General features: G+C 72.4%; 48 protein-coding genes and 2 pseudogenes (1 of these 50 running past the window's edge). 31 read left to right on the forward strand and 19 right to left on the reverse strand.

From position 1 onward, the window contains the following. The 3 genes from pafA to PWG71_RS19640 form a co-directional block, all read left to right on the forward strand. Positions 1-470: the end of a Pup--protein ligase gene (gene pafA / locus PWG71_RS19630; protein ID WP_274811354.1), read on the forward strand. Its footprint begins 889 nt before the window's first position; 470 of the gene's 1,359 nt are visible here — the last part of the coding sequence; the start codon falls outside the window, past its left edge; the stop codon is at positions 468-470. Positions 471-651: 181 nt separating this feature from the next. Then, positions 652-1,767: an FKBP-type peptidyl-prolyl cis-trans isomerase gene (locus PWG71_RS19635; RefSeq protein ID WP_274811356.1), complete on the forward strand. Its 1,116-nt coding sequence runs from the start codon at positions 652-654 to the stop codon at positions 1,765-1,767. A 171-nt stretch (positions 1,768-1,938) separates the two neighbouring features. After that, the gene (locus tag PWG71_RS19640; protein WP_274811410.1) at positions 1,939-2,952 is read left to right on the forward strand and encodes a methionyl-tRNA formyltransferase; all 1,014 of its coding nucleotides are present in this window, start codon (positions 1,939-1,941) and stop codon (positions 2,950-2,952) included. Positions 2,953-3,145: 193 nt separating this feature from the next. On the opposite strand, the gene PWG71_RS19645 is transcribed toward PWG71_RS19640, so the two are convergent. Further along, complete coding sequence (locus PWG71_RS19645) at positions 3,146-4,225, reverse strand: DUF3866 family protein (RefSeq protein WP_274811358.1); 1,080 nt, start codon at positions 4,223-4,225, stop codon at positions 3,146-3,148. 106 nt (positions 4,226-4,331) lie between these two features. Between PWG71_RS19645 and PWG71_RS19650 the strand changes: the two genes are divergently transcribed. The 7 genes from PWG71_RS19650 to PWG71_RS19680 all read left to right on the forward strand — a co-directional run bounded on the left by PWG71_RS19650 (position 4,332) and on the right by PWG71_RS19680 (position 12,411). Continuing rightward, positions 4,332-6,347 (forward strand): helix-turn-helix transcriptional regulator, encoded by a 2,016-nt coding sequence (locus tag PWG71_RS19650; protein WP_274811360.1) that lies wholly within the window; start codon positions 4,332-4,334, stop codon positions 6,345-6,347. A gap of 102 nt (positions 6,348-6,449) precedes the next feature. Continuing rightward, entirely contained in the window at positions 6,450-6,641 is a 192-nt protein-coding gene (locus PWG71_RS19655; RefSeq protein ID WP_274811362.1) for a hypothetical protein, read from the forward strand. Positions 6,642-6,706: 65 nt separating this feature from the next. Continuing rightward, positions 6,707-7,036: a Sec-independent protein translocase subunit TatA gene (gene tatA / locus PWG71_RS19660; RefSeq protein ID WP_274811363.1), complete on the forward strand. Its 330-nt coding sequence runs from the start codon at positions 6,707-6,709 to the stop codon at positions 7,034-7,036. A gap of 173 nt (positions 7,037-7,209) precedes the next feature. Then, positions 7,210-8,040: a twin-arginine translocase subunit TatC gene (tatC, locus tag PWG71_RS19665; protein ID WP_274811411.1), complete on the forward strand. Its 831-nt coding sequence runs from the start codon at positions 7,210-7,212 to the stop codon at positions 8,038-8,040. An 83-nt stretch (positions 8,041-8,123) separates the two neighbouring features. Then, a complete protein-coding gene (locus tag PWG71_RS19670) occupies positions 8,124-8,552 on the forward strand; it encodes a DUF397 domain-containing protein (protein ID WP_274811364.1) in 429 nt (142 codons plus the stop codon). Between the two features lie 89 nt (positions 8,553-8,641). Next, complete coding sequence (locus PWG71_RS19675) at positions 8,642-9,538, forward strand: diacylglycerol/lipid kinase family protein (protein ID WP_274811366.1); 897 nt, start codon at positions 8,642-8,644, stop codon at positions 9,536-9,538. Positions 9,539-9,549: 11 nt separating this feature from the next. Further along, a complete protein-coding gene (locus tag PWG71_RS19680; protein ID WP_274811367.1) occupies positions 9,550-12,411 on the forward strand; it encodes a DEAD/DEAH box helicase in 2,862 nt (953 codons plus the stop codon). 42 nt (positions 12,412-12,453) lie between these two features. Here PWG71_RS19680 and PWG71_RS19685 read toward each other — a convergent pair whose 3' ends face one another. After that, the gene (locus PWG71_RS19685; RefSeq protein ID WP_274811368.1) at positions 12,454-13,515 is read right to left on the reverse strand and encodes a LacI family DNA-binding transcriptional regulator; all 1,062 of its coding nucleotides are present in this window, start codon (positions 13,513-13,515) and stop codon (positions 12,454-12,456) included. A gap of 463 nt (positions 13,516-13,978) precedes the next feature. Between PWG71_RS19685 and PWG71_RS19690 the strand changes: the two genes are divergently transcribed. From PWG71_RS19690 to PWG71_RS19725, 8 genes are all read left to right on the forward strand, one after another. Beyond that, positions 13,979-15,028: a sugar ABC transporter substrate-binding protein gene (locus PWG71_RS19690; RefSeq protein ID WP_274811369.1), complete on the forward strand. Its 1,050-nt coding sequence runs from the start codon at positions 13,979-13,981 to the stop codon at positions 15,026-15,028. 39 nt (positions 15,029-15,067) lie between these two features. After that, a complete protein-coding gene (locus PWG71_RS19695) occupies positions 15,068-16,102 on the forward strand; it encodes an ABC transporter permease (protein WP_274811370.1) in 1,035 nt (344 codons plus the stop codon). Beyond that, complete coding sequence (locus PWG71_RS19700; protein ID WP_274811371.1) at positions 16,099-16,959, forward strand: ATP-binding cassette domain-containing protein; 861 nt, start codon at positions 16,099-16,101, stop codon at positions 16,957-16,959. Before PWG71_RS19695 ends, PWG71_RS19700 begins: the two co-directional genes overlap by 4 nt. Continuing rightward, a complete protein-coding gene (locus tag PWG71_RS19705) occupies positions 16,953-17,927 on the forward strand; it encodes a carbohydrate kinase family protein (RefSeq protein ID WP_274811372.1) in 975 nt (324 codons plus the stop codon). The genes PWG71_RS19700 and PWG71_RS19705 overlap by 7 nt, the downstream gene beginning before the upstream one ends. Positions 17,928-18,096: 169 nt before the next feature. Next, a complete protein-coding gene (gene panD, locus PWG71_RS19710) occupies positions 18,097-18,504 on the forward strand; it encodes an aspartate 1-decarboxylase (protein ID WP_274811374.1) in 408 nt (135 codons plus the stop codon). A 134-nt stretch (positions 18,505-18,638) separates the two neighbouring features. After that, the gene (locus tag PWG71_RS19715; protein ID WP_274811375.1) at positions 18,639-18,884 is read left to right on the forward strand and encodes a hypothetical protein; all 246 of its coding nucleotides are present in this window, start codon (positions 18,639-18,641) and stop codon (positions 18,882-18,884) included. A 91-nt stretch (positions 18,885-18,975) separates the two neighbouring features. Continuing rightward, on the forward strand, positions 18,976-20,247 hold the full coding sequence (locus PWG71_RS19720; RefSeq protein WP_274811376.1) for an MFS transporter: 1,272 nt from the start codon (positions 18,976-18,978) through the stop codon (positions 20,245-20,247). Between the two features lie 132 nt (positions 20,248-20,379). Beyond that, positions 20,380-21,459, forward strand: coding sequence for a DUF4352 domain-containing protein (locus tag PWG71_RS19725; RefSeq protein WP_342455993.1), 1,080 nt, complete (start codon positions 20,380-20,382; stop codon positions 21,457-21,459). A gap of 69 nt (positions 21,460-21,528) precedes the next feature. Here the strand turns inward: PWG71_RS19725 and PWG71_RS19730 are convergent, their stop codons facing one another. Further along, positions 21,529-22,389, reverse strand: coding sequence for a (2Fe-2S)-binding protein (locus PWG71_RS19730; protein WP_274811377.1), 861 nt, complete (start codon positions 22,387-22,389; stop codon positions 21,529-21,531). A gap of 249 nt (positions 22,390-22,638) precedes the next feature. Further along, positions 22,639-23,379, reverse strand: coding sequence for a DUF2306 domain-containing protein (locus tag PWG71_RS19735; RefSeq protein WP_274811379.1), 741 nt, complete (start codon positions 23,377-23,379; stop codon positions 22,639-22,641). A 742-nt stretch (positions 23,380-24,121) separates the two neighbouring features. On the opposite strand from PWG71_RS19735, the gene PWG71_RS19740 reads away from it, so the two are divergent. After that, entirely contained in the window at positions 24,122-24,934 is an 813-nt protein-coding gene (locus tag PWG71_RS19740; protein ID WP_274811381.1) for a TetR/AcrR family transcriptional regulator, read from the forward strand. Positions 24,935-25,061: 127 nt separating this feature from the next. On the opposite strand, the gene PWG71_RS19745 is transcribed toward PWG71_RS19740, so the two are convergent. From PWG71_RS19745 to PWG71_RS19755, 3 genes are all read right to left on the reverse strand, one after another. Next, complete coding sequence (locus PWG71_RS19745) at positions 25,062-26,264, reverse strand: cupin domain-containing protein (RefSeq protein ID WP_274811382.1); 1,203 nt, start codon at positions 26,262-26,264, stop codon at positions 25,062-25,064. A gap of 210 nt (positions 26,265-26,474) precedes the next feature. Then, on the reverse strand, positions 26,475-28,604 hold the full coding sequence (locus PWG71_RS19750) for a prolyl oligopeptidase family serine peptidase (protein ID WP_274811383.1): 2,130 nt from the start codon (positions 28,602-28,604) through the stop codon (positions 26,475-26,477). A gap of 460 nt (positions 28,605-29,064) precedes the next feature. Continuing rightward, positions 29,065-30,282, reverse strand: coding sequence for an ABC transporter ATP-binding protein (locus tag PWG71_RS19755; protein WP_274811413.1), 1,218 nt, complete (start codon positions 30,280-30,282; stop codon positions 29,065-29,067). A gap of 562 nt (positions 30,283-30,844) precedes the next feature. Here PWG71_RS19755 and lnt point away from each other — a divergent pair. From lnt to PWG71_RS19775, 4 genes are all read left to right on the forward strand, one after another. After that, entirely contained in the window at positions 30,845-32,527 is a 1,683-nt protein-coding gene (gene lnt / locus PWG71_RS19760) for an apolipoprotein N-acyltransferase (protein WP_446725058.1), read from the forward strand. Positions 32,528-32,620: 93 nt separating this feature from the next. Beyond that, positions 32,621-33,151 carry an FxsA family protein gene (locus tag PWG71_RS19765; RefSeq protein WP_274811385.1) on the forward strand — a complete coding sequence of 177 codons (531 nt, stop codon included), beginning with the start codon at positions 32,621-32,623 and terminating at the stop codon, positions 33,149-33,151. Between the two features lie 207 nt (positions 33,152-33,358). Continuing rightward, on the forward strand, positions 33,359-33,682 hold the full coding sequence (locus PWG71_RS19770) for a nuclear transport factor 2 family protein (protein WP_274811386.1): 324 nt from the start codon (positions 33,359-33,361) through the stop codon (positions 33,680-33,682). A gap of 78 nt (positions 33,683-33,760) precedes the next feature. Then, on the forward strand, positions 33,761-34,309 hold the full coding sequence (locus PWG71_RS19775; protein WP_274811387.1) for a suppressor of fused domain protein: 549 nt from the start codon (positions 33,761-33,763) through the stop codon (positions 34,307-34,309). A gap of 466 nt (positions 34,310-34,775) precedes the next feature. On the opposite strand, the gene PWG71_RS19780 is transcribed toward PWG71_RS19775, so the two are convergent. Both PWG71_RS19780 and PWG71_RS19785 read right to left on the reverse strand, forming a co-directional pair. Then, the gene (locus tag PWG71_RS19780; RefSeq protein WP_274811388.1) at positions 34,776-35,252 is read right to left on the reverse strand and encodes a nucleoside deaminase; all 477 of its coding nucleotides are present in this window, start codon (positions 35,250-35,252) and stop codon (positions 34,776-34,778) included. A gap of 76 nt (positions 35,253-35,328) precedes the next feature. Then, on the reverse strand, positions 35,329-37,839 hold the full coding sequence (locus PWG71_RS19785) for an HAD-IC family P-type ATPase (RefSeq protein ID WP_446725059.1): 2,511 nt from the start codon (positions 37,837-37,839) through the stop codon (positions 35,329-35,331). 317 nt (positions 37,840-38,156) lie between these two features. Between PWG71_RS19785 and PWG71_RS19790 the strand changes: the two genes are divergently transcribed. Then, positions 38,157-38,948: an NRDE family protein gene (locus PWG71_RS19790; RefSeq protein ID WP_274811389.1), complete on the forward strand. Its 792-nt coding sequence runs from the start codon at positions 38,157-38,159 to the stop codon at positions 38,946-38,948. Between the two features lie 380 nt (positions 38,949-39,328). Next, entirely contained in the window at positions 39,329-39,667 is a 339-nt protein-coding gene (locus PWG71_RS19795; RefSeq protein ID WP_274811390.1) for a hypothetical protein, read from the forward strand. 112 nt (positions 39,668-39,779) lie between these two features. Here PWG71_RS19795 and PWG71_RS19800 read toward each other — a convergent pair whose 3' ends face one another. The 3 genes from PWG71_RS19800 to PWG71_RS19810 form a co-directional block, all read right to left on the reverse strand. After that, positions 39,780-40,268: a hypothetical protein gene (locus PWG71_RS19800; RefSeq protein ID WP_274811391.1), complete on the reverse strand. Its 489-nt coding sequence runs from the start codon at positions 40,266-40,268 to the stop codon at positions 39,780-39,782. 849 nt (positions 40,269-41,117) lie between these two features. Further along, positions 41,118-41,543 carry a hypothetical protein gene (locus PWG71_RS19805; protein ID WP_274811392.1) on the reverse strand — a complete coding sequence of 142 codons (426 nt, stop codon included), beginning with the start codon at positions 41,541-41,543 and terminating at the stop codon, positions 41,118-41,120. 134 nt (positions 41,544-41,677) lie between these two features. Beyond that, positions 41,678-41,977 (reverse strand): hypothetical protein, encoded by a 300-nt coding sequence (locus PWG71_RS19810; protein ID WP_274811393.1) that lies wholly within the window; start codon positions 41,975-41,977, stop codon positions 41,678-41,680. A gap of 569 nt (positions 41,978-42,546) precedes the next feature. Between PWG71_RS19810 and PWG71_RS19815 the strand changes: the two genes are divergently transcribed. Next, a complete protein-coding gene (locus PWG71_RS19815; protein WP_274811394.1) occupies positions 42,547-43,092 on the forward strand; it encodes a lytic polysaccharide monooxygenase auxiliary activity family 9 protein in 546 nt (181 codons plus the stop codon). Between the two features lie 514 nt (positions 43,093-43,606). Here the strand turns inward: PWG71_RS19815 and PWG71_RS19820 are convergent. Then, a complete protein-coding gene (locus PWG71_RS19820; RefSeq protein WP_274811395.1) occupies positions 43,607-44,539 on the reverse strand; it encodes a DMT family transporter in 933 nt (310 codons plus the stop codon). Between the two features lie 76 nt (positions 44,540-44,615). Between PWG71_RS19820 and pdxR the strand changes: the two genes are divergently transcribed. Next, the gene (gene pdxR / locus PWG71_RS19825; RefSeq protein WP_274811396.1) at positions 44,616-46,013 is read left to right on the forward strand and encodes a MocR-like pyridoxine biosynthesis transcription factor PdxR; all 1,398 of its coding nucleotides are present in this window, start codon (positions 44,616-44,618) and stop codon (positions 46,011-46,013) included. A gap of 6 nt (positions 46,014-46,019) precedes the next feature. On the opposite strand, the gene PWG71_RS19830 is transcribed toward pdxR, so the two are convergent. The 5 genes and pseudogenes from PWG71_RS19830 to PWG71_RS28845 form a co-directional block, all read right to left on the reverse strand. Next, entirely contained in the window at positions 46,020-47,204 is a 1,185-nt protein-coding gene (locus PWG71_RS19830; protein WP_274811397.1) for an MFS transporter, read from the reverse strand. Between the two features lie 550 nt (positions 47,205-47,754). Continuing rightward, complete coding sequence (locus PWG71_RS28840; RefSeq protein ID WP_446725060.1) at positions 47,755-48,183, reverse strand: ricin-type beta-trefoil lectin domain protein; 429 nt, start codon at positions 48,181-48,183, stop codon at positions 47,755-47,757. Beyond that, positions 48,157-48,996 (reverse strand): annotated as a pseudogene (locus PWG71_RS19835) (glycoside hydrolase family 16 protein); the annotation flags it as partial. The pseudogene PWG71_RS19835 and the gene PWG71_RS28840, both read right to left, overlap by 27 nt. A gap of 314 nt (positions 48,997-49,310) precedes the next feature. Then, positions 49,311-49,445: an SIP domain-containing protein gene (locus PWG71_RS19840; protein ID WP_274811415.1), complete on the reverse strand. Its 135-nt coding sequence runs from the start codon at positions 49,443-49,445 to the stop codon at positions 49,311-49,313. Between the two features lie 56 nt (positions 49,446-49,501). Next, positions 49,502-49,825: pseudogene (locus PWG71_RS28845) on the reverse strand (siderophore-interacting protein); the annotation flags it as partial. Between the two features lie 334 nt (positions 49,826-50,159). On the opposite strand from PWG71_RS28845, the gene PWG71_RS19850 reads away from it, so the two are divergent. From PWG71_RS19850 to PWG71_RS19865, 4 genes are all read left to right on the forward strand, one after another. Beyond that, the gene (locus PWG71_RS19850) at positions 50,160-50,519 is read left to right on the forward strand and encodes a hypothetical protein (RefSeq protein WP_274811399.1); all 360 of its coding nucleotides are present in this window, start codon (positions 50,160-50,162) and stop codon (positions 50,517-50,519) included. Between the two features lie 456 nt (positions 50,520-50,975). Beyond that, a complete protein-coding gene (locus PWG71_RS19855; protein ID WP_274811400.1) occupies positions 50,976-51,167 on the forward strand; it encodes a hypothetical protein in 192 nt (63 codons plus the stop codon). Between the two features lie 99 nt (positions 51,168-51,266). Further along, on the forward strand, positions 51,267-52,490 hold the full coding sequence (mshC, locus tag PWG71_RS19860) for a cysteine--1-D-myo-inosityl 2-amino-2-deoxy-alpha-D-glucopyranoside ligase (RefSeq protein WP_274811401.1): 1,224 nt from the start codon (positions 51,267-51,269) through the stop codon (positions 52,488-52,490). Between the two features lie 414 nt (positions 52,491-52,904). After that, positions 52,905-54,101: a hypothetical protein gene (locus PWG71_RS19865; RefSeq protein ID WP_274811402.1), complete on the forward strand. Its 1,197-nt coding sequence runs from the start codon at positions 52,905-52,907 to the stop codon at positions 54,099-54,101. Here the strand turns inward: PWG71_RS19865 and PWG71_RS19870 are convergent. Continuing rightward, a complete protein-coding gene (locus tag PWG71_RS19870; protein ID WP_274811403.1) occupies positions 54,016-55,443 on the reverse strand; it encodes an HNH endonuclease signature motif containing protein in 1,428 nt (475 codons plus the stop codon). The genes PWG71_RS19865 and PWG71_RS19870 overlap by 86 nt on opposite strands. Between the last annotated feature and the right edge of the window lie 804 nt (positions 55,444-56,247).

A 56,247-nucleotide genomic window follows, 5' to 3' on the forward strand; every position in this document is an offset into this window, starting at 1 on the left:
CCACCGGCAAACGCGTCCTGGAACTGTGGCAGCGCACCCTGGAGGCCGTCGAGAGCCAGGACCTGGAATCGGTCTCCCGCGAGATCGACTGGGTGGCCAAGTACATGCTGCTGGAGCGCTACCGCGCCAAGCACGACCTGTCCCTGTCCTCTCCGAGGATCGCCCAGCTCGACCTGACCTACCACGACATCCATCGCGACCGGGGCCTGTTCTACCTGTTGCAGAACCGCGGCCGGATGGAGCGCGTGGTCGGCGATCTGCAGATCTTCGAGGCCAAGTCGGTGCCCCCGCAGACCACGCGGGCCCGACTGCGCGGTGAGTTCATCCGCCGCGCACAGGAGCAGCGACGCGACTTCACCGTCGACTGGGTGCACCTCAAGCTCAACGACCAGGCCCAGCGCACCGTGCTGTGCAAGGACCCCTTCAAGTCGGTGGACGAACGCGTGGAGAAGCTCATCGCCGGCATGTGACGGCCGGCATCGCGCGAACGCCCCGGCGACGGAACCTCCGTCGCCGGGGCGCCGTCGTCGCGGGGAAAGCCGCGCGAGGGGACGTTTCGTTACCGATGTTCCTCGTTACGGGGAGGTGGTCACGGTCGCGCTTTTCGGTAGTGTGACCCTGTCCCGAGCCGGAAAACAGAGGTAGTGACTCATGCACCGACGTGCCGCCGCCCTCGCGGTGCCCCTGACCGCCATCGCCCTGGCGGTCTCAAGCTGCGGAAACATCCCCGAAGAGTGGCGCACCCCCGCTTTCATGCAGATGGACGGGGAACAGCTCGATTCGCGGCTGCCCGGTGTCACCGGTGAGGTCGGCGAGGAACCCGAGATCACCTTCCCCGACATCGAGCCCCCCGAGGAGGAGCTGTCGGGCGTGGTGCAGGAGGGCCCGGGCGAGGGGGAACTGGTCCGCGCCGAGGACCTGGTCATCGCCAACGTCGTCCAGTACCAGTGGACCGGCCCCGGCGAGGGCGAGAAGGTCGAGGGCCAGTCCAGCTACGAGACCGGCGCGCCCGACCTCATCCGCATGGACCAGATGCCCGAGCAGATCAGCGCGCTGCTGGTCAACCAGTCGGTCGGCAGCCGGGCGATGTACGTCTTCCCGCCGTTGACCGAGGAGGAGCAGGCCCAGGCCGTGTCCATGGGCCAGGAGCCCCAGACGGGCGCCAGCGTCCTGGTCGTCGACGTCATGGCCCGCCACGGCAAGGGCTCGGTCGTGCCGGGCGAGCAGACCACCGACGGCGGTGACGGCCTGCCCACCGTGACCCAGGACGGCCACAGCGAACCCACCATCGAGGTCCCCGAGGGCGACGCGCCCGAGGAACTGGAGATCGTCCCCCTCATCGAGGGCTCGGGCGAGGAGGTGGAGGAGGGCCAGCAGGTCATCGTCCAGTACAGCGGAACGCGCTGGGAGGCCGACGAGAACGGCGAACACCCGGTGTTCGACTCCACCTGGAGCCGCGGCGGCGTCCCCTTCGACACCACCATCGGCGCCGGCTCCGTCATCAAGGGCTGGGACGAGGGCATCGTCGGCCAGAAGGTCGGCAGCCGCCTGCTCCTGGTCGTGCCCGGTGACCTGGCCTACGGCGAGACCGACGAGGAGGCCATGGGCGCCCCGTCCGGAACCCTGGTCTTCGTCGTGGACGTCCTGGGCTCCTACGACAACCCGCCGCCGGTCGAGCCCGAGGAGGGCGCGGAGGACGGCGCCGAGGAGGAGCCGTCCGAGGACGAGGAGTCGGCGGACGAGGAGTCCGCGGAGGACGACGAGTAACCGCCCGCGCGCGTTCCACCGAGGGCTCCCCCGGGCCGTGCCCGGGGGAGCCCTCCGCGTTCCCGGGCCCCGCGCCCGGCGGACACGCAGAAGAGGGCCACCTCCACCGGCGTCACCGGACCGCTGCGTAGAGTCGTGGACACCAACGGTGGACCGAGCGAGGGGGAGGCCGTGGTGGACCGGCGGCGCTACTGCTACGTATCGGGGCTGAGCCTGGGGATCCCCGCCCTGGAGGAACTCTGCGCCCAGGGGCGACCGCCCGGACTGGTGGTCTCCTACCCGGCCGAACTCGCCCACCGCTCCGGTTACACCGACTACGAGGCCGTCACCCGCCGCCACGACCTGCCGCACCTGCGCGCCGCCGACCTGGACTCGGACGAGGTGCGCGACGCCCTCACCGCGCACGACGTCTCCCTGCTGATCGTCGCCGGCTGGTCCCGGCCCGCCCCCGAACGCCTCCTGACCGCGCTTCCGCTCGGCGGGGTCGGCCTGCACCCCGCACCGCTGCCGGTCGGACGCGGCCGAGCCCCCATCCCGTGGACGATCCTGCGCGACATGCGCGCCAGCGCCGTCACCCTCTTCCACCTGGACCGACCCGCCGACACCGGCGACATCATCGACCAGGTCCGGTTCGACGTCGAACCCGACGTCACCGCCACCGGACTGTACGACCGGGTGGCCCGGTGCCAGACCGAACTCCTGGTGCGCCGCATCGACGACCTGCTGGCCGGGACCGCGCCGCGCCGGCCCCAGCGCGGGCACGTGTCGGTGTGGCCGCGCCGTCGGCCCAGCGACGGGCGCGTCGACTTCACGGCCTCGGGCCGCGACGTGGACCGCCTCGTGCGGGCCCTGGCCGCGCCCTACCCGGGCGCCTTCGCGATGTTCGGCGGGGCCCGCATCACCCTGTGCGGGGGAGCGCTCGCCGAAGGGCCGGTCGGCGAGGCCCCGGGCGGGGTGGTCGCCGTCGGTCCCGGTCGGGTCTGGGGTGTGACCTGCGGGGACGGCACGGTGTTCGTGCCCGACGCCATCCGCGTGGACGAGGGGGTGCGCGCCGACCCGACCTCCCTGGCCATGTTCCGGCCCGGGGCGTTCTTCGACGAACCCTCCCCGCACACCCCCGCCGCCGCGCGTCCCCTGCCGGTACCCGGCCAGGCCCCCGACCCCGAGTCACTCCTGCGCACCTGACATCGCCCCGTCACCCCGCGCCGCCCCCGGCCGGCGACTCCTCCGACGTTCGGAACCCCGGGGGCGTCCCCCGCTCCGTTCCGGTCCGGGCTGAGACACCCGGAGAACGGGAACGGGCGAAAGGGGGTGGCACCGGCGACACGGACCCCCGGACCTCTCCTCGCCGGCCTCCGCGACCCGTGGACGCCCCCGCTCAGAGGAGGGAGGCGGCGTGGCGGCCGGCGGCGGCCGCGCCGAGGAACGACGCCCGGTCCTCCTCCAGACCGCGCCCCATCGTGGACGGCTTCATCGGCAGCGCCCGCAGCGCGTCCTCCAGCCCCTCCACGTCCACCTCCACCAGCGTGTGCCGGTCGCCGAGCGGCGCGGCCTGGGCGCGCACCCGCTCCCCGAACACCCCCGGCAACAGCGGCACCACCACGTCGGCGCGGGCCGACGCCACCCGGCCGTAGGCGGTCAGACTGTGGTGGGACACCCCCAGGTGCCGAGGGCGCGGGTCGGCCTCACTGAGCCGCAACGACGCCACCGGACGCCCGTCCAGCACCGCCGCCGCGTTCACCGCCTCACCGCAGGACACCCCGGAGAACCCCCACGGCGTCCCCGTGCCCAGGTTGCCCGGCCCCTGACAGACGACCACCACGTCGGCGTCCAGCACGTGACGGGCCGCGAGCAGCCCCGAGTGCACGGTCACCGCCTCCAGATCGCCGCCGAAGGCCTGACCCGTGGTCACACAGCCCGCCAACAACCCCTCCTCCCGCAGCACCCCCAGGGTGCGGGAGAAGGCGGCGGGCAGCGCGCCGCCGTCGGTCATCACGTTCACCACCCGCGCCCCGGGCCGGTCCCGCAGCACCCCGGCCAGCACGGCGGGCAGCGCCGAGTGCAGGTCGGCGACCACCACCGGCATCCCCGCCACCCCATCCGCGTCGCGCAGCGTCGCGTGGTGCGGGGAGTCCTGCTCGTCGGCGCCCTCCACGGTCGCCTGCAACGGCGTGTACCGCGCCTTGACCAGGTGCCCCGGACCCTCCCGGTCCGCGGGGAGCCGATCGGGGAGGGCCACCACCAGCGCGTACCCGCCGGTGCCCAACCCCAGGTCCAACGCCCCGGTGTTGAGCAGGACCGCGTCCCCCGGACGCGGCTCGCCCACCAGGTCGGTGTAGGCCAACGCCCTGCACGACCTTTTCCCGCCGTCGCCTTCGGTCACGGTGACCAGGCACACGCTCACCCCCGGCCAGGAGGGGAGGAGTTCACGGACTTCGCCACGGCGCCACCGGATCATGCGGAGCACGGTACCTTCATTGCTGAGTCGGAACGGGGACGACGCGCCACGGCGCGCACCCGCCGCCGACCGCTTTCCACACGCGGGCGAGAAGAGGGTGCGGGCGATGTCGCGCAGGAAGACGGAACGACAGCTGAACCTGGTCATCTGTCTGTTGTCCACGCGCCGCCATCTGACGGCCCAGGAGATCCGGCAGACCGTGCACGGCTACGCCGAGGCCGAGAGCGAGCAGGCGTTCAAGCGCATGTTCGAGCGGGACAAGCGCGAACTGCGCGACAGCGGCATCCCCATCCAGGTCGGCACCGGCGACGCCATCAGCGGCGAGGAGGGCTACCGCATCTCCCGGGCCGACTACGAGCTGCCCGAGATCGAGCTGCTGCCCGACGAGGCCCTGGTGCTCGGCCTGGCCGCCCGCGCCTGGCGGCACGCCTCCCTGGGGGAGGCCGCCGCCAACGCCCTGTTCAAACTCCGTTCGGCCGGGGTGCCCGTGGACACCGAGGCCGCCCCCGGCCTCACCCCCGCCATGCGCACCGACGAGCACGCCTTCGGCCCGGTGTGGCAGGCGGTGCGCGACCGGCGCCCCATCACCTTCGACTACCGCAAACCCGGCCAGGCCGCACCCGAGCACCGCGAGATCGAACCCTGGGGCATCGTCAACCTGCGCGGCCACTGGTACGTGGTCGGCCACGACCGGCGGCGCGACGCCCAGCGCGTGTTCCGGCTCGGCCGGATCCGGGGCGAGGTGGAGATCCTGCGCGGCGGCCCCGACGTGGTCGTCCCCGACGGCGTCGACCTGCGGTCCGTGGTGGCCGGCCACCGGTCCGAACCGGAGGCCACCGCCACGGTGCGGGTGCGCACCGACACCGCCCACGCCCTGCGCCGCGCAGCACTGCGCGTGGTGCCGGGCGAACGCGACGGCTCGGGGGGCGGCCGGGACGTGCTCACCGTCCCCTACACCGACGTCCCGGCCCTGGTCGAGCACGTCGCCTCCTACGGCGCCAACGCCGTCATCGTCGAACCCGCCGAGGCCCGCGCCGCGATGGTCGAGCACCTCACGGCGACCGTCGACGCCGCGCCGCCCGTCGAGTCACCGACCCCTGTCCTCCCGGCCGAGGAGCACACCGGACCCGCGCGCGGCCCCCGTTCCGCCGACCAGCTGCGCCGTCTGCTCATGCTCGTCCCCTACGCCCTGGGCCGGGACGTGCGGGTGCCGGAGGTGGCCGCGCACTTCGGGCTGACCGAGAAGCAGGTGGTCGCCGACCTGAGCCTGCTGTGGATGTGCGGTCTTCCCGGCTACACCCCCGGCGACCTCATCGAGGTCGACCTGGACGCCGCCAGGGAGACCGGCGAGATCATCATCGGCAACGCCGACACCCTGGCCCAGCCGCTGCGGCTGACCGCCGACGAGGCCGCCAGCCTCGTGGTGGGCCTGTCCCTGCTGGAGTCCCTGCCCGAGGCCGAGGGGCTGGAGTCGGGCGCGCTCAAGCGGGTCTCCGAGAAGTTGCGCACCGCCGCCGGCACCGCGCTGGGCTCCCTGGCCGACTCCGTCCAGGTCCGGCTGGAGGACTCCGACGACGAGCAGATCGCACAGACCCAGCGGCGCTGCGCCGACGCGCTGGAGTCGGGGCAGCGCCTGCACCTGCGCTATCTGTCCGGTTACCTGGACCAGGTCACCGAACGCGACGTGGACCCCCTGGGCCTGGTCGTCCAGGACGGTCACACCTTCCTGGAGGGGTACTGCCGGCTGCGCGAGGACGTGCGCATGTTCCGGTTGGACCGGGTGCTGGAACTCACCGTGCTGCCCTACCCGGCCGAGGTGCCCGCGGGGGTGGGCCGCCGCGACCTGTCCGCGGGACTGCTCCAGCTCTCCGACCGCGACGCCCTGGTCACCCTCGACCTGGAGCCCTCCGCCCGCTGGATCACCGAGGACTACGTGTGCGAGTCGATCGCCGAACTGCCCGGGGGAGGGGTCCGCGCCGCACTGCGCACCCCCGCGCCCGCGTGGGTGGTGCGCCTGGCCCTGCGCCTGGGGCCCCGGGGGCGGATCGTCGCCCCCACCGCGCTGGCGGAGGAGGCCCGGGCCGAGGCGCGCAGGACCCTGGAGCGGTACCGCACCGCGTGAACCCGGGGGAAACCGGTCGAGACCGAGGCGTCGCACGAGTGAGGCGCGGCTGTTCACCGGGGGGTCGGGTGTAGGTCGGAGCGAAACGGATAAGGTACAAGCGTGATCGTCCTGACCGTCCTGTTCGGTGCGCTCGTGCTCGGAATCGTCGTCATCGGCGTCCTGCTGACGCGCGTGCGCCGGGCGGCGGGCGCGCTTGCCCGACAGGTGGCGCGGGCGTCGGACGAGCACCGGGCGGGCGACGAGGCACGTCCGCTCCTCGGCCACGGCGGAACCGGTACGTCCGGTACGTGACGGTTCCGCGCCCGGTGCGCGTACCATCGAAGGCGCCTGGTCGCGCCCCATAGAGAGGTAGAACCATGGGACCGTTCAACGGACCTACCATCGCCATCCTGGTGATCCTGGCCCTGCTGCTGTTCGGCGCGAAGAAGCTGCCGGACCTGGCCCGTTCGCTGGGACGCAGCGCACGCATCCTCAAGGCCGAGAGCAAGGGTCTGATCGACGAGGAGAACGAGTCCGCCGAGACCTCCGCCCCGCCGCAGCAGCCGCAGGCGCAGGCGCAGCAGGCCCAGGCGCAGACTCCGCAGCACCAGCAGCCGCAGGCCCAGTCCTACCCCCAGCTGCCCCCGGGCCAGCGCATCGTCAACGAGTCCGGTGAGACCACCGACCGGACCTACGACAACCGCTAGGGCCCACACCGGCCGGCGGCGCTCGGCGCCGCCCCCGGGGCGCGGCGCCGCGAGGGCGCCGCGCCGAACGGTCGTCAGCGGCCCCACCCCGCCCACCAGGGGTGCGGCCCCGAGGAGAGAAGAGTGACCGGACGATGAGGGTCCGACGCACGGCGGCCAACCCGGAGGCCCGGATGCCGCTCATGGACCACCTGCGCGAGCTGCGCGGCCGCGTGGTCAAGGTGGTGATCGCGCTCGCCCTGGGGTGCGTGGTCGGCTACCTGGTCTACGACTACGTGTGGGAGTTCCTCAAGGCCCCCTACTGCTCCCTGCCCGAGTCGCAGGCCGTCGACCCCGACGGGTGCGCCCTCATCGTCACCGGCCCCTTCGACGCGTTCTTCGTCGCCTTCAAGGTGTGGCTGTTCGTCGGGGCCATCGTCTCGTCCCCCTTCTGGCTGTACCAGGTGTGGGCGTTCGTCGCGCCCGCGCTGCACAACCGGGAGAAGCGCTACGCCTACGTCTTCGCCCCCCTGGCGGCGCTGCTGTTCACCGTCGGCGCCGCGCTGGCGTACTACATCACCTCGTTCGCGCTGACCATGCTGTTCGGGTTCCTGCCGCCGGACGCGCTGACGTTCCTCACCATCGACGAGTACCTGAGCTACATGCTCATCATGATGACCATGTTCGGCCTGGGCTTCGTCCTGCCGCTGCTGGTCGCCCTGCTCAACGTCGTCGGGATCCTCCCGCACGCCGCCATCGCCAAGTGGCGTCGGGTCATCATCTTCTCCTCCTTCCTGATCGCCGCGGTGATCACCCCCGCCGAGCCGATCTCCATGCTCGCCCTGGCGGTGCCCCTGGTGGTCCTGTTCGAGTGCGCCGAACTGTTCGCGTTCCTCAACGACCGCCGCAAGAGGCGACACGACCCCTACGAGGGTCTGTCCGACGACGACATCTCCGAGATCGACGACACGCCCTCCTCCCTGGACGATCCCGACTTCGAGGAGGAAGCGGGCAAGCGCTCCTGAGCGCGCCGCGCAGACGCTAGGGTCGGCGACGGGAATCCTTCGGGCCCCATCGCCGACTCCGGTCGTAGGAAGAGGAAGTTTCGATGAGCGAGCAGACCGAGGCCGCGCGGGAACTCCCGCCCGAGGCCATGGGCAACGAGAAGTGGCACGACACCACCGACGCGGTGTGGATGCGCTCCTCCCTGTCCAACCCCGACTCCGAGGCGATCGTCGAGGTGGCCACCTTCGACGACGGTTTCCGCGCGGTCCGCGACGGCAAGTCCCCCGAGAAGGGCACCCTGTTCTTCACCCCCGCCGAGTGGGAGGCCTTCGTCCTGGGCGCCCGGGACGGCGAGTTCGACATCCCCGAGGAGTACCTCACCGAGGAGGAGGCCAGGATCCAGCGCGGCGAGGTCGACGTCGAGGTGGGCTGGGTGCCCTCCCCGCTGAACAGCCCCAGGGCGATGGAGGAGTACCATCGCCGTCAACGCGAGGAGGCCGCCGCGGCCGCCCGGGAGACCGACGCCTCCTGAGCGGTCCGGACACACCCGGGCGTGAGGGTGTACGGGCCTCCCCGAGCCGTCCCGTACACCCTTCCCGCACCGGGTAGCGAAGGACCCCCATGCCCCCTCACATCGCCCTTCTGGTCAACCCCAGGTCCGGACGACGCCGCGCCGCCGTCACCGCCGTCCGCCTCAAGGAGGCGCTGCGCGACGCCGGGGCCCGCGTTCACGTCTACAGCGGTGAGTCCGCCGCCGACAGCCGTCGCATGGCCCGTCTGGCCGCCGCCGACGACCCCGACGCCCTCGTCGCCGTCGGCGGCGACGGTCTGGTCCACCAGGCCCTCCAGGGTGTGGTCGGCACCGGGGTCCCCCTGGCCGTCGTGCCCACCGGCACCGGCAACGACATCGCCCGCGCGTTCGGGCGGTTCCGCGGTTCCGCCCAGGACCTGGCCGCCGCCGTCCTGCGCGGACGCACCCGCTCGGTCGACTGCGTGCGCGTGGAACTGGCCGACGGCACCCGCCGCCACTACCTCAGCGTGCTCGCCTGCGGGTTCGACGCCCGCGTCAACGAACGGGTCAACGGGTTCCGGTTCAAGGTCGGCCGGGTCGGCTACCTCGTGGGCCTGCTCGCCGAAATGCGCGCCTTCCGGCCCGTCCACTACGAGATCGACGTGGACGGACGCCGCGTCGACGGACCCGGCATGCTCGTCGCGATCGGCAACACCAGCTCCTACGGGGGCGGCATGAAGGTGTGCGCCGCCGCCGAACCCGACGACGGGCTCATCGACGTGGTCTTCCTCAAGGAGGCGCCCATGGGCCGCTTCCTGCGCCTGTTCCCCCTGGTGTTCACCGGCGGCCACCTCGACCTGCCCGAGGTCCTCGTCGAACGCGGACGCACCGTGACGGTCCGCGCCGAGTCCGTACCGGTCTACATCGACGGGGAACGCCTGGGCGAACCGCCCCTGGTGTGCGAGGTGGTGCCGAAGTCGGTCGAGATGTTGGAGCTGACCTCATAGGCTGGAGGCATATGAGTAGTCACGCTGAGCGGTACGCCGCCTTCCGTCGGCGCCAGGGCGCCTCCAGCCCCGCCATCGAGGCCTTCCAGGGGCTGTACGGGTTCGAGTTCGACCCTTTCCAGATCCGTTCCTGCAAGGCCCTGGAGAACGGCCACGGGGTGTTGGTGGCCGCGCCCACCGGGTCGGGCAAGACGGTGGTCGGCGAGTTCGCCGTCCACCTCGCCCTGGCCGAGGGCACCAAGTGCTTCTACACCACGCCCATCAAGGCGCTGTCCAACCAGAAGTACAACGACCTGGTCGCCCGCTACGGCGCCGACCGGGTCGGTCTGCTGACCGGTGACAACAGCGTCAACGGTGAGGCCCCGGTGGTCGTCATGACCACCGAGGTGCTGCGCAACATGCTCTACGAGGGCTCGGCGACCCTCGGCGGGCTCGCCTACGTGGTGATGGACGAGGTGCACTACCTCGCCGACCGGTTCCGCGGCGCGGTCTGGGAGGAGGTGATCATCCACCTGCCCGAGTCGGTGCGCATGGTCGCCCTCTCGGCCACGGTGTCCAACGCCGAGGAGTTCGGCGAGTGGTTGCAGCAGGTGCGCGGCGACACCACCGTCATCGTCGACGAGAAGCGCCCGGTACCGCTGTGGCAGCACGTCATGGTGGGCGACCGCGTCCACGACCTGTTCGTCGACCTCCAGGAGAACACCGAGGAGACCGCGGGGGAAACGGCCGAGGGCGACGCGGAGTCGGCCACGGGGCGCAGGGGCGGCAAGAAGCGCAGGCGCGACCGCCGCCAGGGATGGAAACCCCGCGAGATCCAGGTGGGCGGCCACACGCTGCGGATCAACCCGCGCCTGTCGCGCATCGCCGAGGAGGACTCCCGCGTCACCCAGCTCGCCCATCGGCGCCGGCACCCGCAGTCGCGGGCGCGCGGGCCGATGCGCCCGCGCAGTCGGTTCGCGCCGCCCTCGCGCCCCACCATCATCGAGGAACTCGACGATCTGGGGCTGCTGCCCGCCATCACCTTCATCTTCAGCCGGGCCGGGTGCGACGACGCCGTCCGCCAGTGCCTGTCCTCGGGTCTGGTCCTGACCAGCCCCGAGGAGGCCGGGATCATCCGCGAGTACGCCGAGACCCGCTGCGCCGACATCCCCGGCGCCGACCTGGCGGTCCTCGGGTTCGACCAGTGGCTGCGCGCCCTGGAGTGCGGGATCGCCTCCCACCACGCCGGGATGCTGCCGACGTTCAAGGAGATCGTCGAGCACCTCTTCTCCCGCGGACTGATCCGCGCGGTGTTCGCCACCGAGACCCTGGCGCTGGGCATCAACATGCCCGCCCGCACCGTGGTCATCGAGAAGATCGACAAGTGGAACGGCGAGGCCCACGTCCAGCTCACCCCCGGTGAGTACACGCAGCTCACCGGCCGCGCCGGACGACGCGGCATCGACGTGGAGGGGCACGCGGTCGTCGTCTGGCAGGCCGGGAGCGACCCCGAGACCATCGCGGGCCTGGCGGGCACCCGCACCTACCCGCTCAACTCCAGCTTCCAGCCGTCCTACAACATGGCCGTCAACCTGGTGGGCCAGGTGGGGCGGCGGCGCAGCCGCACCATGTTGGAGGAGTCCTTCGCCCAGTTCCAGGCCGACCGCGCGGTGGTGGGGCTGGTCAAGCAGCTCCGCAAGCACGAGGAGGCGCTGGAGGGCTACGCGAAGTCCGCCGAGTGCCACCTGGGCGACTTCATGGAGTACGCCCGGTTGCGGCGGGACCTGAGCGACCACGAGTCGATGCTGTCCAAGACCCGGTCCGTGCGACGGCGCGAGGAGGCGCTGGAGAGCCTGGAGAAGCTCAAGCCCGGCGACATCATCCGCATCCCCTCGGGGCGGCACACCGGCCACGCCGTCGTCCTGGACCCGGGGCTGCGCCACGACCTGCCCGCGCCGCTGGTGCTCACCGTGGACAAGCAGGTCAAGCGGATCAACGCCGGCGACTTCACGATCCCGGTGCGCCCGTCCGGGCGGATGCGCATCCCCAAGTCGTTCTCGTCCAAGTCACCGCGTTCGCGCCAGGACCTGGCCTCGACACTGCGCAATAAACTTGAGGAACAGGGCACCGAACCCGTCCACGAGCGGGGCTCGCGCGGCGGGGGAGAGGACGCCGAGACGCTCCGCATGCGCGCGGCCCTGCGCGAACACCCCTGCCACGGGTGCGCCGACCGGGAGGACCACGCCCGCTGGGCCGAGCGGTACCACCGACTCCAGCGCGAGACCGACTCCCTGCGACGCCGGGTGGAGGGGCGCTCCCACGTCATCTCCCGTACCTTCGACCGGGTGTGCGGTGTGCTGGACGACCTGGGGTACCTGGACGGCGACGACGTCTCCGACGGCGGCGCACGCCTGGCCAAGGTGTACTCGGAGCTGGACCTGCTGGTCGCCGAGTGCCTGCGGCGGGGGCTGTGGAAGGACCTCACCCCGGTGGAACTGGCGTCCTGCGCGGCGTCCCTGGTGTACGAGGCGCGCCGCAACGAGGAGGCCTACCCGCGCCTGCCCGGGGGGCGGGTGGACGACACCCTGGCCGAGATGGTGCGGCTGTGGGGCGAGCTCAACGAGGTGGAGGCCCGCCACCGGGTGTCGTTCCTGCGCCGCCCCGACCTGGGGTTCGTGTGGACGGCCCATCGGTGGGCGCGCGGCGACCGGCTCGACGCCATCCTGCGCCAGGCCGACATGCCCGCGGGCGACTTCGTGCGCACCGCCAAGATGCTGGTCGACATGCTCGGCCAGATCGCCGGCGCCACCGCCGACGAGAAGGTCCGCTCCACCGCCCGTAAGGCCTCCGACCTGGTCCGCCGCGGCGTGGTCGCCTACTCCTCGCTCACCTGATCCCCGTTCGGGACGGCGCCGCGCGCGCCGTCCCGCGCTGGTTCAGCGCGGCGGGATCTCGCCGGATCCGCGGACGATCAGGGTGGTGGGCACCCGTTCCTCGCGGGGCGGGGAGGTGTCGCCCGCGATGCGCTCGAACAGGCGGCGCACCGCCAGCGCGCCGATCCGCATCACGTCCTGGGCGACCACCGTCACCCGGGGCATCAGCAGGTCGGCCATCGGGAAGTCGTCGAACCCCACCACCGCGATCTCCCGGTGGAGCCCCCGCTCCTGGAGGGTCTGGATGGCGCCGATCGTCACCAGGTTCTGCGCGGTGAACAGGGCCGTCGGCGGGTCCGCCGAATCCAGCATCCGCGCCACCGCGCGCGCCGCGCTCTCCGGGTCGGGCAGGTCCCACACCACGCGGCCCGGCCGTTCGGGCAGGCCCCGTTCGGCGAGGGCCGCCCGGTAGCCCGCCAGACGTTCCGTCGCCGTGCTGATCAGGTGCTCGTCGCCCAGGAACGCGATCTCGGTGTGGCCGTGGTCGGCCAGGTGCAGCACCGCCTCCCGCGCCCCCTCGGCGTTGGTGGCCAGCACCGCGTCGGCGGCCAGGCCGCGCGGCGGCCGGTCGGCGAACACCACCGGGGTCCCGTTGCGGATCTCCCGGTGCAGATACCCGTGGTCCCGGCCGGCCGGGACCAGCAGGATCCCGTCCACCCGGTGCAGGGTGGCCGCGCGCACCAGCTCCATCTCCCGCCGCGGGTCCTCGTCGAGGCTGCCCGCGAACACCAGGGTGCCGTGTTCGCGGGCCACGTCCTCCACGGCCCGGCTCAACGTGGCCGAGAACGGGTTGGCGACGTTCTCCAACAGCAGGGCGATCTGGCGGGTCGCCCCGTCGGTGCGGCGCAGACTGCTCGCCGCCAGGTTGGGCTGGAAGTCCAGCTGGACGATCGCGCGGGTGACGCGGTCGCGCAGTTCGTCGGAGACCGAGGGCACACCGTTGATGACGCGCGAGACGGTCTTGATGCTCACCCCGGACAGGGCGGCGACGTCGCGCATGGTGGCCCGGCGCGGCTGCTCGGACGCGGCACGGGGGACGTCGCTGTGGTTCACCGACACTGGCATCTTCTCTCCGACGATGTGACCGACCCGGGCGCGCACGCCCGGGGCGGTCTCATTGTGCCCCACCGTTCGGGGACACCGGGCGGACGGTCCGTCCTTCCCGGTCCCGGGGGTGCGGCGCCGTACGGAGCCCCCGGCCGGTGGCGGTGCCGGGCGGCGCGGCGGTCACCGCCGGGGCGGTGGGCGCCGCAGGGACGGCGCGCGGAGGTCGGGGCATGGGGGTCTCCGATCTCGCCCGGTGCGCCGGTGGGATGACACCGAGCGGTGGTGTGGCTCACCCTGCCCCTCTGAGTCAACGTTGTCAACGAGTGTCCGGAAGTCTTTTCGGCCTTCTGAACCGAAGTGATAAGGGGTATTGACACGATGTCGTCCTCTCCCGGAAACTTTCGGGACATCGTTGTCTCAGGTGACCGCGATCACGTTCCACCCCCTTGGCGCCGCGCCGGCGCCGTACGAGGAGATCCCCATGAACCACGCACCCCGGATCCGCCGGGCCCTGGCCGTCACCGCCGGACTCGGCCTGACGCTCTCCCTCGCCGCCTGCGCCGAGGAGCGCGCCGAGGACGGAGGGGTCCTGGTCGGCCTCATCACCAAGACCGAGACCAACCCCTTCTTCGTCAAGATGCGCGAGGGCGCCCAGGCCGCCGCCGAGGAGCACGGCGTGACCCTCCAGACCTACGCCGGGGACTACGACGGCGACAACGAGGGACAGGTCCAGGCCGTCGAGAACCTCATGGCCGCCGGGGCCGCGGGCATCCTCATCACCCCCAACGACTCCGCCGCCATCGTCCCGGTCCTGGAGCAGGCGCGCGCCTCCGGGATCATGGTCATCGCCCTGGACACCCCCGTCGACCCCGCCGACGCGGTGGACGCCACCTTCGCCACCGACAACTTCCTCGCCGGTGAACTCATCGGCCGGTGGGCGGCGGCCCACTTCGAGGAGTTGGACGAGGAACCGCGCGTGGCCATGCTCGACCTCAACCCCAACCAGATCGCCGTCGACGTCGCCCGCGACCAGGGCTTCCTCCAGGGTCTGGGCGTGGACATCGCCGACCCGGGGGTGATCGGCGACGAGGACGACCCGCGCGTCGTGGGCCACGAGGTCACCGAGGGCGCCGAGGAGGGCGGCCGCACCGCCATGGAGAACCTCCTCCAGCGCGACCCCGACCTCAACCTCGTCTACACCATCAACGAACCCGCCGCCGCGGGCGCCTACGAGGCGCTCAAGGCCGCCGGCGTGGAGGAGGACGTCGTCATCGTCTCGGTCGACGGCGGCTGCCCCGGCGTGCGCAACGTCGGCGACGGCGTCATCGGCGCCACCTCCATGCAGTTCCCGCTCGACATGGCCGCCCTGGGCGTGCGGGCCGTGGCCGCCCACGCCGCCGACGGCACGGTCCCCGAGGCGAGCGAGGGCCTGGACTTCATCGACACCGGCGTCGAACTCATCACCGATCTGCCCAAGGACGGCCTGGAGTCGCGGGACGGCGCCTGGGGCCTGGACCACTGCTGGGGCTGACGCCCGCCGAGACCGCCCCGATCACGAAGGAAGACCCCCGTGACCACCTCGCCGCCCGCCCCCGCCTCACCGCCGCCGGTCATCGACGACGTGCGCCCGCCCGGCCCCCTCGACCACCTCCAGCGCGTACTGCACTCCCAGGCCACACTGGGCCCGGCCGTCGTCCTGCTCGTGGCCGTCGCCGTGTTCGCCGTGATCAGCCCCAACTTCCTGGGCCCGACCAACATCTCCCTGATCCTGCAACAGACGGCCGTCATCGGCACCCTGGCCCTCGGCCAGACCCTCATCATCCTCACCGCCGGCATCGACCTGTCGGTCGGATCGATCATGGTCCTGTGCTCGATCGTCATGGGCCGGCTCTCCGCCGACCTGGGTCTGCCCGGACCGCTCGCGCTGCTCGCGGGCCTGGTGTGCGGCACCGCCTGCGGCCTGTTCAACGGGCTGCTGGTGACCCGGGTCAAACTGCCCCCGTTCATCGTCACCCTGGGCTCGCTCAACATCTTCTTCGCGCTCAACCTGTGGATCTCGCGCAGCGAGACGATCCGGGGCGTCGACATGTCCGACGTCCTGTTGTGGACCGGCCGGGTCCTGGTCATCGGCGGTGCCCGCATCACCTACGGCTCGCTGCTCATGCTCGCGGTGCTCGGCGTGCTCGTCTACGCGCTGCACGCCACCCGGTGGGGCCGCCACGTGTACGCCACCGGCGACGACCGGGAGGCGGCCCGGCTGTCGGGCATCCGCACCGACCGGGTCCTGCTCAGCGTGTACGCGGTCGCCGGTCTCGTCTACGCGGTCGGCGCGTGGATCCTCATCGGCCGCATCGCCTCGGCCAGCCCGCAGGCCGGGATGATGGACAACCTCGACAGCATCACCGCCGTCGTCCTGGGCGGCACCAGCCTGTTCGGCGGGCGCGGGATGATCGTCGGCACGATCATGGGCGCGCTCATCGTCGGCGTGTGCCGCAACGGGCTGTCCCTGGCCGGGGTGGACGTGCTCTGGCAGAACTTCGCGGTGGGCGTCCTGGTGATCCTCGCCGTGTCCCTCGACCAGTGGATCAGGAAGGCCCGGCGATGAACCCGACCACACCCGTGGAGGACACCGTGTCCGATCAGAGCCCTCACGCCCTCTCCGACCGGGAGCCCGTCCTCCAGGCCCGGGGCCTGGTCAAACGCTACGGCCGGGTGACCGCACTGGCCGGTGCCGACCTGGAGCTGTACCCGGGGGAGATCCTCGCGGTCATCGGGGACAACGGCGCCGGCAAGTCCAGCCTCATCAAGGCGCTGTCCGGCGCGCTGACCCCCGACGAGGGCGAGATCCTCCTGGACGGGCTCCCGGTGCGGCTGCGCACCCCGATCGCGGCCCGGGACGCGGGCATCGAGACCGTCCACCAGAGCCTGGCCGTCTCGCCGTCCCTGGACATCGCCACCAACCTGTTCCTGGGCCGGGAACCGCTCAGGCCCGGTCTCCTCGGTTCGGTGTTCCGGATGCTGGACCGGCCCCGGATGCGCGCCGAGGCCGCCCGGCACCTGGACGCCTTGGGCATCATGACCATCCAGAACCCCGGTCAGGCGGTGGAGACGCTCTCCGGCGGCCAGCGCCAGGCGGTGGCGGTGGCCCGGGCCGCCGCGTTCGGCGACAAGGTCGTCATCATGGACGAGCCCACCGCCGCGCTGGGCGTGCGCGAGTCACGGGCGGTGCTCGACCTCATCCTGCGGGTCCGCGACAACGGGTTGCCCGTCATCCTCATCAGCCACAACATGCCGCACGTCTTCGAGATCGCCGATCGGGTCCACGTCCAGCGGCTGGGCCGGCGCGTCGCGGTCCTGGACCCGCGGGCCTGCTCCATGACCGACGCGGTGGCGGTGATGACCGGGGCGCTGGACCCGGTCGAACTGCCCGAGGAGGCGCACGCCCCCGGAGCGGTGTGGTGATCGTCGTCTGCGGTGAGGCGCTGGTCGACCTCGTCCCCCGCCGGGGCATGGGCACGGGGGAGCTGTCGCGGGCGGTGCCCGGAGGCGGGCCCGCCAACACGGCCGTCGCCCTGGCCGGTCTGGGGGTGGACACCGCGCTGCTGTGCCGGCTGTCCGGGGACGCGTTCGGCCGCGCGATCCGGGCCCACCTGACCGAACACGGCGTCGACCTGCGCCTGGCGGTGACCGCCCGGGAGCCGTCCACCCTGGCGGTGGTGTCCCTGGATCCGTGGGGCTCCGCCGAGTACGGGTTCTACCTCCGGGACACCGCCGACTGGTCGTGGGGGCCGGGTGAGGTGCCCGAACCGCCCGAGGGCACCGAGGCGATCCACGTCGGGTCCCCGGCCGCGGTGATCGAACCCGGGGCCGGGCACCTGCTCGACCGGGTCCGCGCCCACCGGGGGCGGGCGGTGGTCTGCTTCGACGTCAACGCCCGCCCCGCCGTCGGTCTGACCCGTGAGGAGGTCGCGCGGCACGCCGCGGTCTGGGCCGACACGGCGCACATCGTCAAGGCCGGTGACGAGGACCTGGCCTGGCTGGAACCGGACGCCGACCCCCTGGACACGGCACGAGCGTGGACGGACCGTCACGGACTGGACCTCATGCTCCTCACCCGGGGTGCCGAGGGGGCGGTGGCGCTGTCGGCGCACCGGACGGAGGAGATCGTCGTCCCCGGCGTCCGGGTGGAGGTGCGCGACACCGTGGGCGCCGGTGACGCCTTCGGCGCCGCCGTCCTGGCGCGTCTGGGTGAACTCGGGCGGTTGGGCGACCCGGCCGGACTCGTCGACCTCGACCCGGAACGGGTCCGCGACGTCCTGGGATTCGCGGTCGCCGCCGCGGCCCTGGCCTGCACCACCGAGGGGGCGCTCGCACCCACCCGTGAACGGGTGCGCGGGTTCATGGACCTGCTCCGGCCGGTCGGGGGGTGAGGGAACGGGGACGAGAGGACGGGGGAGGGGCCGCACCGCCCCGGGCATCGAGGGCGAACGCCACCCCGGTGGTCGGAACCGGTCGTCGAGGAGGCCATCATGGGAGGAGCACGGGACCTCCGGTTCGGAGGCCTGTAGTTCGTCGGACACCTGAAACGAGGACCGAGCAGTGCTGCGCACCCTCATCAACGGCAAGATCCACCGCGCGACCGTCACCCAGGCCGACCTGCACTACGTCGGCTCGGTCACCATCGACGCCGATCTCATGGACGCCGCCGACATCGTCGACGGCGAGCAGGTCCACATCGTCGACATCGACAACGGCGCCCGCCTGGTGACCTACGCGATCACCGGCGAGCGCGGCAGCGGCGTCATCGGCATCAACGGCGCGGCCGCCCGCCTGGTCAGCCCCGGTGACCTGGTCATCATCATCTCCTACGCGCAGATGACCGAGGCCGAGCGCGCCGAGCACGTCCCCCACATCGTGCACGTGGACCGGGAGAACAGGGTCGTGGCGCTGGGCGGCGACCCGGCCGAGCCGATCCCCGGCGACCCGGAGCTGGTCCCCGGCCGCTGAACGCACTCCGTCGAACGCCCGTGCGGGCCCTCCGCACGGGCGTTCGCGCGTTCCGCAAGAGGGTGAAACGCCCTACCGCATGGCCGATTCCGGACTGATCGGCCCTGTCGGGTCCGGGTACACCCTGGACCGGAATGGACGACACGAGGGACGCCGAGCAGCGTCGGATCGCCGAGCACGTCGAGTGGCAGAAGCAGGGCGCCTGGGTCGTGCTCTGGGGCGTCCACACCCGCGTCTACTGGGCGTTCGCCTGCTGGCCGGTGATCCCCGAGGAGGGCGTCGTCATCAGCGCCCGCGACCCCGACGAGCTCTACTCGGGGATGCGCCAGGTCGAGCGCGAGCACGGTTACCTGCGCTGGCGGCATCGCCGACGCCGGTGACGACCGTTATCGTGGGGTTCGCGACATGGCGGACGAAGTTCGCACGGGGTTACGATTCTTCCGTTCATCGGACGAATCGAGAGAAGGCCGCGTGCCCACGCACACCGTCCCCGGCGCCCTGCCCGAGCAGACGCGACGGCGCCTCCAACGCCGCACCGTCGCGGTGCTCATGCTCACCCAGACCGTCGGGGGCGTCGGGATGGGCGCCATGCTCGCGGTGGGCGCGCTCATCGCCCTGGACCTCACCGGTTCCGACACCTGGTCCGGGATGGCCACGACCATGATCACCCTGGGCGCCGCCGTGTTCGCGTTGCCCCTGGCCTCACTGGCGGCCCGCCGGGGCCGCCGCCCCGGGCTGGGAGTGGGCTGGACGATGGGCGCGGTCGGCGGCACCGTCGTCATCGCGGCCACCCTCTGGGGGCTGTTCCCGCTGTTCCTCCTGGGCATGATCCTCATCGGCGCGGGGACCGCCACCAACCTCCAGGCCCGCCACGCCGCGGCCGACCTGGCCTCGGACCGCAGCCGGGGCCGCGACCTGTCCATCGTCGTGTGGGCGACCACCGTCGGTTCGGTGCTGGGCCCCAACCTCATCGCCCCCGGCGGGCGCGTCGCCGCCCTGGTGGGGCTGCCCCCGATCCTGGGGCCGGTGCTGTTCACCACCGTCGGGTTCGTCCTGGGCGCCCTGCTGACGTTCGCCCTGTTGCGCCCCGACCCGCTGCTCACCGCGACGCGCGCCGCGGCGTCCACCGCCGGACCGGACGAGGGGACGCCGGTGAGGCTCTCCGTGGGCGCCGTGCTCGGGATCGTCGCCGCCTCGCCCGGGGCGCTCCTGGCCGTCGTCGGCATCGTCGCCGGGCACACCGTCATGGTCGCCGTCATGACGATGACCCCCGTGCACATGTCCCACCACGGCGCCGCCCTGACCGTGATCGGCCTGACCATCTCCCTGCACATCGCCGGCATGTACGCGCTGTCCCCGGTGGTGGGCTGGCTGAGCGACCGACTGGGCCGGGTCCCCGTCCTGGTCGCCGGGCAGGTCGTGCTGCTGGTGGCGACGGCCGTGGCGGGCACCGCCGGACACGACGAGGGCCGGGTGACCGTCGGCCTGATCCTGCTGGGGTTGGGCTGGTCGTTCAGCCTGGTGGCGGGGACGGCTTTGCTGGCCGGGTCGTTGGCGCCGGCGGTGCGTCCCCGCGTCCAGGGGGTGAGCGACCTGCTCATGAACCTGGGCGGGGCCGTGGCGGGCGGTCTGTCCGGGGTGGTCCTGTCCCAGGCGGGCTTCGGCGGGCTCAACCTGTTCGCCGCCCTGTTCACCGTGCCGGTGTTCGTGCTGGCCCTGCGCGCGGTCCGCGCGGGCCGGTGAAAAACATCCGGACCTTTACCGGAAACGCCCCCTCGGCTTCCCCGCCGCCCCCCGCCACCACGGTTACCGTGCAGTTCTGAGGCGCCCACCGGCCTCGGTGGGCCGACGCCGCTGACTGAGGGGTGTTCTCACGTGACCGATCGGGAACCCGAGGAAGGGCCGGAGGGGCGACGGCAGGAGCCGCCGCGGGATCCGGTGAACCACCATCCCCCCGAGGAGTGGCGACCCGGTGACCCCGAGGACCCGATGGGCGGCGGCCCGTGGCCACCGGGCGAACCCCCGCACACCTTCCCCTCCCACGACGCGCCCGCGGGGGCGCGCCCGGGAGCGCCGGAGGAGGGCGGTCACCTGCCGCCTCCGCCCGGTCCCCAGTGGGTGCCGCCGCCCTTGGGGGGACCCGGTCCGGGGTCGGCCGGTGCCACCTCCGCCACCGGGCCGAACGCGCCGTCGGGCCCGCCGCCCGGCGGCCGCCCGCCGGGCGGGCATCCCACCGGAGGCCCTCCCGAACCCCTGGGAGGGGAACTGTCGGAGGGGCCCAACGGTCCGGGCCAGGCGGGGTACGAGCACGCCGGATACGCCCCCGGATACGGGGAGTCGGACGTCCCCGGCGCGGGCGCGGGGAGCTACCCGCAGGGGCCGCCGCCCGGCGGCCCCTACCGGCAGCCTCCCGGATACCCGTCGCAGGGCGGTTACGCCCCACCGGAGCGGCCGGCCAGGCCGTGGGGCAAGATCATCGGCATCGGCTGCGGTGTGCTGTTGCTCCTGTTGCTGGTCGGCGGCGGGTGCACCGCGATCGGACTGGTCATGGCGCAGAGCGGGCCGCCGACGATGGGCGGCTCCGGACCGGAGGAACCGGTGTCGCCCTCGATGGAGGAGGACGGGATCGTCGCGGAACTGACCGCGGACCGCACCGACTTCGAGCCGGGGCCGTTCTACCTGGCGGGGGACTACACCAGCGTCGAGGTGTCGGTGACCAATGTCGGCGACGACTCGCTCGACGTCAACCCGCTGTACTTCAGCGTCATCGACGTCTCCGGGATCCCGCACGACACCGCCGAGGCGATCGGGATGGACGGGCGCGAACTGGACGCGGTCACCCTCGTCCCCGGGCAGAGCACCTCCGGGGTGGTCACCGTCGAGGGACGGGTGGACGCCGACCGCGTCGTGTTCGAACCGTTCTACAGCGAGGCGGTCGAGGTCCCGGTGACCTGAGCGGACGCGGACGCGCGACGGGGCCGGCGCCCGCGGGCGCCGGCCCCGTCGCGCGTCCGGGGGTGCGGGTCAGGGGGCGAGCGCCGGATCGCGCAGCCACTCCGACAGGCTCTCCTTGCGCTCGGTGTCGCACTTGAGCGGGCACGTGGTGCAGTACCCGTGCTCGGGGTCGCCCTTGTAGTCGAAGCAGCAGGTGCCCCGCACCGCCCAGGTGCCCTGGGGATGTCCGGGCGCGAAGGGGAACAGGCGCGGGCGCTTGCGGGTGACGGCGCCGGCCTCGATCACGGCGTCGGCCAGCCGACCGGCCAGGTCCCAGGCCGCCTCGGCGTCCCGGGCCAGGTAGCGGGCCGGGTTGAGCATGTAGAAGTGCAGGGTGTCGAGCACCCACCCCCACAGGGTGCGCTTGCCCGCCCGCGAGTGCTCGTGCAGGGCGTCGATGAGCGGTTCGAAGGTCGCGAACAGCGCTTCGGCGGTCAGCCGGATCTGCTCGTCGAGGTCGCGGACGACCACGGTGTCGGGGTGGTCGGCGGCCGGGTCGTCGGGCAGGACGGCCAGCCGGGTGTCGACCGAGACCGGGGTGGCGAACCGGGCGGAGGCGGTGTCCCAGGGCAGGTACAGGGCGTCGGCGTCGAGCAGGGGCGCCCGGCCGGTCAGGTACAGCGACGCCGACACCATGAAGATCGGTTCGCGCAGGGTGACCCGCAGGAAGTTGGTGGCGGCGGGCAGCCGGTGGCCGGGCCCGTGCTCGGTGCGGAGCTTGTCGAACAGGACGGGCACCCAGCCCTCGGCGGCGATCGCGCCGACCGGGAGCCACTGCACGGTGCCCGCCGGGCGCGCGTGGAGTTCCCCGAAGGTGAGCAGCTCGGGCAGGGGGGAGAAACGCAGGGGCGCGCAGACGTCGCGGAGAGCCTCACGTGGATCAGGAGTCACCGTGTGCACCTCCCCTTCGTCGCAGCGGAACCGTCATGTCCGGGGTTCGGTCGCAGCCCACCACCGGTGGAACGGGTACGTCTGCGCCTCGTTAAGTGAGGCTACCCTAACGATCGGTGTCTCCGCAATGATCCCCGCACGTGATGAGGATCCTTCCCGGGAACGGGAAGGCACAGGTCGGGGGCGACCGGAGGTTCCGTTCGCGTTCGTCCGGGAATCTTCGTGCCGGGGTCGGGGGCACGGTCCGGCTCAGGAGGGGGCCGGTCGGCGACGCCCGCGCGGCCCACGGTACTTGATCCACCACTCGACGAACAGCAACGGCACGACCCACGACAGGAAACTCGACGCCGGGGCGATCGCCAGGGTGATCGCCGCCTCGGTGTTCGGGATGGCCCCCGTCCGCGCCTGGAGGATCGCCAGGGGGAGCAGCAGGAGGATGACGACCCGGTTGAACGCGATGCCGTAGATGAGGGCGAAGCTGCGCAGCATCCACTCGCGGTGGTCGGCGAACCGCCTGCGGCGCGCCATGACGTAGCCCAGGAGGGTGAAGGTCGACCACAGCACCGCCCAGAGGGTGTTGCTGACCTGGGTGCCGAGACCGGTGCTGCTGAACGGCGCGATGAGCAGCGCCGGGACCCCGACCAGGGGGATCCCCGCCAGTACGTAGATCCGGCCGCTCCAGCGGTGCACGACCGGGTGCCGCGAGCGCAGCCACGGCCACACCTGGAGGATCACCAGCACGGTCAGCAGGGTGCCGCCGAAGATGTGGACGAGCATCACCGGGAAGTACCAGGCGGGGGTCTCCGGGATGGGCAGCCGGGCGTCGGCGGGGTCCAGGCTCGCGTAGGGCGGGACCGAGTAGAGCAGGAAGGTGACGCTGAACAGGGCCAGCGGCGCGATCCACGGCCGTCGCCACCAGCGGACGGGTTCGAGGGGCGGGCGAGGGCGGGGCCTCGGCTCGGCGGTGTCGGTCGACACGGGGGGTGCCATGGTCTCTCCGTGAGTCGTCGGGCGGCCCGAGAGGGCCGGGTACGGCTGATGGTCTCCCGCCCCGAGCGGCCCGGGAGCGGGGGCCGACCGAGCCCCCGGTCGGGGATCTCGACTCTTCGGGGACGGGCGCGTGCCCCTCGGCCCCCGTGCGTCGGGGTCTTCGAGGCCGGGCGGGCCTGTCGGCGGTCTCGTGCCGGGCGGGCGCGGGAACGAGGGTGCGCTCACCCGACGGGGGTGGTGCGCGGGCGCCTTTCGCGCGGGGGAGGACGCACCACCCGTCGGGGGCGGCGATTCCCGTGCGCGTTCGCGGGCGGCGCGCGGGGACGGACCGTGCCGGCGGGAGAACACCACGAGGTTCCGGCGGTTCGTCGACCGTGGCGTACCGCCCGGTCGGGCCGATCACGGAGCGCACCCGGTCGGCCTGCTCCACCACGTCGAACCCGGCGACCTCGGCGCGTCCGGCGCCGGGGCGCGGGAGGGCGGCCGGGGCGCGGAGGACGGTGGTCTCGCCGGCACCGTCGGGTCCCGACGGCCCGAGCACGGTGCCCGCGGGCACCTCCGGATCGAGACCGGCCCGCACGGCGGTGCCACCGGGGTCCTTGCGCGGGCCCTCGGCCCGAACGGCGAGGAATTCCCGTGCCATGGCGTGTACCTCTCAAACTGTTTATGGCGCATACTCACTTGTGTAAGTAATACACGGTTCTAGGATGGTGTCAACGACGAATCCGACGACTGGTGACCCATGACGACCGAGGACGAGACCAAGAGCCGGATGGTCCGGGACGTGGAACTGCTCTGGGGACTGGACTCCCCACCCGCCCGTCGCGGTCCCAAACCCAAACTGAGCCGTGAGGCGGTGGTCCACAAGGCGATCGAGATCGCCGACGCCGAAGGGATCGAGGCCGTCTCCATGCAACGGGTGGCCAAGGAGCTCGGCTACACCACGATGTCCCTGTACCGGCACGTGGACAGCAAGGAGGACATGCTCGTCCTCATGCTCGACACCGCCATGGACGGGGTGCCCCCCGGGCCGCGCGAGGACGGCGACTGGCGTGCCGGACTGGAGGAGTGGTGCCACGGCGCCGGGCGGATGTACCGCGCCCACCCCTGGTCGGTTCTGGTCTCCCTGTCCGGACCGCCCAGCGGCCCCAACGGCCTGCGCTGGATGGAGGCGGGCCTGCGCGAGCTGGTCGCCTCGGGCCTGGACGTCGGCGAGGCCCTTCAGATGCTCATGCTGCTCTCGGCCGTGCTGCGCGAGACGATACGCATCGAGGCGGACATGCTCCGCGCCGCGCAGGCCACCGGCGGCACCGTGTTCGAGATCGAACGCGACTACGGCCATGGTCTGCGCCGGGTCGTCACCGCCGAGGCCTTCCCCACCATCGCGCGCATGCTGGAGGAGTCCGTCCTGGAGGAGGAACCCGGACCCGGGACCCCCGACCGGCCGGGCGGCCCCGCCGAGGAACTCGACTTCGGCATCCGCCGGGTCCTCGACGGCATCGAGGCCCACGTCCGCGCCAAGGACGCCGCCGGCGGGCCGGGAGAGGCCGGGTGACACGACGGCTCCGCACCCCTGACGGGCGCGACGCCGCCGAGGGGACGGTGGCCGTCGGAGGGGTGCTAGGGCGTGTTCCGCGGATACTCACCCTGCCGCGCGTCGGGCGGCATCCACGGAACACGCCCTAGCGGATCAGGACCAGGTGATGGCGGGCCAGGACCGCGGCGATCTCGGCGGTCCGCTCGGGGTCCGCGCCGGTCGCGTCGGCCAGTTCGGCGACCGTCGGCGTCCGCCGTTCGGCCAGCGCCTCCAACGCGTCCCCCACCTCCGCGGGGAACCGGTAACGACGGCCCGCCACCGACACCGCGACCCTGTCGCCCTCACGGGTCATCGGCGGCGGCAGGATCGGCACGAACTCCAACCGCGCGTCCAGGGGCGGCACCCCCTCCTCCATGGGCCAGGGCAGCGCGAACGACGTGCGTCGGGGGAAGCGCGCGTCCCGCTCGGCCAGGAAGACGTCCAGGTCCGCCGCCTCGACCAACTCCGCCAGCCGCGCCGCCAACTCCCGCCGGTGCTTGCGGCGCACGTCCGGGTCGGCGAACCGGGGCAGGTCCCGCCGGAACGCCTCCTCCTCGAACAAACGCCGCACCAGCGACTCGGCCCAGTCCACCCCCGTCGCCCGGGTGAACCCGAACGTCAGGTGCAGGCTCACCTCACCGGTACCGGTCACCGTGTGCCACCACCCACGGGGCACGTGCAGCACCTGACCGGGCCGCAGCACGCCCTCCCAGAGCACGTGGAGCTCCCCGTCGGGGTCACGCGGCGGCGTGTGGTCGTGGTCCACGTCGTTCTTCATCGGGTGGGGGCGCGAACCGGGACCGTGCACCCGCCAGTGCTTGCTCCCCTCCACCTGGACGATCACCGTGTCGTGGTCGTCCCAATGGGTGTCGAAACCCCGCGAATCCCCCCAGATCAGGTACATGTTGGCCTGCACGCGCTCGCGCACCAGCCGCATCAGGTCGTCGGCGGCCGCCGCCACCGGCGGGTGCATCCGGTCCAACCCGTCCAGCACCAGGCTCGCGCCGGCGCGCAACTCCCGGTACAGCGCCTCGGGGCGCACCACCCGGCGGGTCACCCGCGAGGCGGTTCCCACCTCGGTGTACCGCTCCACCGGGACCGGCGACCCGTCCTTGTGCAGCCGCAACCGGGGCGGCTCGGGCGCGCACGACGCCAACAGGGCGTTGAGGTCGTCGAACGTCACCAGGGAGCGCACCGCCTCCGCCCCCAGGTCGGCGAACACGAACTCCTCCGACAACCGCGCGGTCAAGGCCTCCCGGCCCACGACGTCGCACAGGTCCTCGGTGAACAGGTGGCCGGGGTCGGACACGTGGGTCCCGCCTTTCGCGCGCGTGGGGCCCGCCCGGCCCGGACGGTGCCGGGCCGGGCGGGCGTGGGGATCAGATGAAGTCGGAACTGGAGTCGGTACCGTCGCTGTCTCCGCCCGCGGTGATGTCACGGGAGGTCACCTCGGTCGGCTCCTCGACCTCGACCTCGATGGGGTCCATGCGCCGCACCTCTCTTTCTGTGTGCCGTTTCCTCAGGACCAGGACCGTCCCCGCGCCGGTCGGCGCGGTGCCAGTCCCGTTCGGTGGGCCGCGAACGCGTGCGCGTCCGCGGCCAGTCCCACCGCGCGGCCGACCGAACGGGGGCCGTGCCCCACGTCGCGTTCGTAGCGCAGCAGGGCCGGTGGCCGCCCCTCCTCGGCCCGCGCCGCCGCCAGCAGCGCCGCGCACATCTTGCGCGGGTGGGCGGCGTCGGTACGGGTGTCCCCGTCGAACCCGGTGAGCAGCACGCTCGGGAACCGCGGCCCCGGCGTGCGCACCGCGCTCTCCAACACCCGGTGGTAGGGGGAGTAGGACATCAGGGCGGCGAAGTCGTCGGGATCGGCGACGGTGCCGAACTCGCGGGTCCACATGCGACCCAGCCCCAGACGTTCGAACCGGGCCATGTCCGCCAACGGCGCCGACGCGATGACCGCCTCGCACAGGTCGGGGCGGGCCGCCGCCGCGGCCAGCACCAGCAGACCTCCGGCCGAACCCCCCGACAGGCACAACCCCGACCGGACGCACAGGTCCGTCGCGACCAGGGCGTCGGCCGCGGCGATCAGATCCTCCACGGCGCGCGGTTTGCGGCGCCCCGCGCCGGCCAGGTGCCACTCGCGCCCGGCGTCGCCGCCGCCGCGCACGTGCGCCACCGCGTAGCGGCCACCGGAGGCCAACCAGGCCAGGACGGTCGCGCTGAACCCGAACCGGCGCGGGCGGCCGAACCCGCCGTAGGCGTGCAACAGGGTGGGGACCGGCGTGTCCGAGGCGGTGCCGTGCGCGGTGAGGACGGTGACGGGGACCCGGGTGCCGTCGGCCGACCGGCACCACAGCACGGTGCGCTCCACCTCGGGCGCCTCCGGCGGCGCGGCGCCCCCCGGGGGCCAGGGCAGCGGGCGCGCCGAACCCGGGGCCAGGCACAGGATCCGCTGCTGGGCGGTGACGTCGGCGTACCCCAGGTGCACCGTTCCGTCGGGGGCCGCGACCGGCCCGCTCACCATGCCCTCGCCGGGCAGGTCGAGATCGCGCAGCGGCGCCCCGGTGCGGGCGTCGTGCACGGTGGCGGTGTCGATCCCCAGCCGGGTGCGCACGACCAGCAGTTCGGGCGCGTCGGCGGTCCCGCAGGGGGTGAAGGCGTCCAGGGTCGCCCCGGCCTCCTGCGGAACGACCTCGCGCCAGCCCGCCGGCCCGGGATCGGCGGGGTCCACGGCGCAGATCCGCCGCCAGGGGGCGTCCACGGTGGTGCGCAGGTACAGGAGCCCGTCGGGGCCCAGGGCCGCCTCGGTCTCGGCCTCCACGTCCACCTGGACCGGGCGGAAGACGGGCCGTTCGAGCGGGCCCTCGCCCAGGTCGGCCAACCACAGGTCGGTGCGGTGCCCGGTGCCGTGGCTCTCGGTGAACAACAGGAGCCGACCCCCGAGGACGCGCACGCCCGGCACGGTACCGGGACCGGAGCAGGCGCGGACGAACGTCTCCGTGCCGTCGGCCACCCGGCGCAGCCACACCCCGCGGGAGCCGTCCCCGTCGTCACGTCGCACGTAGTAGAACGCGGGCGGCCCCTGGGGGGCCCACGCCACATGGGAGTACCTGACCCCGCGCACCTCGGGGCCGACCGGGCGGCCGTCACCGACGCGCAGCACCCGCAGCACACCCCGTTCCACCCCGCCGGTGGAGCTCTGCACGGCGACCAGGCGCCCGTCGGGGTCGGGCTCCCAGGCGTCCAGGGTGGTCCGTCCGCTCGGGTCGGCCGCCACCGGGTCGTGGACGACCCGGGCCCGGTCGGCGCGCACCCCGTCGGCGGCGGGGGAGTCGAAGGCCACCAGACGCGGGTGCTCGGCCCCGGCGGGGCGGACGGTGGCCATGACCAGACCCGGTCGGTGCACCGGCGTCGACCACAGGTCGGTGGCGACGTACCCGCGGATGCGCTCGGCCAGCCGGTCGCGCAGCGGCCACGTGGCGGCCTCGCGGGCGTGATCGTGGGCCCGTTCCTCCAACCACCGAAGGGTCTCGGGGGAGTCGGCGGACTCCAACCAGCGGTAGGGGTCGGGTACGGGACGGCCGTGCAGGGTGTCCACGACCGATGAGGATTCGTGGACGAGGGCGACTCCGGGGGCTCGGTTGCGCACCTTCACATGGTTCGGCCCACCGTGTCGGACGGTCAAGAAAGAACCATCTCACCGCTGATCCACACGGACCTTACCCTCAGGTGAGACCCGCAGGCCGTCGCGGTCGTCCCGCGCGGAGCCGGTCGGAGAAGCCGCCCGTCCCGGGATTCGGTCGCACCCTTTCCGGTCGCCGCTCCACCCCCGTCGCCGCCGAAGGCCGGCTCGCGGCCCACGACCCCGCCCCGTGCGGTGCCCGGGCGAACGGGGACCGGGGACCCGGGGCCACCGCGTCGACGTTCCCGCCCCGGCCTCGGACGTCCCCTCCTCCGGCCTTCCGGGCACCCCCACGGAAGAGGCGGCGCCCCGCGGGAGCGGGACGCCGCCGGGGAGAGGGAGCGTCAGGCGGTGGGGTCCGGCCGGAAACGCTGGGAATCCGGTCGGGCACCGCCTCGGGAGTCGACGCTCCCGGCAACGACCGGGATCAGGAGTTGTCGGGGTGGCCGATGGCCAGACCGCTCACCTGGTCGAAGAAGTGAAGCTGGCTGACGTCCACCGCCAGGCTGATCCGGTTGCCCGGCCGGACCTGGCTGCGCGGGCTCACCCGCGCGGTGAACAGCGACCGCCCCGCGCCCAGCGGCATCCCGGCCTCGCTGTCGGGGTCGTCGCCCGCGGCGTCCTTGGCCAGGGCGGTGGCGTCCTCGTGGCGCACCGGCGGGGCGTCCACCGTGAAGATGACGTTGATCTCGGTGCCCAGTTCCTCGGTGACGCCCGCGGTCACCTCGATGCGCGGGTCGCCGTTGCCGTCGAGATCGGCGTCGCTGAAGTCCGAGGGGCGGATGCCCAGGATGATGTCGCGGCCCAGGTACTCGCGCAGGCCCGAGCGGGAGTCCAGGACCGAGGCGGGCACCGGCAGGCTGTGGTCGGCGAACTTCAGCACGGCGCCCTGGCCGTCGGCCGACAGGGAGGCGTCCACGAAGTTCATGGCGGGGGAGCCGATGAACCCGGCGACGAACAGGTTGACGGGGGCGTCGAACAGGCGCTTGGGGGTGTCGACCTGCTGGAGGCGGCCGTCGCGCAGCACCGCGACCCGGTCGCCCAGGGTCATGGCCTCGATCTGGTCGTGGGTGACGTAGACGGTGGTGACGCCCAGACGCTCGTGCAGCTGGTTGAGGGAGGCGCGCATCTGGACGCGCAGCTTGGCGTCCAGGTTCGACAGCGGCTCGTCCATGAGGAAGGCCTGCGGCTCGCGGACGATGGCGCGGCCCATGGCCACACGCTGGCGCTGGCCACCGGACAGGGCGCCCGGCTTGCGCTTGAGGTAGGGCTCCAGACCCAGCATCTCGGCCGCCTCCTGGACGCGGCGGGCGATCTCGGGCTTGGCGACCTTGCGCAGCTTCAGGCCGAAGGCGAGGTTCTGCTCGACGGTCATGTGCGGGTAGAGCGCGTAGTTCTGGAAGACCATCGCGATGTCGCGGTCCTTCGGCGGGCGGTCGTTGACGATCTCGTCGCCGATGACCAGGGTGCCCGCCGAGATCTCCTCCAGGCCGGCGATCATGCGCAGCGCGGTCGACTTGCCGCACCCGGACGGGCCGACGAGCACCATGAACTCGCCGTCCTCGATCCGCAGGTTCAGGTCGTCGACGGCCTTGACGCCGCCTCCGTAGATCTTGTCAACGCCCTCGAGGACGATCTCCGCCATGCTGTGCTCCGCTGCGTCGATTCGGGGGGTGACGGGGATCTCGTGGCCGCAGATCCGGGTCACCCGCACCGGTTCGCTCTGAAGTTGATCGAACCGGCTTGCTTTTCTGATCATATGAGACAGGAAGTTGATCGAAAAGTCTAGAGTCGAACCCACGTCGATCTGATTGCGGTCAGACTGAAACCCGAGGTGCTCGGCTGGCGTGGCGGCCCCAGGTGCGTTAGCCTGTCCGACGGTTCACCACTTCCTTCCCACCGGACACTCGACGAGGCCGTCACGACACGGCGGCCGGGTTGAGGCATCCGGTTGAGGAGTCTGGGTAACCTAACGACCAGTCCAGCACTGGACGGACCGGTTGTGCGTCCCCCACTCGTCCGATCGGACGCTGCATCACGCGCCAGGTGCAGCCGGGATCGGGTGAAGGGCGGAGTACCGCGACCGGGCGGGGGGTTGGACCCGGAAAAGGCCCGAACATCCAGTAGACAACGGTCTTCCGAGCTCGCCGCCGACGGGACGGAGCCGGTCCGAAGGGTGATTCGGGCCTTTTCCGCGTCCCCCCAATATGCTGACCGCATCCTCTCAACGCCTGCGGAAAGCGAGACCCCACGTGGTCACCGAACACACGGAACGGGGAGGCGCCGGTCCCACCGCGTCCGGAGCGCCACAGGCGCCCGTGGCCGCCCGGGACGACGTCCTGCCCCTCGGTCGCCGCTGGGGCCGCCTCGACCTCCTGTGGCGCGTTCTGGCCGCCGCGGGTTCCGGTCTGGCCCAACTTCTCGCCCTGCCCCCCTACGGGCTGTGGTGGCTGGGCCCGCTGAGCGCCGCCCTCCTCGTCTTCGCCGTCGCCGGCACCCGCGTGCGCCGTGCCGCCTGGCTCGGCGCCCTGGCCGGGGCCTCCCTCATGGTCCCCCTCGTGCACTGGCAGGACGTGTTCGGCGTCGACGTCTGGCTGCTCATCTCCGCGGCCGAGACCGTCTACTTCGTGCCCATGGCCATGGGCATCGCCCTGGCCGCGCGCCTGCCCGGATGGCCGGTGTGGACCGCCGCGCTGTGGGTCGCCCAGGAGGCCGTGCGCGCCCGCTGGCCGCTCGGCGGCTTCCCCTGGGGCAAACTCGCCTTCGCCCAGCCCGACACGCCCTTCGCCGGGTACGCCGCCCTCGGCTCCTCCGCCCTCGTGACCTTCACCGTGGCCCTGGCCGGCGGGCTGCTGCTGTGGGCCGCCCTGCGCCTCGCATCGCGCGGCCCGCGCCCCGGCGCGCCCACCGCGGCCCTCGCGCTGGCCGCCTCCGCCGCCGTGGTGGCCTGTGGGACCCTGGCCCCGGGCCTGGGGCGCCCGGCCCAGGGGGAGACCGTCACCCTCGGCATGGTGCAGGGCAACGTGCCCAACGTCGGCGAGATGTCCGTCGCCGGCGAACGCATGCAGGTCCTGAACAACCACGCCCGAGGGGTGCACGACCTCGCCGCCCTCGCCCGCGACGAGGGGACCGCGCTCGACCTGATCGTGCTGCCCGAGAACGCCAGCGACATCGACCCGTTCCGCGACCCCGTCGCCCGCGAGACCATCGACGCCGCCGCGGCCGACGCCGGCGTGCCCCTCCTGTGGGGCATGAGTCGCTTCAACGACGACGGCAGCCGCTACGTGTCCAGCGTGGTGTGGGACCCCGAGACCGGGCCGGGCGAGATGTACGACAAACGCTTCCTGGTGCCCTTCGGCGAGTACATCCCCTACCGCGACTTCTTCACCCGGTTCGTGCGGCGCCTCGAACAGGTGAGCTCCGACGCCGTCCCCGGCACCGAACCCGGAGCCCTGGAGATCGGCGGCACCACCCTGGCCGTGGGCATCTGCTTCGACGTGGCGTTCGACGCCCCGGTGCGCGAATCGGTGGCCGCCGGCGGCGGGATCATCGTCATCCCCACCAACAACGCCAACTACAACTTCACCGGCCAGTCCGACCAGCAACTCGCCATCACCCGGCTGCGCGCCGTCGAACACGGCCGCCCGGCCGTGGTCGTCTCCACCAGCGGCATCAGCGCCGTCGTGAACCCCGACGGCACCGTCGCGTACCGGTCCCCCGAGGCCGAGGCGGACGTCCACATCGCCGAGCTGACCGCCACCGCCGGACCCACCGTCGCCACCCGACTCGGCGCGGCTCCGGAGGCCTTCCTGGGCGCCCTGGGACTGGCGGCCGTCGTGGCGTCGGTGATCCTCTCCCGGCGGGCCCGCCGGGCGTCCGCCCACGGATGAACGACCCCCCTCGGGGAACCCTGGAGGACACCGGGGCGTTCTTCCCGATGAGGGGGGCCCGCACCGGCCCGTACGACCCGAGGAAGGTTCCACATGCCGCTTCTGACAGTGCTCGCGCTCATGGCGCTGCCCTTCGTGGAAGTGTGGCTGATGATCGTGGTCGGCGGGTGGATCGGCGTCCCGTGGACGCTGGCGGTCCTGGTCTCCCTGCTGGTGCTGGGCGTGGCGGTGCTGCGCCGGGCGGGGACCCGGGCCTTCCGCGACGCCGACGAGGCGCTGCGCTCCGGCCAACAGCCGCGCGGTGGCCTGCTGGACCCGCTCATGCTCATGGCCGGCGGCGTCCTGCTGATCGTCCCGGGCTTCCTCAGCGCCGTGGTGGGCCTGCTCCTGGTCCTTCCCTTCACCCGACCGGTCCTGCGCTGGGCCTTCGCCGGCTGGGCGCAGCGCCGGATGCGGCGCATGCAGGAACGGATGGAAGGCGAGTTCCTCGCCCAGGGCGGGCGCGTCCCCGGCCAGGGACCCGCGGGGGCGTCCGCCCCCGCCGACGGGCCCGGGCCCGCGCCCACCTCGCGCGGCCGGGTCATCCAGGGCCGGTTCGAGCCGGTCCGGGACGACGAGGACTGACGACCCTCCCCTCCCGGTCCGCCGGGAACGACGGGGCCCGCCGAGCGTCCGTCCCTCGGCGGGCCCCGGCACGTCCGCGATCGAAGTGATCGGAAACGATCGAAAGCCGCGCGTGGGTGTTGACCCGACCTTGACCCGCGGTGGCCCCGGATCCGGACGCGGGGATGCGAGGATCGCGGACGACGACCGCACCCCAGGAGGCCGCACGTGAGCACACGGATCCCCGAACCGGTGGCGACGTTCTTCGACCGGGTCAACGCCCACGACGAGGCCGCACTGGACGCCTTCGCCGCCGACGCGGTGGTGGACGACTGGGGACGCGAGTTCCTGGGGCGTGAGGAGATCGCGACCTGGAGCGCCACGGAGTTCATCGGCTCCCGGGGCGTGCTGACCGTGGAATCGGTCGAAGAGACCCCGGACGGCGTCCGGGTCGCGGGGGACTGGCGATCGAACCACGCCAACGGCCCCAGCGCGTTCACCTTCGCCGTCGACGGCGACGCCATCACCCGCATGACCATCCGCGAGGGCTGAGCGGGGGCCGGTGTGACAAGGGGCGTCCGGAGCGGTAGAACGGCACCGGTCCGAAGACGCGCGAGGGCGGGAGCACCGGTGGAAGAACAGGCGGGGACGGCGACCCTGGAGGAGCACCTTCGCGGGTTCTGGCCGGGACGGGAACCGGAACCCGTCACCTGGACGGATGGCCCCGTCCTGGAACGGCTTCCGGACTTCGTCACCTACCGGATCGCCCAGCGCGCCCCGGACCGCGGGTGGAACTACGCCACCGTGGGCGCCTCCGCGCACGGCGGAACGGAGTTCGTCCTCATGGCGCCCTTCGAGACCGACGACCACGCCGAGACCCTCGCCATGGTCGCCCACTTCAACTCCTTCGAGGAGCACCGGGTCGACGTCGGCTCGGTCCTGCACCTCGGCCGCCCCTGGACGGGCACCTCCCGCATGGAACACCTGCTGGTCAGCCCGCCCTACCCGTACGGTCCCCTGCTGGAACAGGCCCCCGGCGGCGTCCGCTACCTGTGGCTGCTGCCCGTCCACGCGAGTGAGGCCGAGGTGATCCTCACCGAGGGTCCGGAGGTCTTCGAGGAGCTCCTGGAGGCCGAGGGCATCGACATCCTCGCCATCGACCGCCCACCCGTCGTCTGACCCACGACCCCCGACCGGCCCCGCGGACCCCGGGGCACGGTCACGGGGATCTTCTCCGGTCGCCCCTCGGACGCGTTCCAAAAGAACGAGGACGAATCCGTGAACCACTCCCGGGGGAGGACCCGTCGGACCGGAGCGCTGCTCGGGGAGCGGGTCGAGGAGTCCCCGGCCCGGGGGAGGTCGGACACGCCCTCGCCCCGGGGCGGGCCGTCCACGATCGGCGCACGGGGCTCGGCCTGTCCCGGTCCGAACCGGCCCGCCGCGCCGACACGAACCGGCCCGGCCCGGCCCCAGGTCTCCGACATCGAGGGCGGCGACTCCGTCCCGACGATCCCCCCGCCCACCCGCCCACCCGGTCGCCCCGGGCGCTGGACGCGTCGCCGACGATCGACCTGGACGGCGACGTGTCCACCCTCCGCTCCACCCCGCACGAGAGCCGGGCGGGCGCTCCGCCGCAGGAGAGGGCTCAGACGCGGCCGTGGGCACGGGCCTGGAGGGCGCGCACGGCTTCGGCCGGCTCCGGGACCGGGCCCTCCACCGGCACGTCCGGGACGATGTCGTTGATCGGCAGCGACCGCACCGGGCCGGGCGGCACGCCCCACGCGCGCAGCCACTCGGTGAGCTGCGCCGAGGAACTCGCGTACACGATCCGCCCCAGCCCGGCCCACCCGTGCGCCGCCGCGCACATGGGGCAGTGCTCGCCGGAGGTGTACACCGTCGCCGCCGCCCGCTCCTCCGGCGGCAGGTGGGCGGACGCCCACCGCGCGATCGCCAACTCCGGATGCCGGGTCCCGTCGCCGTCGGAGACGCGGTTGTGGTCCTCGAACAGCACCTCGCCGCCCGCCGTCACCAACACCGAACCGAACGGCTCGTCACCCGCCTCCAACGCCTCGGCGGCCAGTTCCACCGCCCGGCGCAGGTACCTCAGATCGTTCTCGTCCACCGTGTCCTCCTTCGTCTCCACGACCGTGCACACGGCACGGCCGCGCCACCCGCGAGGGCGGTGCGGCCGTCGCCCGTCAGACCGGGGCCGGGGCGTCCTCCCTGGCGGCCTCCTCGGCGGCACGGGCCTCCGACCGGGCGATCGCCCGATCGTCCACCACCCGGATCACCGTGATGACGGCGATCGCCACGCCCGCCACCGCCAGACCCGTCAGCACTTTGGTCGGGTCGCTCACGTCCAGGTCGAAGAACCACCGCCCCGCCGGGGTCACCATCGCCAGGGTCAACAACCCCACCATGGACCCCACCAGTACGACCTTCCACCACACGTACGGTTTCGCCACCAGCAACAGCACCCACAGGGTGGTCGTGCACAGGGTGATCACCACCGCCGTCCGGTCCGCCGGGTCGGGCACCGTTCGCCCGCCCAGCACCAACAGGTAGGTGGTCACCGCCGCGAACCCCGCCACCATGCCCGAGGGCACCGCCAACCGCAGCGTCCGCGCCACGAACCCCGGCCGGGCGATGTCGGTGTTGGGGGCCAACGCCAGGAAGAACGACGGGATCCCGAACGTGACCGCGTTGATCAGCGTCGCGTGCCGGGGGAAGAACGGGTACGACACCGCCAACAGGCCGACGATCGTGGCCAGCACCATCGTGTACACGGTCTTGGTCAGGAACAGGCTCGCCACCCGTTCGATGTTGCCGATCACCCGACGTCCCTCGGCCACCACCCGGGGCAGCACCGCGAACCGGTCGTCCAGCAACACCAACTGCGCCACCGATCGCGACGCCGGACTCCCCGAGCCCATCGCCACACCGATGTCGGCCTCCTTGAGCGCCAGCACGTCGTTGACGCCGTCGCCGGTCATCGCCACCGTGTGCCCGCGATCGCGCAACCCCCGGACCATGTCGCGCTTGCGCTCGGGGGTGACCCGACCGAACGCCGAATGCCCGTCCACCCGGCGCCCCAGTTCCTCGGAGGCCTCGGGCAGGTCCCGGGCGTCCAACGGTCGCTCGGCGCCCGCCAGCCCCAGCTCCCGGCCCACCGCCCCGACCGAGGCCGCGTGGTCGCCCGACACGATCTTGACGTCCACCCCCTGGTCGGCGAAGTAGTCCAGGGTCGGCTTCGCGTCCGCGCGGACCTTCTGATCCAGCACCACCAACGCCACCGGCCTCACCTCACCGGGCGCCGCCGGGTCGTCCGGCCGGAGCGTGGACCGCGCCAGCAGCAGGACCCGTAGCCCTTGGGAACCGAGCCGGGCCGCCTCGGCCGCCGCCGGATGGGCGGGCGCGAGAACGTCGGCCGCGCCCAGCACCCAGTTCACGTCACCCTCGGGGGTGCGAAAGCCCATGCCGCTCCACTTGCGGGCCGACGAGAACGCCGCCTGCGCAATGGGCGTCCACTCCGGTGCCCGGTGGCCGCCCGCCTCGACGCCCTGGGCGATCGCCGCCATGCTCGCGTTGGGGTCGGGGTCGTGCGCCGCCAACGCCGCCAGCACCTCGGTGGGGGAGGGCCCGGACCCGGAACCGCCGCCCAGGTCGCGGATCTCCGACATCTTCATGCCGGCCTCGGTCAGCGTGCCGGTCTTGTCGGTGCACACCACGTCCACCCGGGCCAGACCCTCGATCGCGGGCAACTCCTGCACCAGGCACTGGTACCGGCCCAAGCGGATCACCCCGACCGCGAACGCGATGCTGGTGAGCAGGATGAGTCCCTCGGGGATCATCGACACCAGGGCCGCCACCATGCCGCGCAGCGCGTCCGCCAACGGCCCGGAGATCTGCCCCCCCGGGGCGCCCTCGTCCAGCGCCACATGGCCGCCCATGAACAACTGGCTGTAGATCAGCAGCGCGCCGATGGGGAACAGGGCATAGGTGATCCACGTGAGGATCCGGTTGATGCCCGAACGCAACTCCGAGCGCACCAGCGAGAACCGGCTCGCCTCCTCGGCCAGCCGCGCCGCGTAGGCGTGCCTGCCCACCTTGGTGGCGCGGAACCGCCCGGTGCCCGCCACCACGAAACTGCCCGACATCACCGCGTCCCCGGGTTTCTTCACCACCGGGTCGGCCTCACCTGTCAACAGGGACTCGTCGACCTCCAGAGCCCCCGACCAGGTGACGGTGCCGTCGACCACGATCTGGTCGCCCACCCCCACCTCCAGGACCTCGTCCAGGACGATCTCCTGGGAGGCCACCCGCACCGTCGCGCCGCCGCGCACCACCCGGGGCCGGGCCGCGTTGACGATGGCCAGCCGGTCCAGGGTCCGCTTGGCGCGCAACTCCTGGACGATGCCGATCAAGGTGTTGATGAGGATGACCATCGCGAACAGCCCGTCCTGGACGGGGCCGATCACGGCGATGATCGCGAACAGCACCGCGATCATCGCGTTGATCCGGGTGAACACGTTGCCCCGGATGATCTGTGCGACGGTGCGGCCCGCCCGTACCGGAACGTCGTTGGTCCGGCCCGCGGCCACGCGCTCGGCGACCTCCGACAGGGTCAGGCCCGGTTCCTCCGGCGGCCGGTTGGGTCCGCTCGGGTGCGGTGGTACGGCGGTGAGGCCGCCGTCGGGTTGTTCGGGCACACGTGCTCCTGGATGTGACATGAAGGGGTGTTCCCCGCAGGAAAGGGGAGGACCGGGAGGGGGCCGGCCCACGGACCTTCCAGGGGGACGCCTCAAGAGTAAGGAGGGACACAAGCGTAGAAGATCCCGCTGACCGGTCGCGGGCGCGAGCGCCCCCCGGAACCGGGTGGGGACACCACCACGACCGGGGAAGGGACCCGCACCACCCCGCACCCGGGAGCAGCGGTGTACGTCCCGGACGAGTCCGGGTACCGTGTTCCCACTTCCTGAGACGTCCCACCGCGGGGACCGGGAGAGACGGATAGGTAGAGGTCCACATGTGCACCGTCATCGTCGGATTCGACCCCGACGCCGACACACCCCTGGTCATCGCCGCCATCCGGGACGAGATGCGTGCGCGTCCCTGGGACGGCCCCGGCCACCACTGGCCCGACCGCCCCGGCCTCATCGGCGGCCGTGACCGGCTCGCCGGCGGTACCTGGCTGGCCGTCGACCCGCGCCGCGCCCGCGTCGCCGCCCTCCTCAACGGCTGGCCCTGGGACGGACGGATGCCCTGGGAGGGCACCTACCCGGCCAGCCGGGGCGAACTGCCGCTGCGGGCCCTGGCCCACCCCGTCCGAGACCCGTTGCACGGCGAGGACCCCACCCTGTACGCACCTTTCCACCTGCTGGACGCCGACGCCCACCACGCCACCCTGTACAGCTGGGACGGGCGGTGCATGGACACCCGGCCCATCCCGACGGGGGTGAGCGTCATCGTCAACACCGGTCTGGACCCCGCCGACCCGCGGGCGACGCGCCACACCCCGGCGTTCGCGAACGCCCGCCCCGATCCCGACCCGACCGGGGCGCGCACACCCGAGGAGATCTGGGGTGACTGGCTGCGGCTGATCACCGAGGCCGCCCACGCCCGCCCGCGTTCGGCGGGGCTGGACGACGCCGGCGACCCCGGCGGTCTCATCGCCCACGCCGACCTCGGCGAGGGGCGGATCTGGGCGACCGGGTCGATCACTCTGCTGGCCGTGGGTCGTGACACGGTCCGTTACGCCTTCACCGCCACCCCCGCCGACCCCGACACCTGGACCATGGTGGACACCGACGTCCATTGACCCGGGGTGCCCCAAGGTTCCGCCGCCCTCGGGGGAGACACCGGTGCGGACCCGGCACGGGCGTTGAGAGGGTGCCGCCACTCGTGCAACAGTGATCGGGGGCGGCGAACGGCTTCTCCCGAACATGGATAACGCGGAGATAACGACTCGTGTTGTTGCAGGTCATCAAGCGTGAGCCCCGCGCACGCGGGGATGGAACGCGGGGTCCGTTCTTTCCGGGTTCAGTGGGAACGTGAGCCCCGCGCACGCGGGGATGGAACCGACCCGAGATGAGCGGTCCCACCCCACTGGTGCTCAAGGGCGGCCTGTACGGCGCGTCTTGAGGCCCCGGGCGTTGGGAGGTTCCCGGGCACGTGATCGCTCACGGAGGCGTGGGGGGTGTGAAGATCGACTTCACCCGGGTTGAGTGCCGCCTCAGGGAGGTCTCAGTGGAGGCGTACGAGGAGACATCGGGTGTCACGATCGTCATCCCCGAGGGCTGGGCCGCAGACACCAGGGGCATGGATCCCGGCGTTGGCGACCTGACGGACCAGACCACTCCCGACCGGCTTCCGGGAACTCCGCTGATCCGACTCACCGGGTCCGGCGGCATGGCGGGAGTAGCCATCCGCCACCCCGACCGCCGGGAACGGCGCAAGCTGGACGGCGACCCGACGCAGGGCGGTACAGCCAGGCACCGTTCTTTGAACGGGTCGGGTCATGGAGCCGGATCCGGATGACCCCGCGCACGTGGTGAGGGGGCGATCGTGAGGACGTTCTCCTTCCCGAACGAGGCCGTGGCCCCGGAGCACACGCTCCGGGGCCACGGCCTTCAGACCTTCACGCCGGTGATCACACCTCGCAGGACCCCGCCGGGTTCCACGGGCTGAACAGGCCGCTCGGGTTGTGCTGCCAGAGCCACACGTGCAGCGTGTAGTTGACCGGCAGGCCCGGCGCCGGGCCCTCGTCGGGCCCGTCGAACGGCCGGCCGAAGAGGTAGGGGCGGTCGTCGTCGGTCTCCACGTCCTGGTCCGCGTCGACGTAGAAGTACTCCAGCGCGACGAGTTTGCGGCCGCCGTAGCCGTCGGGCTGGTAGACCAACACCTCGGGGGTGCGCGGGTCCAGTTCGCGGTCGATCAGGTACGGGTTGACGTAGTGGTAGCCCATCACGCCTTCCGGGCTCTCCACGCACTCGTCGCTCGGTATGTAGCCGTCGGCGATCGCCCGGGCCTCGTCCTGGTACTTCGCCGTGGCCCTCTTGGCGGCGACCAGGTCCTTCCTCACCGTGCTGTCCGCGTGTGCGCCCACCGGCGCGAGCACCGCCAGTGCGATTCCTGCCACCGCTGCCGCGGTGAGGTGTGTGGCGCGTGACGACATCGTGTCCTCCTGAGCTCGGTGCACCCTCGCGAGCCGTTCCCCGGCCGCTTGTCCGGGTCCTGGCGCCGCATTCGGGAACGGCGCCGGGCACACGGGCCCCTCTGGGCCGTGGGTGCTCGTCCGGGAGACAGCTTTTCCGTGTCCGTGCCGCTCAGAGCGCCGGACACGGCCCCTGATGAACCAAAGCCGGCCCAACCTTGACCAAGCGCGGCCACCGACCATCCCCGTGTGAGCGGAGATGTCCGGTATCGGGGACGGACGACCGCGCGAGCACCGGTGAGCCCCGCGCGCGCGGGGAAACGCCGCCCCAGGCGTTGTCGTCGGTGTCCTGGGTGACGGGGTTTCGGGGGCCGCGGTAGAGGGCTCTGCGCGACGAGCCGCCGCTCGGAGCCCCCTGTGATGACTTTTCAGGGCCGTGTGCGAAGCTTGCGACTTCTGCGCCGATCCTTCTCCGGCTTCGGCACGAGAGGGCTCGGCCGGCCCGAGCGGGGCGCTTCGGTCACGGGGACCCCTGGAATCGCCCACGCCCTGGAAACGCCTCCTGGGGCGCGGTACAACGAACGCCACGTCGAGTGGGAGGACGCGGTGGGGTCGGAGGCGGACAGGACCGAGAGCGCCGTCGAACACGGGTCGCCGCCCCGCCGACGACGCGAGGAACCCCGACCGGTGTTCCGCCCCGGGCCCTCCCGTGACCGGGGGACGGATCCGCTCCCCGACCGGGGTGAGCACCCGCACCCGTGTCGGTCGGAGTGGGACGGCAGACGTCGGCGCCCGGAACCGACAGGTCGTCCGGCGCCCCCGGACGCTCGCGTCTCAGCCGTGTCCGTACCGGTCATCGACGTGGACGAGCCGTGACGTCGGCGGCCGTGGAACGCCCTCCTCGGACCGGGGAGCGGACCCGTCACCGTCCTCCTTCGCCCTTTTCCCACTCCGCCTGCGGAGGGAGGGCGGGATCAGTTTCGCCGTGACGATGGCCCCCGCCAGCGGGCCCAGGGAGCCGACGGGATCACGGCGGGCCACGTCGCAGGGGATGTCCAGGCCGAAACCCATGAGCAGGGCCGCGAGCACCTCGTCCGACATGGTCTTGGCCGCCGACCGGGCGGTCTCATGCGTGTACGCCCCGAGTTGGAGGTACCAGGTCACGGAGTCCGAGGTCTCGAACAGTGCCGCAGGGGCGTGCGGGTTGGGCAGGTAGTCGACCACTTCGAGTGCCAGAGGTACCGGAGAGCGTCGGGTCATGGGCGCTGCCTTCCTGTGCGGGACGGGTGTCGGCCGGGCGGGCGGCGCGGACCCCGCCACGGTCGGGTGCACAAGGGCCGGGCCCTGCGCGTCGCCTCGGTCGACGCGGCGGGGTACGACGAGGGATCACGGTGTCACGACGTCTCACCGAGCACGGCCACCCCCCGTATCCGCTCCGCCATCTCCTCCACCGGCACGTCCGCTTCGGCCGTCATCCGGATGGTGAACGAACGTTCGCCCAATTCGGCGTGGTAACGCCAGTGCCACTCGCCGTCCGGATGCCGCCAGCCCTCCAGGAGTTCGTGCGGGAAGAGCGGATCGCGACGGGACAGACGGACGTCGGGTTCGTCCTCCTCCAGCGGTGGACACCCGTAAGGGGCGTCCGGGGCGGTCGGGCCGTCCCCCCGGAGCCGATCTTCTTCACCCGTGGACATGCAGGCGCTCCCCTTCGGAGGGAGGGGCCGCCGGTCGGGCGGTCCCGGTGAGGGAATCCTCCCTGGATTGTAGGACCCGGTGTACCAAGAGGGGCTCAAGTCATCCCTGGTCGGGGACGGGCGGGGGTTCCGCGACCGGGGAAGGAAACAGTGACCTCCCGGTGAGGTCTGATGACCACCCCGGGCAACGCCGGGATTGGTCCACCCCTCACCCGGGCGAACCACCTCCGCCACGGGCCCGGGTTCTCCCAGTTCGCGTTCCCCGGGGTTCCGCAGCCCCACCCGTACCGCTCCCCGGGCGTCGCCCACCGGTCCTGTGAGTGGTCCGGTCCGATCGGCGCACACGTCGCCACCAGGCGGTCCGACTGTTCGTCACGGGCCGGTTACCCGGCCTTCCCACGGGAAATCCTTCATGCACAGGGGCTTCGCGCACCGGCTCCCGGTGGCTCCGAACCCCCGAGCGCTCACCTTCGCCTCGAACCGGGATCCCGGTTCGAGACTCCCCCGACGGATCTTCCACCCGGCCTTCACGGTCCCGGGACGCGATCCATGACCGAAGGACCCCGCACATGCCGCTCCGCACGTCCGACATCCCCCGTAAGAAGCACCGTTTCCGCGCCGCCGCGGCGCTGGCCGCCGCCACCGCCCTCTTCCTCGGCCTCATGCCCGCCGGCGTCGCCAACGCCCACGGCTACATCTCCAACCCCATGAGCCGCCAGGCCCAGTGCGCCGCCGGCATCGTCCAGTGCGGCGGCATCCGGTGGGAGCCGCAGAGCGTCGAGGGGCCCAAGGGCCTCATGCGATGCGACGGCGGCGTCGGCCGCTTCTCCGAGCTGAACGACGACGGCCGAGGCTGGCGGGTGACCGACGTCGGCCGCGTCCAGGCCTTCACGTGGACCATCACCGCGGCCCACTCCACCTCCACCTGGGAGTACTTCATCGGCGGCCGGCGGGTCGCCGTTTTCAACGACAACGGTGCCCGCCCGCCGTGGACCTTCACCCACACCGTGGACCTGTCCGGCTACAGCGGTCGGCACAAGCTGCTGGCCCGGTGGAACATCGCCGACACCGCCAACGCCTTCTACGCCTGCGTGGACATCAATATCCGCAGCTAGAGACAGGTGCCCCGGGCCCACGGCGGTCCACCTCATGCGCCTCCGGCCGGCGATCGCCCTCGGGTCGGGCCGGCCGGAGACGCCACGCGGAGGAGGATCCGAGATCGGGTCCCACGTGTCGGTGCTCGCCGGAGAGCCGCCGACCGGCGGTCCGGGCCTCTCGGGCCGGAGGTCCTGCGACCCCCGGGCGGCTCCGCGCCCTCCTCCGGGTCGTGCGGTCGGTCGCGCGACGGCTCCGGTACCCCGCTGCGGTCGGCGGCTCCCGATGAGCCGGCGCATCCGCTCGGTGTCGGGAGAACGAACACGGTGCTGGAGCGTCCCGACCGGAAGGCCCCCATGTCCCTCGATCGGAGGCGTGGTCCCGTGGCGCGGCGACGTCCACGCCCGTCCTCGCCCGTACCGGGAAGGGAACGCGGGGATACGGCCGCGCGCGTGAAACAGGCGGGTGCGCGGGTGAAGGGCGAAATGACCCGGGACGATACCGACACGACCGCGCCGTCACCGCCCGCGATGGTCATCGCGATGCGAGGACGGAGCCTCGGTCGGTGCGGGGGCGACGGGGGCGCGGGGCGAAGCCGATCACGAGGCCCGCACCGATGACCGCCATGCCGATCCACGTGCCGACCGAGGGCATCGGGGCGCCCAAGGCGGTCGCGACCAGCGCCGCCGTCGGTGCGGCCACGCCCGCGGCGAGACTGGCGGCGCCCGCGCCGACCCGGTTCACACCGGTGAACCACAACACGAACGACAGCGCCGTCGCGATCGCCCCCAGATAGACCACCGCGCCCAGGGCGGCCGGGTCGGAGAGGACGCCCCACGCGGTGGGGCCCGCCCACAGGGACAGCACGCCGAAGATCACCGCCGCCGTCACCGTCGTGGCCGCCGTGTACCCCCACGCGCCCATCCGGGCCAGCGCCGGCGCGCCGAACAGGGTGAACCCCGCCTCCAAGACGATGAGCGACAACGCCAGCAGGATCCCCAGGGAGTCGGCGTGCCCCCAACCGGTCACGGCGACCGCCCCCGCGCTCACCACCAGCGCGCCCGCCACGACCTGCCCCGACGGCCGCCGTCCCCGGGTGAGCGGGCCCGCCACCGACAGCACGATGGGGATGCACGCCACCGCGGCGGCGAGCACCGCCGGTTCGGCGTGCGCGGTCCCCACGATCAACACCAGGTTGAACCCGACCAGGCCGGACAACGCCCCCGCCACCACCCAGAGCACGTCGCGCCCTCGGGGGAGCGGCAGATGTCGGCCGAGCAGACGGGCCAGGACGATGATCGCGATCGCCGCCACCGCGTAGCGGGCGGCCTGGACGACGAACGCGGGCAGGTCGGCGGTCGCGCCGATCACGGCGACACTGCTGCCCATCAGTGCCATGCCGCCCAAGGCGGGCCACAGCCCCCACAGGGTCGACGTACGGGTTTCCAGAGGAGAGGTTTTCTGCACGTCCTCCACCGTGGACCCGTTATGGTCCCATGCACAGGGCCAAACATGTGCGTTCCAATTGGACCAAGGGGGAACGATGGTGCGAGGTTCGGACTTCCTGCAACTCGACCCGAGCGACATCCCCCGGGGCGGGCGGACGGAGTGGCTCGTCGACGCGCTGCGCTCGGCGATCGCCGGGGACGTCCTCCCCGTCGGTACCCGGCTGCCGCCCACCCGGGCGTTCGCCGCGGAACTCGGGCTGGCCCGCGGCACCGTCGTCGAGGCCTATCAGCGGCTGACCGAGCAGGGCCTGCTCAGCGCCGCCCGGGGCGCGGGCACCGTGGTGGCGGCCCGGCCGGTGAGGTCCCCCGCCCCGGCCCCGGCCTCCGGGGTCTGGGAGCCGACGGTGTTCGACGGTGACGTCATCGACCTGGCCACCGGCATCCCCGACCTGGCCGCCTTCCCCCGCGCCGCCTGGCTGCGGGCCGAACGCGAGGTGCTGTCCGGCGCGGACACCCGGTCACTCGGGTACGCCCCGCCGCAGGGGACCCCGGAGTTGCGCGCCGAACTCTCGGCGTGGCTGGCGCGCTCGCGGGGTGTGCGCGCCGCACCGGAGCGGATCGTGATCACCGCCGGTGTCACCGGCGCCCTGAGCATCCTGGCGCGGGTCCTACGGAACCGGGGACGGACGACGATCGCCCGGGAGGATCCCGGCGCGGACGGCAACCGCGCGATCCTGGACCATTGGACGCGCTCCACCGTCCCCGTCCGGGTGGACGCCGACGGCATCGACACCGCGGCGCTGGCGGCGACCGGCGCCCGCGTCGTCCTGGTGACTCCGGCCCACCAGTTCCCGACCGGGGTGGTGCTGTCCCCGGAGCGCCGTCGCGCCCTCGTGGACTGGGCGCGCGAACGCGACGGCCTGGTCATCGAGGACGACTACGACGCCGAGTACCGCTACGACCGCTCCCCGGTGTCCGCCCTGCACGGTCTGGACCCGAGCCGGGTCGCCTACACCTCCAGCCTGTCCAAGACCCTGGCCCCCGCGTTGCGCTCCGGCTGGCTGGTCCCGCCCGCCCACCTGCTGGAAGAGGTCGTGGAGGCGAGATGGGCCGTGGACCTGGGTTCGCCGTCCCTTCCGCAACTGGCGCTGGCCGCGCTGCTGCGCGACGGGACGATCGCCCGCCACCTGCGCACCATGCGGTCCCGCCACCGGGTCCGGCGGGACGCCGCCGTGGCCGCGGTGCGCGAACACCTGCCCGGCTGTCCGGTCCTCGGGGTGGCCGCCGGGCTCCATCTGCTGGTGCTGCTGCCCCCCGACCTCGACGACCGGGAGGCGGCCGCCCGCGCCGAACGGGTCGGGGTGGCGGTGCAGCCGCTGTCGCGGCACCGCACCGTCCCCGGCCCGCCCGGACTGGTCATCGCCTACGCGGGACAGGGACCGGCGCGGTTGCGCGAGGCGATCGCCCGGATGGGTGCGGCGATCCGCCTGTGAACCCGGTCAGGCGACCCCGCTGGTCTCCCGGACGGAGGTCGCCGTCGCGCGGTCGCGGTCCAGGAATCCGGCGGTCACCGCGACCCCCAGCCCGGCCACCGCCAGGACGGCCCCGATCGCGGCCGGGGAGGCCAGTCCGAGCCCGGCGGAGATGCCCACCCCGCCCAGCCAGGCCCCGCCCGCGTTGGCCAGGTTGAACGCCGAGTGGTTGGCCGCCGACGCCAGGGTCGGCGCGGCGCCCGCCTTGTTCATCACCAGCAGCTGCAACGGGGTGGTCACCCCGAACCCGACCGCGCCCAGCACCACCACCGACGCCATCGCGGTCCACGGGTTGTGCACGGTGAGCGTGAACAGGGCCAGCACCACCGCCAGCGAACCGAGTGCGATGTAGATGGTGGGCCGCAGGGCCCGGTCGGCCAGGGGGCCGACGATCAGCGAACCCAGGGTCATACCGATGCCGAACAGCGCCAGTACGACCGTCACGCCCCGATCGCCCAACCCGGCGAGTTCGGTCATCATCGGCGCGATGTAGCTGTACACGGCGAACACCCCGGCGAACCCGAACACCGCCGCCAGCAGCCCGAGCAGCACCTGGGTGTTCCCGAGCGCCCGCACCTCCGGCATCAACCGGCCGCTGCCGGTGCGCGCCAGCCGGGGCACGAACACGGCGATGCCCGCCATGGCCAGCACCGCGATCACGGTGACCACCAGGAAGGCGGCCCGCCATCCCAGTTCCTGACCGAGCAGGGTGCCCACGGGGACGCCGATGATGTTGGCGACGGTCAGCCCCAGGAACATGCGGGCCACGGCGCGGCCCTGACGGGCGGGCCCCGCCATCTGGGCGGCGGCCAACGCGCCCGCGCCGAAGAACGCGCCGTGCGGCAGGCCGGCCACCACCCGGGAGACGAACACGGTCTCGTAGGTGGGCGCCAGGACCGTGGCCAGGTTGCCCACGGCGAACAGGCCCATGAAGAGGATGAGGACGTGCTTGCGCGGCAGCCGAGTGGCCATCGCGGTGAGCAGCGGGGCGCCGACGACGACCCCGAGGGCGTAGGCGGAGATGAGGTACCCGGCGGAGGAGATGCTCACGCCCAGCCCCTCGGCGACCTCCGGGAGCAGGCCCATGATGACGAATTCGGTGGTTCCGAGGGCGAAGGCGCCCACGGCGAGCGCGAGCAGGGCCAAAGGCATGGGAGAGCCTCTCAAGACGGCTGCGGAGTGGACCTGGGGGTGGTCGGGGACCGTGTACGGCCCCGCGCTCGGGCTCCATCGCCCGGGGACACCTCCACAACCGGCGCGGAGGGGTTTCTACTTCCCGGTAACCACCGTCCCCGTCGTGTGATGTCGGACTCGCCGGGTCACGGCCGCCCGGGTGGTCATCGCCACGCGGGTCGTGGAACGGGGGAGCGCAGGGCGCGGCCCGCCCTCTGTGGCCGTGAGAAGGGGCGGGCCGATCCCGGCGATCGTTTCCGAGCCGGTGGCCGGCGTCGATGGCGACATCACGGCCGGGTTCGAGACGGACCTGTCCCGGTGGACTCGGGTGCCGACGGACCTCCCCCCTCACCCCGAAGGCCTCCCGGGTTCCGCCGTCCGGTGCGCCCGCCTCCTCGCCCGCCCACGACGGTTCCCGGCCCGAACGCACACCGCCCGCCGGGGGACCGGCGGGCGGGCGGATTCAGTGGATCCGTGTCGACACGTGCGCACCTGGGCGGGCCGGTGCGCGGGCCGACGGATCAGGTCGTCAGGGCAGGTTCCAGCGTTGGACGGCGCTGCCGTCGCAGTTCGCGATCTCGGTGCGGGTCCCGTCGCTCTGCGTCCGTCCGACCGGTTGCAGACAACGTCCCGACTGCGGGTTGCGCAGTGCCTGGGAACCGCTCACGTGGGTCCACCGCTGGGCGCCGGTCCCGTTGCAGGTCCACAACTGGACGCGGGTGCCCGCGCCGGTCGCGCCGCCCGCGACGTCCAGGCACTTGCCGAGGGCCCGGACCGTGCCGTCGGAGCCGACCGTCCACTGCTGGGCCTGGTTGCCGTTGCAGTTCGCCAGCTGGATGGGGGTGCCGTCGCCGGTCTGGGCGCCGGCGACGTCGAGGCAGATCCCGTTGGAGGCGGTGATGGTGCCCGTTCCGCCGCCGCCGGAACCGTCCAGTGAGTACACCCGGACGTAGTCCACGACCATCTGCTGGGGGAACTGCGTGCTTCCGTCCGGGTAGCCGGGCCAGTTCCCGCCGACCGCCACGTTGAGGATCATGAAGAACGGCTGGTCGTACACCCACGGGTTCCCGCGGGTGTCGGCGGAGGTGTAGGTCTGGTAGGCGTTGCCGTTCACCGACCAGGTGACGGAGCCGGGTCGCCAGTCGACGGCGAAGGTGTGGAAGTCATCGGCGAACGACCATCCCTGCGGGTGCATGTAGGAGCCGGTGAGCGGGTTGCCACCGGAGTAGCCGGGCCCGTGGAGGCTGCCGTGCACCATGTGGGGTTCGCGGCCGATGTTCTCCATGATGTCGATCTCGCCGGAGTTCGGCCACGGAGTGTCGGGGAAACCGGAGCCCAGCATCCAGAACGCCGGCCAGATGCCCTGGCCCCGGGGGATCTTGATGCGGGCCTCGACCCGCCCGTACTGGGGCTGGACCTTGTTCTGGGTGGTCATGCGGGCCGAGGTGTAGGAGCCGTCGGCCTCCCGGCGCGCGGTGATGACCAGGTTGCCGTTGCCGTCCAGCGCGGAGTTGGCCCGGCTGTTCGTGTAGTTCTGGAGTTCGTTGTTGCCCCAGCCGTGATCGCCGGTCTCGTGGTTCCAGTTGGCGGCAGAGGGAGCGCTCCCAGAAGGACCGTTGAACTCGTCGGACCAGACCAGCGTGGCCTGGGCGGCGGCTTCGGCCTCGGCGGGCGCGGGGGCGGCCGAGGAGGTGCCGGGCACCAGGAGGGCCAGCGCGGCGACGGCGGCGGCCAGGGACAGGGGTGTGCGGAATCGATGTTCGGTGCGCATGGGTGTACTCCGGGGGAGATCCCGCCCGTGGGCGGGGGACGGACGGAGCGGTCGCGCCGCCGGAATGACGGACGCGATCGTGACGACCGAGAGCAGTCGTCTGGTGACCCACTGAATCGTTTCGTTACTTTATGTCCGTTCAGTCAGGCTGGGCAAGAGGTGAGGCCCGATCTCTTTCGGTCCGCGTTCCCGGTCTGTTCGCCGTCCCATGGCCCCCACGCACGTGACAGGGGTGGAAGGCCTTTTTCGTCCCTCACGTCACTCAGGCCTCATTTCTCGTTCCCCGCCTCCGTCGCGCGGCGGCCAGTGCGGGTTCACCCCGGCGAACGCCCGACCTCGGGCACGTCGGCGGACTCGGGCACCTCCAACACCTCCGCTCGCGGATCCTCCGGGGCCTGCTCGACGATCGACGACAACGCCGGGACCGCGCTCTCGTCGCCCACCGACAGTTGCCGGTCGGCCCCCCGGGCGGGAGGTGGTAGGGCCCCTCGGTGAACAGGCCGAGTTCGTCACCCTCCCTTGCGCCCAAGGCCCAGGCCGGTGCGGGACCCGCGTCGCCGTGCACCGCGAACTCGATGTCCGGTTCCAGGCGCTCGGTGTCGAACCGGCGGGCGGTGTGGTTGCGGACGTGCGGCCGCTCGGCGATGGGCATCAGGTGGTACTGCGCGGTCCAGCCGTTGTGCGCGGCGATGGGGACGCGCAGCCCCCGCCCCCTCACGCGCCAGGAACAGCCCGACGCGCTGATCCAGGCTCGGGAACGCGAAGTCCACGAGCTCCTCGCCGCCGACGGTGACGAAGCTCGGGCCGGTCCGCGCGGTGCGGACGACACGGACGCGGATCATCGGGTGGCACTCGGGGCGCGGATCCTCACGGGTCTCTCTTCCCGGGATGGGGTGGGAGCCGTGCGCCGCGAGGGCGCCCGAATGAAGTTAGGTTGGCCTAACCAATTAATGCCTCCAAGTTTGGGGAGGGCGCTCCGGGGAAGCGGTAGAGAACCCGTGGCGACAGTCGCCCTGAAAAGTGCCGAAAGGATTCCGAAACCGCGTCATAGGCGACTGACGCGAACGTGTTGAGGGTGAACCGAAAACCCGGATACTGCGTCAATTCGCACAACAGGTGCATCGCACGTCCGAGTCAGCCGTCCGCCTATGGAAGGACCGCAGATGAGCGCTATTCCCGCCTCCGAACAGCCCTACCGGCGTCCCGTCGAACCCGCAGACCTCGTGGGCCGCTGGGTCCGCCTCGACCACGACGCCTCCGTCGGGGTCCTCGACAACGCCCGACGCGAGACCGGGGCCACCGACTGGGAGTGGGATCTGCGCACCTCCGAAGGGACCGTCTCGGGAACGGGACCCCTGGTCGCCCGGCCCCTGACCGACCCCTCCGGCCTGCGCTCCGCCCGCCGTCGACTGCGCGCGGTGCGGGCCGACCTCACCGAACTCGCTTCCCCCGACGACCCCGCCCTGGCACGCGCGACCGAGGACCTCGACCTTCTGGAACTGGAGGCCGCGGCCCTGCCCTGACCGGGTGCCGCCCGCTCGGGAAAGGCTCTCTCCGGGCGGGCACCCGATCCCGACCCGAGAGGACGGGGCCGGCCGCACCCGGCCGCCCCGGACCCGGATCACCCGGACCGCGGACCCTCGAAGGGCGTCGGCCGGGCGGTGGACCCTCCGCATCGCGACACCCGCGCGGTCGCCTGCCCGGAGCCGACCAAGGGATGAGGACCTCCGCAGGGGCCAGAGGGATCGCAGTCGGTTCCGGACACCTGAAGTGTGCGCGGCCCTTTCCACTGTTCCCGGCCCATGCGCCTCGGTGGCCACGGATACGGTCGAGGCGCTTTCGGGGTTCTCCGTATCCATGACGACTGTCACGATCCCGGTTGCCCCTCCGTGACAACCCCCAGAGTGACCGGAGCGTCTCTGTCAGAGACGGTGTCCACACCGTCGTACGCGCCCGGTGCGCACGGCAGGGGGAGTGGGATGGAGGGACGCAACGGCGTTCTCATGGAGACCGGGGCCTACTGGCTCTTCTACGTGGTCTCCGTTTGCGGCGCGCTGATGCACTGGAGGCAGGGCAACGAACTCCTCGCGGCGGTCTGCGGCGCAGCCGCGGTCCTGGCGGCCCTGCTCATCGCGAGCGGACACCGCGACAACCTCGCCGCACCCCGATGAGCGGCCTCGACCTCCCGGTCGCCCGTGGGGCGATCATCACCGCGTACACCGCCCCTCCCTGGGCGTTTGCCGACCGCGTGTCCGGATAGTCTTCCGGTTATGCGTTCATGGTCTGCGCCTGACATCGTCCCCTTGCCCGGTACCGGCGGTCCCCTTCGGCTCCACGACACGGCCACCGATCGGATAAAGGAGACCACCCCCGGGCCCCGGGCGGGGATGTACGCCTGCGGCATCACCCCCTACGACGCCGCCCACCTCGGCCACGCCTTCACCTACCTGACCTTCGACCTGGTCAATCGGGTCTGGCGGGACGCCGGACGCGACGTGAACTACGTACAGAACACCACCGACATCGACGACCCGCTCCTGGAACGGGCCCATGCCATCGGGGTCGATTGGCGCGATCTCGCCCACCGCGAGATCGACGTCTTCCGCGACGACATGGCCGCCCTGCGCATCATCCCCCCGGCCTCCTACGTCGGCGTCGTCGAGTCCGTCGACCTCATCAGTGACCTGGCCGCCCGGATCCGCGCCACCGGCGCCACCTATGACCTCGACGGCGACCTCTACTTCTCCGTCGCCGAGGCTCAGAACTTCGGGGAGATCGGCCACCTCGACCGTGACGAAATGCTCTCCCTGTTCCGGCAGCGCGGTGGCGACCCCGACCGTCCCGGCAAGAAGGACCCGCTCGACTGGCTGCTGTGGCGCGCCGAACGCCCGGGCGAACCCGCCTGGGACAGCCCGCTGGGACGGGGCCGCCCCGGCTGGCACATCGAGTGCAGCGCCATCGCCCTGGACCGGCTCGGCCCGCGCTTCGCCCTCAACGGCGGCGGCAACGACCTGATCTTCCCCCACCACGAGATGGGGGCGGCCGAGACCCGCTGCGTCACCGGTGGCCCCAACGCCGACAACCACCTGCACGTGGGCATGGTCGGCCTGAACGGCGAGAAGATGTCCAAGTCGCTGGGCAACCTCGTGTTCGTGTCCAAGCTGCGCGAACAGGGTGTGGAACCGGCCGTCATCAGGCTGGCCATGCTCAGCCACCACTACCGCACCGCCTGGGAGTGGACCGACGACCACCTCCCGGTGGCCTGCGCCCGCGTCGAACGCTGGCGTGCCGCGTTCGCCCTGGGCAGGGCCCCTGACGCCGCCCCGTTGCTGGCCGCCGTGCGCTCCGCCCTCGCCGAGGACCTGGACGCGCCCGCCGCGCTGGCCGCCGTGGACGCCTGGGCGGATACCGCCCTCACCGAGGGCGGTACCGACGCCGATGCCCCCGCGCTGGCCCGCACCGTCGTGGACACCCTGCTGGGTGTGGCCCTGTAACACCCGCGATCCCGGCGGGGCCGGTGTTCGTGACGCGAACGCCGGCCCCGACCCGTCACAGGGTCGACGATGCCCGTGCCGGCGCCGACGTTCCGGACCGGACCGTCCGTCGATGGGGCCTCCTGATCGAAAGGACGTCCGCCCCCGGGGCCGGGGGAGGACGTCTCACCGGCATCCTCATTCCGCCCACCAACGGCTCGATGACGAGGGTCTTCGGGGAGTGCCCCGATCGGCCCGGACGAACGCCGTGGCCGATCCCGGTCCGTGGGCCGACAAGGGACGGGAACGGCGTCGAGACCGGTGCCACCGCGCGCCTGGGGAGGGGTGTGCGATGCGGTGGGCGGTCGAGGGTCCCGGGCCCGGGATTCGGACCCGGTACCGGAAAACGTCGGTGGGCGCTGTCACGATCCACGCATGAGCACCGGAACCGACGTACTCACCGCCACCGACTGGAAGCGGACCTTTCACGCCTATGGTCTGGGCACCGACGTGCCCGGACATCTGGCACTCCTGCTCTCCGACGACCCTCGGGATCACGCCTCGGCCCTGGACCACCTCTACTCCGCGGTGATCCATCAGGGCAGTGTCTACTCGGCCACTGTTCCGGCCGCCCGATTCGTCGCGGGCGTTCTCGACCGGCCGGGGCTCGACACAGCGGCTCCCGATACCGACGCGACGGACGGCGGATCCTCTCCGTCTCTGCGGGTCCGCCTGCTCGCCTTCCTGCGCGACGCCGTAGAAGGCACCATCGGGTATCTGGAGACGCCCGTGCCTCCACTGCTCGACACGACCGAACGCGACCGGGTGTACACCGCGATGGGTTCCGACGACGAGGATGAGGCCATCGACATCTGGGAGGACGAATCCATCGACTCCCTCATGTACCACGAGGTGGGGGTCGCCATGCGCGAGGCGGCTCCGGAGCTGTACACGGCGGTGCGCCCCCATCTCACCCACCCCGACGCGGCCACCCGTCGCCGGGCGGTGGAGGCGGCCGCCGCCATCGCCCGCCTGGGCGGCCTGGACCTCGACCTCTCCGGTGCCGCGGACATGGCCGAGACCCGAGACGAGGGCGCGGTCATCGTCCTGGCACTGGGGGAATCCGACGGGGACACCACCGAGTTCCTCGCCCATACCGACCCGGCGATCCGTGCCTGCGCCGCGCTCGCCCCCGGCCAACGTGAGAACCCGGCGGCACTCACCGAGCTACTGTCGGCCCTGCGCGATCCGGAGGAGGCCGACACGTGGTTCGAAGACCGGCCCTCGTTCTTCGACCGCTACGGGACTGTGCGGTCCACCCTCCTACGCGAGGCCGCGCTCCGGGGCACACCGGATGACGCGGAGCGGATGCTTCCCGTGTTCCGTGGGTTGACGCCGTGCACCTCGGCTTCCACGGCCGACGCCGATCTGGGGCCGATGCTGGAGGCCGCGTTCCCGGATGGGCTTCCCGAAAACCTCACCGGTGCCCAACGGGAATACCTGCGGGCACTCGCAGACGGCGTCCTGCCATGGAAGGGCGCACAGGTCACGGCGTTCGCCGCTCTGCTGCGGAGGCTCGGTCTGCCCGCCGACCGGGAGGAATTGAGGGTTCTCGTCGGGGAGTGGGAATGAGGGGCCCGGACACCGTCGGGCCTGGCCCGGATGGACGCCTGGTGGGCCGTCCGGACCAGTAGCGGTGTCGGTCCGTTTCCAGAGCGCGGCGGTGCTTGATGCGGTTGTGGGTCGAGCACAAGGGCTGGAGGTTGTCGGCGCGGGTGGGACCGCCCTGGAAGAACTCCGTGATGTGGTCGGCCTGGCACCAGCGCAGGGGCCGGTCGCACCCGTGGGGCCAAGCGCAGGTGGTGTGATTCGCGAACGCGGCCGCCCGTAGCCCGGGGGAGGCCAGTCTCCGGTTCTCTCCCACGTGGGTGACCACGCCGTCGGTGTTGGTGAACAGGGGCCTGATCACCGCTCGGGTCAGCCATTCGCGCAGGACCGAGACGGGCAGGACCTGGCCGGTGTCGGTGACCGGGGCCCCGGCGGTGGTGTCCCCGGCCAGCACGACATCGGGGACGGTGATCTTCAGCCGTACCACCGGGGTGCCCGGGTCCGTGCAGGTGTGGTGGGTGTGGGCGACCTCGATGGCGGTGGTGAACGCCTCGTACAACCGTCGCGGTCGCGAATCCGCTCCGCCGGTGTCGTGGGGGGAGGTCTCCGGATCCGGGGGAGGGGTGTAGGAGTCCAGGCACGCCTGTATCAGGGCGCCGTCGGCGGCCGATCCCCAGACCTGGAGCAGGAACGCTCCACGGGGGGTGATGTCCAGGCGGGCACCGCGTTGGGCGTGGGCTCGGGCGTGGTCGGTCTCCACGACGTCGGGCAGCAGGCGGGCCTGTAGACGGGTGGCGAACCGGCCGATCTGGGCCACCGAGAGCGCGCCGTTGTCGTTCTCCCGGGCGGTGAGGATGCCCGTCTCCATCATCTGGCGCATCTGCCCGGCCGAGATCGGCTCGGTGTCGTCGGGGAAGGTGGCGCACTCCAGCGCTTGAACGGCCTTGTCGGTGGCCTTGACCACGGCCACCGCCTCTCCCAGGGACAGGGCCCCGGTGTGGAAGGCGCGGTGGGTGGCGGGCAGGCGGTCGTGGTGGAAGGCCATGACCAGGTTCTGTAGGTCGGTGGCCCGGGAGGCGCTGATCCCGAAGGCGTGCACCATCCACTCTTTGAGGGTGCGATATCCGCACGCCTCGTCCAGGGTGCCGTCGGCTGCTGCTCGGGCCAGGGGGACGAGCATGGCCGCGATCATGGTGTCGATGTGCTGCCACACCCGGGTGACCTGGTCCAACAGCTCTGCTTCGTGCCCCGCCGGCACCGGTTCGGAGAAGGCCCGGGTGAGGGTGTCCACGGCGGCGGTCATCGCCGCATCGACCGGGGTGATCCCGGCCGGTGCGCGTGTGCGCTCTTGCGCGTGCTCCGTCATGTCCCTCACTTTATAGACGCGGGTTTTCGCGGGGCGGTTTTCCACAGGGCTTTCGAGAAGGCTTTCGGGGGCTCCGGACTTCTTCGGGGAGTGCTGATCTCCGGTGATGTCGGGGTTGTTTTCCGGGCGGGCTGGAAAGACCGGGAAATGGTCGTATGCGGTCCGCCGGTCCGGCCTTCGGCCCTGGGTTTCACGGGCCGTCCGCGGGCCCGGGAGCGGGTCGTTGGCAGGCCGGAGCGGCGGGAGGGTCCGTGCGTTGGAGGAGGGAGCCGGGGACGTGTGCGCCGCCCGCACGGGAACGCGCTTCCCGCGCATGAACGCGGACCCGCCCGGCCCTCCCACCACGCGTGTCCTTTTCGTCTGCGGACGCCCCTCTTCGTCCGCCGGCGGCCCATCGCCGAGCCCGACCGCCACAGCCGACCTCGATGCCCCGGGAACCGGTGGACCGGTCACGTGTCCTCGTGATCGGAAAAGCGACTTTTCCTGACCGGAAAAACCACGTCGAGAGGCGGATGCACGTGCACTTGCTCTGTACCTTAAGACTTCCTTAGCTGGCACCTAAGGTCACGTGAAGCCTCTGCCCTGTCTGCTTTCTCCTGATTTACGTTTTTCTCAACGGTCGGTTTCGCCCGTGGACCCGAAGACAGACGGAGGTGGCAGAGGTGGCCCTCATGCAGGGTGTCGAAGCGTTCTATGAGGAGCCGGGGAAGGTCCTCACCGACCTCGACGATCCCTTGGCATTGCCCACCGATGTGCGTCGGCGTGTGTCGGCTCTGGCCCGGGCCTCGCGGTTGCTGGTGGCCT

The sequence above is a fragment of the Nocardiopsis sp. N85 genome (genome assembly GCF_028882275.1).
Lineage (GTDB): Bacteria > Actinomycetota > Actinomycetes > Streptosporangiales > Streptosporangiaceae > Nocardiopsis > Nocardiopsis lambiniae.

Excerpts from the sequence above, each read along its gene's own strand:
- PWG71_RS19700 (WP_274811371.1), top strand. The coding sequence starts at position 16,099 with ATGAACCCGACCACACCCGTGGAGGACACCGTGTCCGATCAGAGCCCT.
- PWG71_RS19755 (WP_274811413.1), bottom strand. The coding sequence starts at position 30,282 with ATGGCGGAGATCGTCCTCGAGGGCGTTGACAAGATCTACGGAGGCGGC.
- PWG71_RS19855 (WP_274811400.1), top strand. The coding sequence starts at position 50,976 with ATGGAGGGACGCAACGGCGTTCTCATGGAGACCGGGGCCTACTGGCTC.
- PWG71_RS19815 (WP_274811394.1), top strand. The coding sequence starts at position 42,547 with ATGCCGCTCCGCACGTCCGACATCCCCCGTAAGAAGCACCGTTTCCGC.
- PWG71_RS19765 (WP_274811385.1), top strand. The coding sequence starts at position 32,621 with ATGCCGCTTCTGACAGTGCTCGCGCTCATGGCGCTGCCCTTCGTGGAA.
- PWG71_RS19830 (WP_274811397.1), bottom strand. The coding sequence starts at position 47,204 with ATGCCTTTGGCCCTGCTCGCGCTCGCCGTGGGCGCCTTCGCCCTCGGA.
- PWG71_RS19685 (WP_274811368.1), bottom strand. The coding sequence starts at position 13,515 with ATGCCAGTGTCGGTGAACCACAGCGACGTCCCCCGTGCCGCGTCCGAG.
- PWG71_RS19680 (WP_274811367.1), top strand. The coding sequence starts at position 9,550 with ATGAGTAGTCACGCTGAGCGGTACGCCGCCTTCCGTCGGCGCCAGGGC.
- mshC (WP_274811401.1), top strand. The coding sequence starts at position 51,267 with ATGCGTTCATGGTCTGCGCCTGACATCGTCCCCTTGCCCGGTACCGGC.
- PWG71_RS19790 (WP_274811389.1), top strand. The coding sequence starts at position 38,157 with ATGTGCACCGTCATCGTCGGATTCGACCCCGACGCCGACACACCCCTG.
- PWG71_RS19635 (WP_274811356.1), top strand. The coding sequence starts at position 652 with ATGCACCGACGTGCCGCCGCCCTCGCGGTGCCCCTGACCGCCATCGCC.
- PWG71_RS19690 (WP_274811369.1), top strand. The coding sequence starts at position 13,979 with ATGAACCACGCACCCCGGATCCGCCGGGCCCTGGCCGTCACCGCCGGA.
- PWG71_RS19810 (WP_274811393.1), bottom strand. The coding sequence starts at position 41,977 with ATGTCCACGGGTGAAGAAGATCGGCTCCGGGGGGACGGCCCGACCGCC.
- PWG71_RS19670 (WP_274811364.1), top strand. The coding sequence starts at position 8,124 with ATGAGCGAGCAGACCGAGGCCGCGCGGGAACTCCCGCCCGAGGCCATG.
- PWG71_RS19850 (WP_274811399.1), top strand. The coding sequence starts at position 50,160 with ATGAGCGCTATTCCCGCCTCCGAACAGCCCTACCGGCGTCCCGTCGAA.
- PWG71_RS19735 (WP_274811379.1), bottom strand. The coding sequence starts at position 23,379 with ATGGCACCCCCCGTGTCGACCGACACCGCCGAGCCGAGGCCCCGCCCT.
- pdxR (WP_274811396.1), top strand. The coding sequence starts at position 44,616 with ATGGTGCGAGGTTCGGACTTCCTGCAACTCGACCCGAGCGACATCCCC.
- PWG71_RS19645 (WP_274811358.1), bottom strand. The coding sequence starts at position 4,225 with ATGATCCGGTGGCGCCGTGGCGAAGTCCGTGAACTCCTCCCCTCCTGG.
- PWG71_RS19650 (WP_274811360.1), top strand. The coding sequence starts at position 4,332 with ATGTCGCGCAGGAAGACGGAACGACAGCTGAACCTGGTCATCTGTCTG.
- lnt (WP_446725058.1), top strand. The coding sequence starts at position 30,845 with ATGCTGACCGCATCCTCTCAACGCCTGCGGAAAGCGAGACCCCACGTG.
- PWG71_RS19715 (WP_274811375.1), top strand. The coding sequence starts at position 18,639 with ATGGACGACACGAGGGACGCCGAGCAGCGTCGGATCGCCGAGCACGTC.
- PWG71_RS19870 (WP_274811403.1), bottom strand. The coding sequence starts at position 55,443 with ATGACGGAGCACGCGCAAGAGCGCACACGCGCACCGGCCGGGATCACC.
- PWG71_RS19805 (WP_274811392.1), bottom strand. The coding sequence starts at position 41,543 with ATGACCCGACGCTCTCCGGTACCTCTGGCACTCGAAGTGGTCGACTAC.
- PWG71_RS19740 (WP_274811381.1), top strand. The coding sequence starts at position 24,122 with ATGACGACCGAGGACGAGACCAAGAGCCGGATGGTCCGGGACGTGGAA.
- tatA (WP_274811363.1), top strand. The coding sequence starts at position 6,707 with ATGGGACCGTTCAACGGACCTACCATCGCCATCCTGGTGATCCTGGCC.
- PWG71_RS19675 (WP_274811366.1), top strand. The coding sequence starts at position 8,642 with ATGCCCCCTCACATCGCCCTTCTGGTCAACCCCAGGTCCGGACGACGC.
- PWG71_RS19865 (WP_274811402.1), top strand. The coding sequence starts at position 52,905 with ATGAGCACCGGAACCGACGTACTCACCGCCACCGACTGGAAGCGGACC.
- tatC (WP_274811411.1), top strand. The coding sequence starts at position 7,210 with ATGCCGCTCATGGACCACCTGCGCGAGCTGCGCGGCCGCGTGGTCAAG.